49 protein-coding genes and 1 other annotated feature (1 of these 50 running past the window's edge) are annotated in these 57,671 nt (G+C 56.2%); of the genes, 24 read left to right on the top strand and 25 right to left on the bottom strand.

Annotated features, from left to right (window positions below):
- Positions 1 to 740: the 5' portion of an SDR family oxidoreductase gene (locus ACSZPU_RS01695; protein WP_498994831.1), read on the bottom strand. Its footprint begins 4 nt before the window's first position; the window shows 740 of its 744 coding nt (coding positions 1–740); its start codon is at positions 738 to 740; its stop codon lies beyond the left edge, outside the window.
- 263 nt (positions 741 to 1,003) lie between these two features.
- Between ACSZPU_RS01695 and ACSZPU_RS01690 the strand changes: the two genes are divergently transcribed.
- Complete coding sequence (locus tag ACSZPU_RS01690) at positions 1,004 to 1,528, top strand: metal-dependent hydrolase (RefSeq protein ID WP_498994829.1); 525 nt, start codon at positions 1,004 to 1,006, stop codon at positions 1,526 to 1,528.
- Positions 1,529 to 1,661: 133 nt separating this feature from the next.
- On the opposite strand, the gene cysS is transcribed toward ACSZPU_RS01690, so the two are convergent.
- Positions 1,662 to 3,047, bottom strand: a complete 1,386-nt coding sequence (cysS, locus tag ACSZPU_RS01685) for a cysteine--tRNA ligase (protein WP_498994827.1) — start codon at positions 3,045 to 3,047, stop codon at positions 1,662 to 1,664.
- A gap of 174 nt (positions 3,048 to 3,221) precedes the next feature.
- Here cysS and ppiB point away from each other — a divergent pair, with 174 nt between their 5' ends.
- Positions 3,222 to 3,716: a peptidylprolyl isomerase B gene (gene ppiB / locus ACSZPU_RS01680; RefSeq protein ID WP_498994825.1), complete on the top strand. Its 495-nt coding sequence runs from the start codon at positions 3,222 to 3,224 to the stop codon at positions 3,714 to 3,716.
- Between the two features lie 2 nt (positions 3,717 to 3,718).
- Positions 3,719 to 4,441, top strand: a complete 723-nt coding sequence (lpxH, locus tag ACSZPU_RS01675) for a UDP-2,3-diacylglucosamine diphosphatase (RefSeq protein ID WP_498994823.1) — start codon at positions 3,719 to 3,721, stop codon at positions 4,439 to 4,441.
- Here lpxH and ACSZPU_RS01670 read toward each other — a convergent pair.
- Genes ACSZPU_RS01670 through ACSZPU_RS01655 form a run of 4 tightly spaced genes read right to left on the bottom strand, consistent with a single transcriptional unit; the run spans position 4,421 to position 9,221 of the window.
- Positions 4,421 to 6,160: an ABC transporter ATP-binding protein gene (locus tag ACSZPU_RS01670; RefSeq protein ID WP_498994821.1), complete on the bottom strand. Its 1,740-nt coding sequence runs from the start codon at positions 6,158 to 6,160 to the stop codon at positions 4,421 to 4,423. The genes lpxH and ACSZPU_RS01670 overlap by 21 nt on opposite strands.
- Positions 6,147 to 7,889 carry an ABC transporter ATP-binding protein gene (locus tag ACSZPU_RS01665; RefSeq protein WP_498994819.1) on the bottom strand — a complete coding sequence of 581 codons (1,743 nt, stop codon included), beginning with the start codon at positions 7,887 to 7,889 and terminating at the stop codon, positions 6,147 to 6,149. Before ACSZPU_RS01665 ends, ACSZPU_RS01670 begins: the two co-directional genes overlap by 14 nt.
- On the bottom strand, positions 7,886 to 8,299 hold the full coding sequence (locus ACSZPU_RS01660; RefSeq protein WP_498994817.1) for a hypothetical protein: 414 nt from the start codon (positions 8,297 to 8,299) through the stop codon (positions 7,886 to 7,888). Before ACSZPU_RS01660 ends, ACSZPU_RS01665 begins: the two co-directional genes overlap by 4 nt.
- A 52-nt stretch (positions 8,300 to 8,351) precedes the next feature.
- On the bottom strand, positions 8,352 to 9,221 hold the full coding sequence (locus tag ACSZPU_RS01655; RefSeq protein WP_498994815.1) for a helix-turn-helix transcriptional regulator: 870 nt from the start codon (positions 9,219 to 9,221) through the stop codon (positions 8,352 to 8,354).
- Positions 9,222 to 9,356: 135 nt separating this feature from the next.
- On the opposite strand from ACSZPU_RS01655, the gene ACSZPU_RS01650 reads away from it, so the two are divergent.
- The 3 genes from ACSZPU_RS01650 to purK all read left to right on the top strand — a co-directional run bounded on the left by ACSZPU_RS01650 (position 9,357) and on the right by purK (position 13,122).
- On the top strand, positions 9,357 to 11,375 hold the full coding sequence (locus ACSZPU_RS01650) for a TonB-dependent receptor (protein WP_498994841.1): 2,019 nt from the start codon (positions 9,357 to 9,359) through the stop codon (positions 11,373 to 11,375).
- Positions 11,376 to 11,548: 173 nt separating this feature from the next.
- Positions 11,549 to 12,058 (top strand): 5-(carboxyamino)imidazole ribonucleotide mutase, encoded by a 510-nt coding sequence (purE, locus tag ACSZPU_RS01645; RefSeq protein ID WP_498994813.1) that lies wholly within the window; start codon positions 11,549 to 11,551, stop codon positions 12,056 to 12,058.
- On the top strand, positions 12,055 to 13,122 hold the full coding sequence (gene purK, locus ACSZPU_RS01640) for a 5-(carboxyamino)imidazole ribonucleotide synthase (protein ID WP_498994811.1): 1,068 nt from the start codon (positions 12,055 to 12,057) through the stop codon (positions 13,120 to 13,122). Before purE ends, purK begins: the two co-directional genes overlap by 4 nt.
- A gap of 89 nt (positions 13,123 to 13,211) precedes the next feature.
- Here purK and ACSZPU_RS01635 read toward each other — a convergent pair whose 3' ends face one another.
- The 6 genes from ACSZPU_RS01635 to ybbA all read right to left on the bottom strand — a co-directional run bounded on the left by ACSZPU_RS01635 (position 13,212) and on the right by ybbA (position 20,614).
- The gene (locus ACSZPU_RS01635) at positions 13,212 to 13,871 is read right to left on the bottom strand and encodes a methionine ABC transporter permease (RefSeq protein WP_498994809.1); all 660 of its coding nucleotides are present in this window, start codon (positions 13,869 to 13,871) and stop codon (positions 13,212 to 13,214) included.
- Positions 13,864 to 14,880, bottom strand: a complete 1,017-nt coding sequence (gene sfbB / locus ACSZPU_RS01630) for a virulence-associated ABC transporter ATP-binding protein SfbB (RefSeq protein WP_498994807.1) — start codon at positions 14,878 to 14,880, stop codon at positions 13,864 to 13,866. The genes ACSZPU_RS01635 and sfbB overlap by 8 nt, the downstream gene beginning before the upstream one ends.
- A 58-nt stretch (positions 14,881 to 14,938) precedes the next feature.
- Positions 14,939 to 15,775: a MetQ/NlpA family ABC transporter substrate-binding protein gene (locus tag ACSZPU_RS01625; RefSeq protein ID WP_498994805.1), complete on the bottom strand. Its 837-nt coding sequence runs from the start codon at positions 15,773 to 15,775 to the stop codon at positions 14,939 to 14,941.
- A 413-nt stretch (positions 15,776 to 16,188) separates the two neighbouring features.
- Positions 16,189 to 17,334, bottom strand: a complete 1,146-nt coding sequence (locus ACSZPU_RS01620) for a porin (protein WP_498994803.1) — start codon at positions 17,332 to 17,334, stop codon at positions 16,189 to 16,191.
- Positions 17,335 to 17,516: 182 nt separating this feature from the next.
- Positions 17,517 to 19,931: a putative ABC transporter permease subunit YbbP gene (gene ybbP / locus ACSZPU_RS01615; RefSeq protein ID WP_498994801.1), complete on the bottom strand. Its 2,415-nt coding sequence runs from the start codon at positions 19,929 to 19,931 to the stop codon at positions 17,517 to 17,519.
- Positions 19,928 to 20,614 (bottom strand): putative ABC transporter ATP-binding protein YbbA, encoded by a 687-nt coding sequence (ybbA, locus tag ACSZPU_RS01610; RefSeq protein WP_498994799.1) that lies wholly within the window; start codon positions 20,612 to 20,614, stop codon positions 19,928 to 19,930. The genes ybbP and ybbA overlap by 4 nt, the downstream gene beginning before the upstream one ends.
- Here ybbA and tesA point away from each other — a divergent pair.
- The 7 genes from tesA (at position 20,582) to ACSZPU_RS01575 (ending at position 27,228) form a co-directional block, all read left to right on the top strand.
- Positions 20,582 to 21,208 (top strand): multifunctional acyl-CoA thioesterase I/protease I/lysophospholipase L1, encoded by a 627-nt coding sequence (gene tesA, locus ACSZPU_RS01605; protein ID WP_498994797.1) that lies wholly within the window; start codon positions 20,582 to 20,584, stop codon positions 21,206 to 21,208. The genes ybbA and tesA overlap by 33 nt on opposite strands.
- 28 nt (positions 21,209 to 21,236) lie before the next feature.
- On the top strand, positions 21,237 to 22,007 hold the full coding sequence (locus tag ACSZPU_RS01600; protein ID WP_498994795.1) for an SDR family oxidoreductase: 771 nt from the start codon (positions 21,237 to 21,239) through the stop codon (positions 22,005 to 22,007).
- 58 nt (positions 22,008 to 22,065) lie between these two features.
- Positions 22,066 to 22,920, top strand: a complete 855-nt coding sequence (locus ACSZPU_RS01595; RefSeq protein ID WP_498994793.1) for a co-chaperone YbbN — start codon at positions 22,066 to 22,068, stop codon at positions 22,918 to 22,920.
- Between the two features lie 85 nt (positions 22,921 to 23,005).
- Positions 23,006 to 23,923, top strand: coding sequence for an SPFH domain-containing protein (locus tag ACSZPU_RS01590; RefSeq protein ID WP_498994791.1), 918 nt, complete (start codon positions 23,006 to 23,008; stop codon positions 23,921 to 23,923).
- Entirely contained in the window at positions 23,920 to 24,375 is a 456-nt protein-coding gene (locus tag ACSZPU_RS01585; protein ID WP_498994789.1) for an NfeD family protein, read from the top strand. Before ACSZPU_RS01590 ends, ACSZPU_RS01585 begins: the two co-directional genes overlap by 4 nt.
- A gap of 25 nt (positions 24,376 to 24,400) precedes the next feature.
- Entirely contained in the window at positions 24,401 to 26,557 is a 2,157-nt protein-coding gene (locus ACSZPU_RS01580; RefSeq protein ID WP_498994787.1) for a PA5441 family protein, read from the top strand.
- Complete coding sequence (locus ACSZPU_RS01575) at positions 26,527 to 27,228, top strand: DUF3142 domain-containing protein (RefSeq protein WP_498994785.1); 702 nt, start codon at positions 26,527 to 26,529, stop codon at positions 27,226 to 27,228. The genes ACSZPU_RS01580 and ACSZPU_RS01575 overlap by 31 nt, the downstream gene beginning before the upstream one ends.
- Here the strand turns inward: ACSZPU_RS01575 and cueR are convergent.
- Complete coding sequence (gene cueR, locus ACSZPU_RS01570; RefSeq protein WP_498994783.1) at positions 27,218 to 27,634, bottom strand: Cu(I)-responsive transcriptional regulator; 417 nt, start codon at positions 27,632 to 27,634, stop codon at positions 27,218 to 27,220. The genes ACSZPU_RS01575 and cueR overlap by 11 nt on opposite strands.
- Before the next feature lie 100 nt (positions 27,635 to 27,734).
- Between cueR and copA the strand changes: the two genes are divergently transcribed.
- The 3 genes from copA to ybaK all read left to right on the top strand — a co-directional run bounded on the left by copA (position 27,735) and on the right by ybaK (position 31,787).
- Positions 27,735 to 30,236: a copper-exporting P-type ATPase CopA gene (gene copA, locus ACSZPU_RS01565; RefSeq protein WP_498994781.1), complete on the top strand. Its 2,502-nt coding sequence runs from the start codon at positions 27,735 to 27,737 to the stop codon at positions 30,234 to 30,236.
- Between the two features lie 84 nt (positions 30,237 to 30,320).
- Positions 30,321 to 31,121: a TraB/GumN family protein gene (locus tag ACSZPU_RS01560; RefSeq protein ID WP_498994839.1), complete on the top strand. Its 801-nt coding sequence runs from the start codon at positions 30,321 to 30,323 to the stop codon at positions 31,119 to 31,121.
- A gap of 186 nt (positions 31,122 to 31,307) precedes the next feature.
- Positions 31,308 to 31,787, top strand: a complete 480-nt coding sequence (ybaK, locus tag ACSZPU_RS01555) for a Cys-tRNA(Pro)/Cys-tRNA(Cys) deacylase YbaK (RefSeq protein WP_498994779.1) — start codon at positions 31,308 to 31,310, stop codon at positions 31,785 to 31,787.
- A 234-nt stretch (positions 31,788 to 32,021) separates the two neighbouring features.
- Here the strand turns inward: ybaK and ushA are convergent, their stop codons facing one another.
- Positions 32,022 to 33,674, bottom strand: a complete 1,653-nt coding sequence (ushA, locus tag ACSZPU_RS01550; RefSeq protein WP_498994777.1) for a bifunctional UDP-sugar hydrolase/5'-nucleotidase UshA — start codon at positions 33,672 to 33,674, stop codon at positions 32,022 to 32,024.
- Between the two features lie 168 nt (positions 33,675 to 33,842).
- Between ushA and ACSZPU_RS01545 the strand changes: the two genes are divergently transcribed.
- Together ACSZPU_RS01545 and ybaL are read left to right on the top strand one after the other, a co-directional pair.
- On the top strand, positions 33,843 to 35,063 hold the full coding sequence (locus ACSZPU_RS01545; protein ID WP_498994775.1) for an MFS transporter: 1,221 nt from the start codon (positions 33,843 to 33,845) through the stop codon (positions 35,061 to 35,063).
- 231 nt (positions 35,064 to 35,294) lie between these two features.
- Positions 35,295 to 36,971, top strand: coding sequence for a YbaL family putative K(+) efflux transporter (ybaL, locus tag ACSZPU_RS01540; RefSeq protein WP_498994773.1), 1,677 nt, complete (start codon positions 35,295 to 35,297; stop codon positions 36,969 to 36,971).
- 141 nt (positions 36,972 to 37,112) lie between these two features.
- On the opposite strand, the gene ACSZPU_RS01535 is transcribed toward ybaL, so the two are convergent.
- Complete coding sequence (locus ACSZPU_RS01535) at positions 37,113 to 38,417, bottom strand: inosine/guanosine kinase (protein ID WP_498994837.1); 1,305 nt, start codon at positions 38,415 to 38,417, stop codon at positions 37,113 to 37,115.
- Between the two features lie 158 nt (positions 38,418 to 38,575).
- On the opposite strand from ACSZPU_RS01535, the gene aes reads away from it, so the two are divergent.
- Positions 38,576 to 39,538, top strand: coding sequence for an acetyl esterase (gene aes / locus ACSZPU_RS01530; protein ID WP_498994771.1), 963 nt, complete (start codon positions 38,576 to 38,578; stop codon positions 39,536 to 39,538).
- On the opposite strand, the gene hemH is transcribed toward aes, so the two are convergent.
- The 8 genes from hemH to ACSZPU_RS01490 form a co-directional block, all read right to left on the bottom strand.
- Complete coding sequence (hemH, locus tag ACSZPU_RS01525; RefSeq protein WP_498994769.1) at positions 39,535 to 40,497, bottom strand: ferrochelatase; 963 nt, start codon at positions 40,495 to 40,497, stop codon at positions 39,535 to 39,537. The two genes, aes and hemH, sit on opposite strands and share 4 nt — an antisense overlap.
- A gap of 112 nt (positions 40,498 to 40,609) precedes the next feature.
- A complete protein-coding gene (gene adk, locus ACSZPU_RS01520; protein WP_498994767.1) occupies positions 40,610 to 41,254 on the bottom strand; it encodes an adenylate kinase in 645 nt (214 codons plus the stop codon).
- Between the two features lie 206 nt (positions 41,255 to 41,460).
- The gene (gene htpG, locus ACSZPU_RS01515; RefSeq protein ID WP_498994765.1) at positions 41,461 to 43,335 is read right to left on the bottom strand and encodes a molecular chaperone HtpG; all 1,875 of its coding nucleotides are present in this window, start codon (positions 43,333 to 43,335) and stop codon (positions 41,461 to 41,463) included.
- Between the two features lie 107 nt (positions 43,336 to 43,442).
- Entirely contained in the window at positions 43,443 to 44,048 is a 606-nt protein-coding gene (gene recR, locus ACSZPU_RS01510; protein WP_498994763.1) for a recombination mediator RecR, read from the bottom strand.
- Positions 44,048 to 44,380 carry a YbaB/EbfC family nucleoid-associated protein gene (locus tag ACSZPU_RS01505; protein WP_498994761.1) on the bottom strand — a complete coding sequence of 111 codons (333 nt, stop codon included), beginning with the start codon at positions 44,378 to 44,380 and terminating at the stop codon, positions 44,048 to 44,050. Before ACSZPU_RS01505 ends, recR begins: the two co-directional genes overlap by 1 nt.
- Positions 44,381 to 44,433: 53 nt before the next feature.
- Positions 44,434 to 46,374: a DNA polymerase III subunit gamma/tau gene (dnaX, locus tag ACSZPU_RS01500; RefSeq protein ID WP_498994759.1), complete on the bottom strand. Its 1,941-nt coding sequence runs from the start codon at positions 46,372 to 46,374 to the stop codon at positions 44,434 to 44,436.
- Positions 45,037 to 45,101, bottom strand: a sequence feature (DnaX frameshifting element). (Overlaps the previous gene by 65 nt.)
- A gap of 215 nt (positions 46,375 to 46,589) precedes the next feature.
- Positions 46,590 to 47,141 carry an adenine phosphoribosyltransferase gene (gene apt / locus ACSZPU_RS01495; RefSeq protein WP_498994757.1) on the bottom strand — a complete coding sequence of 184 codons (552 nt, stop codon included), beginning with the start codon at positions 47,139 to 47,141 and terminating at the stop codon, positions 46,590 to 46,592.
- Between the two features lie 151 nt (positions 47,142 to 47,292).
- Positions 47,293 to 47,670: a DUF454 family protein gene (locus tag ACSZPU_RS01490; RefSeq protein ID WP_498994755.1), complete on the bottom strand. Its 378-nt coding sequence runs from the start codon at positions 47,668 to 47,670 to the stop codon at positions 47,293 to 47,295.
- 68 nt (positions 47,671 to 47,738) lie between these two features.
- On the opposite strand from ACSZPU_RS01490, the gene priC reads away from it, so the two are divergent.
- Complete coding sequence (priC, locus tag ACSZPU_RS01485; RefSeq protein WP_498994753.1) at positions 47,739 to 48,266, top strand: primosomal replication protein N''; 528 nt, start codon at positions 47,739 to 47,741, stop codon at positions 48,264 to 48,266.
- 14 nt (positions 48,267 to 48,280) lie between these two features.
- Positions 48,281 to 48,433 (top strand): pleiotropic regulatory protein RsmS, encoded by a 153-nt coding sequence (gene rsmS, locus ACSZPU_RS01480; protein ID WP_498994751.1) that lies wholly within the window; start codon positions 48,281 to 48,283, stop codon positions 48,431 to 48,433.
- Between the two features lie 138 nt (positions 48,434 to 48,571).
- On the opposite strand, the gene mscK is transcribed toward rsmS, so the two are convergent.
- Both mscK and acrR read right to left on the bottom strand, forming a co-directional pair.
- Positions 48,572 to 51,925 carry a mechanosensitive channel MscK gene (mscK, locus tag ACSZPU_RS01475; RefSeq protein ID WP_498994835.1) on the bottom strand — a complete coding sequence of 1,118 codons (3,354 nt, stop codon included), beginning with the start codon at positions 51,923 to 51,925 and terminating at the stop codon, positions 48,572 to 48,574.
- Between the two features lie 125 nt (positions 51,926 to 52,050).
- Positions 52,051 to 52,704 (bottom strand): multidrug efflux transporter transcriptional repressor AcrR, encoded by a 654-nt coding sequence (acrR, locus tag ACSZPU_RS01470; protein WP_498994749.1) that lies wholly within the window; start codon positions 52,702 to 52,704, stop codon positions 52,051 to 52,053.
- Between the two features lie 140 nt (positions 52,705 to 52,844).
- Here acrR and acrA point away from each other — a divergent pair, with 140 nt between their 5' ends.
- The 3 genes from acrA to ACSZPU_RS01455 all read left to right on the top strand — a co-directional run.
- Positions 52,845 to 54,059: a multidrug efflux RND transporter periplasmic adaptor subunit AcrA gene (acrA, locus tag ACSZPU_RS01465; protein ID WP_498994747.1), complete on the top strand. Its 1,215-nt coding sequence runs from the start codon at positions 52,845 to 52,847 to the stop codon at positions 54,057 to 54,059.
- Positions 54,060 to 54,081: 22 nt separating this feature from the next.
- Entirely contained in the window at positions 54,082 to 57,228 is a 3,147-nt protein-coding gene (gene acrB / locus ACSZPU_RS01460; protein ID WP_498994746.1) for a multidrug efflux RND transporter permease subunit AcrB, read from the top strand.
- A 213-nt stretch (positions 57,229 to 57,441) separates the two neighbouring features.
- Positions 57,442 to 57,671, top strand: a 230-nt coding sequence (locus tag ACSZPU_RS01455) for a transposase (RefSeq protein ID WP_498994744.1), incomplete at its 3' end; no start/stop codon positions are given.

The following is a 57,671-nucleotide window of genomic DNA, read 5'->3' as shown; positions in this document are numbered from 1 at the left end:
CCGCGGCCAATAAACGGCATATTATTCGCCATAATCGTAATCTCCAGCACGTTCGTCGTCACCGGCATTGAGGCAATCGCCGCAATGGCAGCGGCGACATCCGCCACATTCATCATATCTTCCGGCGCAATGGTGCCGTCCGCCTGATAAACGCCTTTACGCATCCGCCCGGACATCTCGGTTTCAGCGTTACCGATGTTGATCTGCCCGCAGGCGATATTAAATTTACGGCAATCCAGCGAGATGGATTTGGTCAGGCCGGTAATCGCATGTTTCGACGCGGTATAAGGTGCGGTGTACAGGCGCGGGGTAATTGCAGAAATCGAGGCGTTATTGATGATGCGCCCGCCCATCGGCTCCTGAACCTTCATGATTTTGATCGCTTCTTGCGCACACAGGAAACTGGCGTGAACGTTAATATTAAAGACGCGCAGCCACTCTTCGTACGGGATCTCTTCGATCGATTTCGCCGGGCTGTTGTTCCCCGCGTTGTTGAACAGCAGATCTAGGCGGCTGAAGTCATTTTTGATCCGCCCGAACAGCGCCTTCACACCCTCAGGGGTTGAGACATCGGCAGAAACCGGCACAAAGCGTTTAGGGTCGAACCCTTCGGCGCAGGCTTTGAGTTTTTCCTCATCACGCGCCGCTACCACCACAATGTAACCCTGTTGATAAAGCGCCTTCGCCGCCGCGTATCCAATGCCCTTACTACCACCTGTCACCAGCGCTACTTTTGTCATGTTTTCCTCGGAAAGTGGGATGCAAAAATTCGACTTCTTAGCAAGTTACGCCGATCGCCTGTGAAGTACATTTGTCATTACGCTAAAAAATAGCGTCGATGTTTATGCGTAAGCCCAAATAACATGAATATGTTAAGTCGATAATCGTGCTGCATCACAAAATGACGTTTTGCTCATGGCGGGTAATTTCAGATAACACGCAGATAGCGATACGGGCGCTGCGCTTTATACTTCTCGTTTTGCAAAGACAACAGAGACTTAGCATGCCCACCATTATTACGCACGCCGCCGTACCACTGTGCCTTGGCTTAGGACTTGGCAGTAAAACCATCCCTCCCCGCCTGTTACTGGCCGGCATTGCCCTGTCGATGCTGCCGGATGCCGATGTGCTGGCATTCAAGTTTGGCGTGGCCTACGGCAATGTTTTGGGTCATCGCGGCTTTACGCACTCGCTGCTGTTCGCCTTTGTGGTGCCGATTCTGGTGACGTGGCTGGGGCGGCGCTGGCTTAACGCAAGCCTGATGCGCTGCTGGGCCTTTTTGACCGTCTCATTGCTGTCGCACAGTTTGCTGGATTCGATAACCACCGGCGGGAAAGGCGTTGGCTGGCTGTGGCCGTGGTCGGATGAACGGTTTTTTGCTCCGTGGCAGGTGATCAAGGTCGCGCCTTTTGCCCTGTCGAAGTACATGACGCCGTACGGGCATCAGGTGATTATGTCGGAACTGCTGTGGGTGTGGGTGCCAGGATTTATTCTGATGGGTGTATTGTGGCACTGGCGCAGACGTTGATGTTAAGCATCGTTTGCCCCGGTTTTGTGCAAACCCGTAACCCCGGCCAGCGACAGCGCCGCCGGGGAATATCCCGGATGGCGGCGTAAGCGCCTTATCCGGGCTACGTCTCCCTCTGGGTAACGAGGAAAAACTACTTACGACGCCAGGTCGTCCCCTGCGGGCCATCTTCCAGCACGATACCCATCTCATTGAGACGGTCGCGCGCCGCATCTGCCGCCGCCCAGTCCTTCGCTTTACGCGCATCCAGACGCTGCTGAATCAAGGCTTCAATCTCAGCCACTTCGCCGTCATCCGCCTGTGCGCTGCTTTGCAGGAAGACATCCGGCTCCTGCTCCAGCAGACCCAGCACGCCAGAAAGCTTACGCAGATGGGAAGCCAGCGCATTCGCCGCCGCCATATCTTCTGCTTTCAGGCGATTCACTTCACGCGCCATATCAAACAGCACGGAATAGGCTTCCGGGGTGTTGAAGTCATCGTTCATCACCTCGACAAAGCGCGCTTCGAACGCCTCGCCACCGGCCGCCGCCGCAGATTTGTCGGTACCGCGCAGCGCGGTATACAGACGCTCCAGCGCCGAGCGTGCCTGCCTGAGGTTATCTTCGCTGTAGTTCAACTGGCTGCGATAGTGACCGGACATCAGGAAATAGCGAATGGTTTCGGCATCGTAATATTTCAGCACATCGCGCACGGTAAAGAAGTTGCCCAGTGATTTGGACATCTTCTCGCGATCCACCATCACCATACCGGAGTGCATCCAGTAGTTCACATACTCGCCGTCATGGGCACAGGTAGATTGCGCGATTTCGTTCTCGTGGTGCGGGAACATCAGGTCCGAACCACCGCCGTGAATATCGAAATGGTAGCCCAGCTGTTTGCAGTTCATTGCGGAGCACTCAATGTGCCAGCCCGGACGCCCTTCGCCCCACGGCGATGTCCAGCTCGGCTCGCCCGGCTTGGACATCTTCCACAGCACGAAGTCCATCGGGTTACGCTTCACGTCAACGACGTCCACGCGAGCGCCCGCCTGCAGCTGGTCAAGATCCTGGCGCGACAGCTGGCCGTAGTTCGGGTCCGTCGGCACAGAGAACATCACGTCGCCGTTATCCGCCACATAGGCGTGACCGCGCGCGATCAGCTGTTCAGTGATTTCGATGATCTCGTGGATATGGTGCGTCGCACGCGGCTCGCTGTCCGGGTGCATAATATTCAGTGCATCAAAATCTTTGTGCATTTCGGCGATCATGCGGTCGACCAGCGCCACAAAACTTTCGCTGTTTTCATTGGCGCGTTTGATAATTTTATCGTCGATATCGGTGATATTGCGCACGTATTTCAGCTTATAGCCGAGAAAACGCAGGTAGCGGGCCACCACGTCGAACGCGACAAATGTACGACCATGACCGATATGACAGAGATCGTAAACAGTGATACCACACACGTACATGCCGACTTCCCCGGCATGGATAGGTTTGAATTCCTCTTTTTGGCGCGTCAGTGTATTGAAGATTTTTAACATCGGAGATTCCATGTAGACGTGTGTGGAACGGAAAAACGCATATATTACCCGTAATTCAATCCCGAAGCAGCACCGATTGCAAGGTGATCGCGGCATCAGGTTATGCTATAACAGGCGACTATCTCTGACCCACAGTCGGGTCTGCGCACCACTCTACCGGAACAGGATGCAAAAATGGTTACTTTCCACACTAATCACGGCGATATCGTAATCAAAACTTTTGATGATAAAGCGCCTGAAACAGTTAAAAACTTCCTGGACTACTGCCGTGAAGGTTTTTACAACAACACCATTTTCCACCGCGTCATTAACGGCTTTATGATTCAGGGCGGCGGCTTCGAGCCGGGCATGAACCAGAAAGCAACCAAAGACCAGATCAAAAACGAAGCCAACAACGGCCTGAAAAACACCCGTGGCACGCTTGCAATGGCGCGTACCCAGGCTCCGCACTCTGCAACCGCACAGTTCTTTATCAACGTTGTTGATAACGACTTCCTGAACTTCTCTGGCGAAAGCCTGCAGGGTTGGGGCTATTGCGTATTTGCCGAAGTGGTTGAAGGCATGGACGTGGTTGATAAAATCAAAGCCGTTGCCACTGGCCGCAGCGGTATGCACCAAGACGTGCCGAAAGAAGACGTGCTGGTTGAAAGCGTGACCGTTAGCGAGTAATCGTGGCGACACTCTTTATCGCAGACCTTCATCTGCAAACAGAAGAACCGGCGATCACCGCCGGTTTTCTGCGTTTTTTGGCAGGCACAGCACGTCAGGCAGACGCGCTCTATATTTTGGGCGACCTGTTTGAGGCATGGATTGGCGACGATGATCCCACGCCCCTGCACCGCGAGATCGCCGCCACCATTAAGGCGCTGGTCGACAGTGGCGTTCCCTGCTACTTCATCCACGGCAATCGCGACTTCCTGCTCGGCAAACGCTTTGCGCGCGAAAGCGGCATGCAGCTTCTGCCGGAAGAGAAAGTGCTCGATCTCTATGGTCGCAAAGTGCTGATTATGCACGGCGACACGCTCTGCACCGATGATGCAGGCTACCAGGCGTTTCGCGCCAAAGTTCATAAGCCCTGGCTACAGACGCTGTTTCTCGCCCTGCCGCTGTTTGTTCGCCAGCGCATCGCCGCCAGAATGCGCGCAGGCAGCAAGGCCGCCAATAGCAGCAAATCGCTGGCCATTATGGATGTCAATCCGCAGGCGGTGGTTGCCGCGATGGAAAGACAGCAGGTGCAGTGCCTGATCCACGGCCACACCCACCGCCCGGACGTTCACGAACTTATCGCAAACGGCGAACCCGCCATACGCGTGGTCCTCGGCGCCTGGCACACCAAGGGTTCCATGGTGAAAGTCACCGCCAGCGACGTCGAGTTAATCCCTTTTCCGTTCTGAGAAGGCGTAATCCTGCTCCTGCGCCTGCCACAATCGGGAATAAAGCTGCTGGGCAACCAGCAGTTGTTCGTGCGTTCCCTGCTCGACGATACGCCCCCCATTAAGCACCAGAATCTGCGAAGCAAACTCCACCGTTCGCAGGCGATGGGCAATCATCACCACCGTTTTCCCTCGCGCCAGACGGGTTAAGGCCAGCTGCACCTGGGCCTGCGAGAGCGGGTCAAGCAGCGCCGTCGCTTCATCCAGAATGATGATCGCCGGGTCTTTGAGCATCATGCGGGCGATAGACAACCGCTGGCGCTCACCGCCGGAAAGCCGCTGCGCCCCTTCGCCTAGTTGGGTGTAGTAACCTTCCGGCAGCAGGCGCACAAACTCATCGCAGCAGGCGTTACCACAGGCCGCCATCACCTGTTCGTCGCTGGCCTCCGGGTTACCGATGCGCACATTGTCCAGCACCGAGCCGTCAAAGAGCTGCACGTCCTGCATCACGTAACCGATACGCTGATACAGCGCCCGCGCGCCGAGTTTATCCAGCACCACGCCGCCCAGCGTTATCTCACCCGCCTGCGGCGACCAGAAGCCGCCCAGCAAATTCAGCAGCGTGCTTTTCCCGCTGCCAGACGGGCCAACCAGCGCCGTCACGCTCCCCTGCGGTACGTAGAAGGTGACGTCATCCACCACCCGGCGTTCCTTGTCGTAGCCAAAGCTGACGTGTGCAAAGCGCAGGGTATTGTCAGAAGGGATGGAACCGTCCCCCTCTTCCGCCTGAGTGGGCTGATGAAGCAGCTCTTCCAGCTTCGTTGCCGACTGGCGCATCACCCGAAGCAGCGTGAACCACATCGCCGCATCCAGCAGAGGGTTGATCACCTTATAGCCCACCAGCACAAACAGCAGCCAGGTTGCCGGGTCCAGCGTTCCCTGCTGCCACAGTAAGGCGGCGGTGATAAACATCACCACCAGCCCGCCCTCGGTCAGCAGACGGAACAGCAACACACCGCCGCCGCCCCACATCTCCATACCCATACTGGCGCGGCGAATATCGCCGAATGTCTCGTCGAGGCGTTTGAGCATCGCGTCCTGTCGGTTAAACAGGCGCAGCGTCTTAATACCGCTGACGAACTCCACCAGCAGCCCGGAAGCGATGGCAAAACGCTGCCCCTGCTCGCGCACGCCGCGTAACAGAAAGTGGGTCATCAGCCAGAGCAGCACAACGCCGGGAATCAATGTGGCAAAGAGCGCCAGGGTGAGCAGCGGATCGACGGCCAGAAGCAGCAGCGCGAACAGCAGCGGCGTCGCCAGCCCCAGCACCACTTCCGGCAAAATGTGAGAGAAGATATCCTCGACCCGCCGCACCTGGTCGGTCAATAACGCCGACGTTGAGCCAATACGATGCTGCTGGAACCAGCCCAGCGGCAGGCGGCGCAGATGGTCCGCCAGCGCCTGACGGTATTTACTCATCAGCGCATAGCTGCCCAAAAAGCAGTCCAGTTGGCCGAAATGGGACAACAGCAACTGGGCCAGCAGACACACGGCCAGCCCGCCCCATAGCCATCCCCAGATTTGCCCGTCCTCGCCGGGCTGTAACTCACGCAGCGCCAGCCAGGCAATGAAAAACGGCAGTACCGCAAACAGCTGCGCCAGCGTGCGCAGCACAATGCCGCGTAAAAACTGACGGCGACCGCTGGCCGAATAGCGCAATAACCCACTAAGCCCCTGCATGTGCGACCTCCTGTTGTTCATCCCGAATATGCCAGTGTTGTAAGTGGAACTGGCTTTGCCACAGCGCGCGATAGAGCGCGTTTTCCTGCAGAAGCTGCGAATGGCTGCCATCGGCAATAAGTTGCCCCTTTTCCATCACCAGGATGCGGTCCGCCTGTTGAATAGCAAAAAGACGATGGGCGATAGCCAGAACAGTCATCTTCGGGCGCAACAAACGCAACGTGCGGTAAAACGCCTCTTCGGTCAGGGCATCGGCAAAGGCCGTGGCTTCGTCCAGAATCAGAATGGGCGTGTTCGCCAGCAGCGCGCGGGCGATGGCAATACGCTGGCGCTCCCCGCCGGATAGGCTGACGCCACGTTCCCCGACCAGGGTTTCCAGCCCCTGCGGCAGGGCGGCGACAAAATCCAGCGCCTGAGCAATCTCCAGCACCTGCCACAGTTGCTCATCTGTCGCGTCAGGGTCAACCAGTCGCAGGTTGTCCGCCAGCGTGCCGCGAAAGATAAAGACCTCCTGGCTCACCATCCCCAACAACGCCGCACGGCGGGCATCGGCCAGGTTTGTCACCCGCACGTCGCCGAGCATAATGTCCCCTCTCCCGGCAGGCAGTAGCCCGGCCAGCAGCCAGGCCAGGGTTGATTTCCCGGAACCGGACGGCCCCACCAGCGCATAGAATCCCCCGGCGGGTAGCGAGAACGACACATCGCGCAGCACGGCCGCCCCTTCATAATCAAAGTGCAGGTCGCGAACGCTCAGTGCCAGCGTCTCCGGCACCGGGTCGGCATCCACCGCGGGCGGCAGCATAAACACGGCAATACGTTCGACGCCGGCGAGCATTTCGCGGATCAGCGAACTCATAAAGGTCACGCGCAGCAGAGGCTGAATTAAGCCGCTGCCGAGTAGCAAGATCAGAATCAACTGGGCCACGGTTAGCGCCCCCTGGCTAACGCGCCAGACGCCGAGCGGCAGCAGAATGAAGATGCTGGCATTGAGCAGCACCATAAACAGCGACCAGCCCGGTACCGCCTGATACGTAAAACGCGCCACCAGCGCCCGATACTGTTCCAGGCTGTCATGCAGCAGACGAAACGAACGGCTGCTCTGGCAAAAGGCTTTCATCACCGGAATGCCGCGCACGTATTCCACAATGGCGCTATTGAGCCGCGATGTCGCCGCGTTCATTTCCGTCACCCGCTGCGCCATTCCGCGCATGGCGACCTTTTGCGCCAGCAGTGCCAGCGGCACCGTCGCCAGCGAGGCCAGCGCCATCCTCCAGTCAATCCAGAAGAGGAATCCGGCGGCCACCAGCGGGCTGACCAGCGCGGCGGTAAAATCCACCGAATGGTGAGCGATAAACCCTTCCATGCGCTCCACATCATTGATGACGATATGGCGCAGGCTACCGGAGGAGTAAGTGGACAGGCGGCTAAACGGCAGACGCGTCAGTCCACGCGCTACCGCGATACGCACATCGTAGAGAATGCGAAACGCCGCTTTGTGGCTACACCAGCCCGCCACGGCCAGCAGCAGATATTTCGCCGCCAGCGCCAGCGCGAGCCAGCCCGCCAGCGACCAAAGCCGCTCGGGGTACTGCACCGCCTGCCAGAGCAGATACCAGGGCACCAGTTCGCTCATCACCGAGAGCGCCGCAAGCCCCATGCCGCTGGCAATCAGCAGGCGCTGCCCGGCAATCATCGACAGCAAACAACGAAACGGAGAAGCCGGATTCATGCGCGGTTGCCCTCACGTTCCTGCGCCAGCCAGGCCTCGGCCTGCTGCTCCGCCTCGTGCGCGCTGGCAACCACTTTGTAGGGATAGGGTGCGGCTTTGGACTGCACAAAGCGCAGCGCTTTGCGCCACAGCGAACGACGCTTTGCCTCGTCCGGCTCGACGCGTATCGCCCCTAGGCACCAGCGCTGCTGCTCCTGGCGGGTCGCTATCGACCACTCCCGCAGCAGACGCAGGAAGCGCGGGGAATCTTTGGGCTGTTCCACGCCGCTAAAAATCAGCACGAACGGCTGGCAACGCTTCAGGATCGCGTTAAGTACGGCGATATGTTCCGCGGCGTCTTCATCGTCTACCCGCTCGGGCATGACGTAGTGCACCAGGGGCCAGTGGGATGAATCAATAACGTTTGGCATCGGCTGTTCCTGTAACTGACTGAAAGTAGGCGCGATGCAGTGGCGTCCCCGGCTAGCCTGTGGCGTGGGTGCGGGTTTTGCGGTAATCCCCCGGCGTCATGCCGTAGTGCTGACGGAAGAAACGGCTCAAATGGCTGGCGTGGCTGAACCCGCTCTGGCTGGCGATATCCTGTAACGTCAGCTCTTCACGCAGCAGCTCTCGCGCATGTTCCAGACGCTGGGTAATGACATAACTCCACAGCGTCACGCCGAACATCGCCGGAAAACCGCGCTTGAGCGCCATCAGACTCAGCCCACACACCTGCGCTATCTCGCCCATTGAACGCACATGGGTCGCCCGCTCCCGCACATAATCCCGCGCGTCAATCAACCGCTTACGATCCCGACTTTGCAGCTCCCGTCCTGGCGACGCCCCTTTGCCCGGTTCGTCCAGCCCGCGCAGCGCTTCCCACAGCGCATTTAGCGCCAGCCCTTCCAGGCGCAGAGTGCCGAGCGCGCTGTCGTCGTGCCATTCGAGCAGCATCAGGCGCAGCACCTCTTGCAGCGGCTCGCTTAACGGGGCGCTGAACACCCTTCCCCCGTCTTCCGCCAGCGGCAGCGCGGCCGCGTAAAGCGTGTTGAGCAGCGCCGGAGCGAAATCGACAATCAGCAGATCGTAAAAATGATTACGCGGGAAAAAATCAAAGCCAGAGCAAGGCTGCGCCGAACAGGAAATCAGCAGCCGGTTAGCACCATAATGCTGAATTTTCTGCTCATTAAGTTGGAAAGTACCGGCCCCTTCGCGCATCAGCACCAGCGAGAAATGCGCCGGAAACTGCCCGCGAACCACTTTGTCGTCACCGAGCGTCGCACAGATGGACGTGAGCCGAATCCGCGGCGTCAGCGTTCTGCATCGCATGCCCGGCATTGTACGTTGATTCATCACAGATCCTTTCGTCACAACAATGATAATGATTATTATTCAAACAAATGATGCAATAGCAATCCTTATCGTGCAACCCTCTGATGAAACGGCAAAGATAGACTCCCCCTCACGTCTAATAAGAGGGATACCATGATGAAAGCCGTAGTCATTCACCCGCTGGTTCTTGCCACATTGCTGGCTAATGGCAGTGCGTTTGCCGACGATAGCAGTAAATCCAGTGAGGAAACGCTATTCGTTTCCGCCAAGCAGTCGCCGAAATCTGTCTCGGCACAAAACGTCTCATCCACCCGCGTGAGCGGTAGCGAACTCGCCGATGCCAACGTCACCCGCACCGATCAACTGGGTGATGTGCTGCCAGGACTGAACATTACTCACAGCGGCAGTCTGCTGTTTCCCTCTATTTCGCTTCGCGGCATCTCTTCGGCTCAGGACTTCTTTAATCCGGCGGCCAGCATTTACGTGGACGGCGTGCCTCAGCTTTCTACCTTCTCATCGCAGTTGTTCAACGGTGATATTGAGAGCGTAGAGATGCTGCGCGGGCCGCAGGGCACGCTTTATGGCAAAAGCGCCCAGGGCGGGGTGATTAACATCATTACCCGTAAACCGGATGGTGAAACCCGTGCCTCCCTTGAAGGCGGTTACGGCACCAGAGACAGCTACCACGGCAGGCTGAGCGCTTCCGGTGCTCTGGTGGAAGATATGCTCTATGCCAGCGCCTCGGTTCAGCGCCAGGTCGAGAATGGCCCCTTCACCAACCCGGCTACCGGCAGTGATGATTTAGGCGGCACAAAGGCCAACAACGGTAACCTCAATCTGCGTTTTGCCCCTTCGGTCAGCCCGTGGGAAGCCAGCGTGATGCTCAGTTCCGAATGCACCAAAGCCAGCCAGGATACCTATCTCGACGGCAGCAATGTGAAAGGCCGTGAGCTGCTGGTGTCAGACGGCGGCAAAGACCCGAAAATCAACCGCTGCACCCGCAGCCAGACGCTGGCATCGCAGTACACGACCGACGCATGGCTGATAAGCCTCACCGCCGGATGGCAGCAACAGCATTACGAGCGCGACTTCCCCTACAGCGCCTATGCGGTACACATGCCGCAGGACTGGAACATGAACGTGCAGGAACTGCGCGCCGCGACGCGGGGTGACGACAACCCGGTGGATGCGGTGTTCGGTCTTTATCGCCAGGATACGCGCGGCACCTATAACCAGCGGATGCAGTACGCCGGGATGACCCTTTCCGATACGCAGGCGTGGAACGATGCCGAAACCCAGGCGGCCTACAGCGATCTAACCTGGCACGTAACCGACAAATTCGATCTCGGCGGCGGCGTGCGTTTCTCCCACGACAAAGCGAAAACCCGCTATCAGTACAGCTACCTGCCGCAGACTTTCAGCGATGAAACCAGCGATAACCAGTGGCTGGGTCAGCTGTCTGCCGGGTATCAGTTCACATCGGAACTGCGCGTCTGGACACGCGCGGCGCAGGGCTATAAACCAGCGGGTTACAGCATCGCACCGGCGGCGGGCACGGCGGAATCCTACGACGCTGAAAAATCGATGAACTACGAGCTGGGCGCACGCTATGACAATGGCAATGTGGCCGTACAGGGCACCGTCTACCACACCCGGACCAAAGATGTGCAGCTCTACAGCGGCGTGACCGGCATGCAGTCGCTCACCAACGCTGGCAAAGCCAAAGCGACGGGCGTTGAACTGGATGCAAGCTGGACATTTACCCCCGGCTGGCGTGCGGAGATCAACGGCGGTTACGTGAACTCAACCTTTGACGGCGAAGACAGCCCGTACCCGGACAAACACCTGCCGTTTGTGCCGCTGTATAACGCGGGCGCGAGCATTAACGGCACCATTGATACCCCGATCGGCGCGCTGATGCCGCGCGTGGCGATCAATGTGGTCGGCAAGCACTACTTCGACGGCGACAATGCGGTGGAACAAGGCACCTATGCCACCACCAATCTGCGCCTCGGCTGGCAGGCAACGCGCAACGTGCAGATTGCCACCTGGGTGGATAACCTCTTCGATAAGCGTTATTTCACCTACGGCATGGTGGCGGGACCTGGGCAAAACTGGGTGCAGATTAACCAGGGGCTGACCGCTGGCGTGGATGTGAAAATCGATTTCTTCTGATGAATTAACCCCTAAGCGGCATAGCACATTTCGCGATGCCGCTGTCTCTCTTTCTTCCACAGCCCTTTCCAGTATTCATCGCCACGCAACCGTTTTCCTTGCCGGTTTTCCATGCTATTCTTTGTGCCCTCAAAAGCTGTCCGTAGTCACACCCACAGGAGTTTTCTTAACGCATGTCTTCTGCTAACCAGCCGGCGCGTATCGCCATTGTCATGGGATCGAAAAGCGATTGGGCGACCATGCAGTTCGCCACCGAAATCCTCGATATCCTGAATGTCCCGCAGCATGTTGAAGTCGTCTCCGCACACCGCACTCCCGATAAACTGTTCAGCTTCGCCGAAAGCGCGGAAGAGAACGGTTTTCAGGTGATTATTGCGGGCGCAGGCGGAGCGGCACATCTGCCGGGCATGATTGCCGCGAAAACGCTGGTGCCGGTGCTGGGTGTGCCGGTGCAAAGCGCTGCCTTAAGTGGCGTGGACAGCCTCTACTCGATCGTCCAGATGCCGCGCGGTATTCCGGTCGGCACGCTGGCGATTGGCAAAGCTGGCGCGGCGAACGCTGCGCTGCTGGCAGCACAGATCCTTGCCCAGCACGATACGGAACTGCACGCGCGTCTGACAGAATTCCGCCGTGTGCAGACCGATGAAGTGCTGGAGAACCCGGACCCGCGGGGTGCGGCATGAAGCAGGTTTGCATCTTAGGTAACGGTCAGCTTGGACGCATGCTGCGCCAGGCGGGCGAGCGACTGAGCATTGCCGTGTGGCCGGTCGGGCTGGATGCCGATCCGGAAGCCGTGCCGTTTGCCCAGAGCGTGATTTCTGCGGAGATTGAACGCTGGCCGGAAACGGCGCTGACGCGTGAACTGGCGCGTCACCCGGCGTTCGTTAACCGCGACGTGTTCCCGATCATTGCTGATCGCCTGACGCAAAAGCAGCTCTTCGACAGGCTCGGCCTTGCCACAGCACCGTGGCAGTTGCTGGCAGACAAGAGCGAATGGCCTTCCGTGTTCAATACACTGGGCGAGCTGGCGATTGTGAAACGCCGCGTGGGTGGTTACGACGGTCGCGGCCAGTGGCGTCTGCGTGCAGGTGAAACGGATCAGTTGCCGGATGACTGTTACGGCGAGTGTATCGTCGAGCAGGGGATTAACTTCTCCGGTGAAGTGTCGCTGGTGGGCGCGCGCGGACACGATGGCAAGGCCGTCTTCTATCCGCTGACCCATAACCTGCATCAGGACGGTATTCTGCGCACCAGCGTGGTCTTCCCGAAACCGGATTCAGAGCAGCAGAAGCAGGCAGAAAGCATGCTGACCGCCATCATGAATGAGCTGAATTATGTTGGCGTGATGGCGATGGAGTGCTTCGTAACGCCGGCTGGTTTGCTAATCAACGAACTGGCCCCCCGCGTGCACAACAGCGGGCACTGGACGCAAAACGGTGCGTCTATCAGCCAGTTTGAGCTGCACCTGCGTGCGGTGGTGGATCTGCCGCTGCCTCAGCCGGTGGTCAACAGCCCGTCGGTAATGATTAACCTGATTGGCAGCGATTTGAATTACGACTGGCTGAAACTGCCGCTGGTGCACCTGCACTGGTACGACAAAGAGGTGCGTCCGGGTCGTAAAGTGGGTCACCTGAACCTGAACGATGACGACAATGGTCGCCTGAGTGCCACGCTGGAAGCACTGGTGCCCCTGCTGCCACCGGAATACGCCAGTGGGATTGCCTGGGCGCAGGCGAAGCTCGCCTGATCGGCCCCCCCCCTCACCCCAGCCCTCTCCCTCAGGGAGAGAGTGAAAACAAGCCCGGATAAGGCGCTTACGCCGCATCCGGGACAATATCAGTGCCTGTCGCGTTTATCCGCACGCGCAGCCAGCCAGTCGCCCAGCATTTGCACCACCTGCACCAGCACAATCAACGCGATAACCGTTACCACCATCACCTGGGTTTCGTAGCGGTAGTAGCCGTAGCGGATTGCCAGGTCACCGACCCCGCCACCGCCGACAATCCCCGCCATTGCCGAATAACCAATCAGGCTCACCAGCGTAATCGTCAAACCACGCAGCAGGCCCGCGCTGGCTTCCGGCAGCAACACCGTGCAGATAATACGCATCGGGCTGGCACCAAAGGCTTCGGCGGCTTCGATAATACCTTTGTCCACTTCACGCAGCGCGCCGTCCACCAGACGGGCGTAAAAGGCAATCGCCGCCACGGACAGCGGCACCGATGCGGCAATCGGGCCGATGGTGTTGCCGAGTAAAAACTGGGTTAACGGCAGCAGGAGCACCAGCAAAATCACGAACGGCACCGAGCGAATGATGTTCACCAGCACCGAGCTGAACAAATAGACCACACGGTTTTGCCAGAACAGATTGCGATCCGTCACGAAGATCAAAAAGCCCAACGGCAGACCACCGATAATCGCTAGCACCGTTGAGATGCTCAACATCTGGAAGGTTTCGCCAAAGGCAAGGCTCAAATCGGCCAGTAAATCATCCACGGATCACCTCCACCTGAGCGGTACGGTTACGAATAAACTCTACCGCCTGTTCCACCACCGCCGGATCTTCTGCGGTCAGTTGTACCACCAGAATGCCTAGCGCACGCTCGCCGATGTACTCGATTTTGCCGTGCAGAATGTTCACCGCCACGCCAAAGTTAATGGCCGCGTCGGACAGGACCGGCTGCTCGGCAGAATCGCCAATAAACAGGATCTTCAACAACTGCCCCGGCAGGTGCTCGCGCAATCTGTCCGGCAGGGTCAGATTGAGGGTGCGGGAAACCAACTGCTGGGTAAACGCATGCTGCGGATGGGCAAAAATATCAAACACATCGCCACTTTCCACCACCTTGCCAGCGGACATCACCGCCACGCGATCGCAGATGGATTTGATCACATTCATCTCGTGGGTGATCAATACGATCGTGATCCCCAGTTGAGTGTTGATCTGCTTGAGCAGCTCCAGAATGGTGGCCGAGGTTTCCAGATCCAGTGCCGAGGTGGGTTCGTCACACAACAACACGTCCGGGTGGTTGGCGATAGCGCGGGCGATACCGACGCGCTGCTTCTGTCCACCGCTCAACTGTACCGGGTAGCGATTCGCTTTGTCTCCAAGGCCTACCAGCTCAAGAATTTCCGCGACCCGTGGGGCAATTTTCTCACGCTCCCACCCTGCCGCTTTCAGGCTGAAGGCGACGTTTTGCGCCACGGTGCGGGTGTGCATCAGGTTGAAGTGCTGGAAGATCATGCCGATGCGCTGGCGAGCTTTGCGCAGCGTCAGGCCTTCCATTTGCGAAATCGCCACGCCGTTTACTTTCACGCAGCCTTCGCTCGGGCGCGTCAACGCGTTTAACGTGCGTAGCAGCGTACTTTTCCCGGCACCGCTGGTGCCGACGATGCCGAAGATTTCCCCGGCGGCGATGTGCAGGCTGACGTTATCCACGGCCCGGGTCGGCGTCGCTCCCCGTGTGGCGGGAAAGTCTACGCAGACCTTATCTATCTCAATCATGTGTCCCTCAAACGGCAAAAGGCAGGCCTCTGCCTGCCTGTTAACTCAGTACCCGCGCTTACTTCTTGTCCGCAGCGATCATCCAGTCTGGTTTCTGGAAGGCGCTATACACATTTTTCGGGGAGTCAATCACCGCACGGTAAGCCGGGGATTTCACCACCTCAACAATATCTTTCGCAAACGGCTTGTCGGCATCTTCAGTGCGCACCGCGATGATGTTTTTCAGGTTCTCATCCAGATGCTCTTGCCTGATAGCCGTGTTGAGATCCAGCCCTGCGGCAATCGCGAAGTTGCCGTTAACCAGTGCCGCGGTAGCGCTATCCAGCGTACGTGGCAGCTGTGCGGCTTCCAGCGGTTTAAACACCAGCCCTTTCGGGTTGCTGGCGATGTCACGTTCTGAGGCTTTGGTTGGATCGATATTCTCTTTGATGGTGATGAGATCCAGTGACGCCAGGAAACGCAGGCCGCGTGCCAGGTTGGTCGGATCATTAGACAGCGTCACGATGTCGCCTTTTTTCAGCTCATCGAGACTTTTGATTTTGTGGGAGTAGAAGCCCATACCCGCCGTCGGCACGCTGATCAACCTGGTCAGTTTCAGCCCTTTGTCGGCGGTGAATTTATCGAAATAGAGCGAGTGCTGGAACAGGTTGGCGTCGATGCTGCCGTTAGACAGCGCCATGTTGGGCTGCACGTAGTCGCTGAACTCGCGCACCACGACCTTATAGCCTTTCTCTTTCAGTGATGGCTCAATGGCCTGTTTCACCATGTCACCGTACGGCCCCGGCGCTACGCCGAAGACGATAGTGTGCGGATCGCTGTTAGCCAGTGCGGAGCTTAAACCGCAGGCCAGAAGGAGTGCCCCAAAGGTGGCACGGAAACCGAGACGACGTCCCATACATTCTCCCTAACGAAGTGTGTCTGCTGTGTGTGGCGCGCCGTACCAGGCGGCACGCTCCATATTCATTTCATGAATAAGATGGCACAAACCCGGCGCAGCGGTAATTGAAAAAAATTCATGTTGCTGTGAACTATGTCACTGAATGATGAGGATATTTGGCGAGGTAACGCGATGAAGCATAAAGAAAAGCAAAAACACCCGCCTCTCTTTATGCTTTTTTTAGATTAACAAAGTCAGATCTTTGCTAAGACTGAACTTATCAAGCACAAATTCCGGGTCAGTTGGCGTTATCAGCGCAGGCAGTTTGAACACGGACAGCGCGGAGGAACCGGAGCGTACACGTAGTACGTGAGGTTACGAGCACTGCCCAGGTTCAAACAGGCAAGTGAGATAGCCAAATGCCCGGAATTTTAGAAATCGTAGCGCAGACGCACTAAGTTCATATCGCCCAGATTGTCGGTGCTGGAGGTAAACACGTGTTCGTAATCCACGCGGAAACCGTAATCCAGCTGGAAGCTGATACCCACACCGTTGTCGATACGCTGGTAGTTGCGGCCGTTCATGGTTTCAAGACGATCGCCCATCACGTAAGGCTGGACGGATTTCAGCGCAAACTGGCCAACAGGGATTTTATAGCCTGCGAAGTACTCAATACCCCATGCATCACCCGCAAAATAGTTGTCCACAGACACTTTTTTGGTGGTCACAAAGTTCTGATACCAGCCGCCGCCTGCGGAGAAGGTCCAGTTATCCGGCGTCCAGCTCAGTGCCGTACCCAGAATGTTCTGGTCGTAGGTTTTGCTGTCGCTGTTGCCCGGGTTACGCATCTCGGCACGGGTATAGTTCCACGCCGTACCCCATGTCAGGGTGTTGGTCAGATGGTAATCCACACCCAGCGAGCCGCCGCCTTTACGTTTGTAACGCAGACCATTGCCCGGCAGATATTCGTTATCATCGAACAGGTAAGAGGCATAAATATCGGCATCACCGAAGGTATTCTTATATTTCAGCATATTGCGTGAACGATAAGAACCGTCGTAGTCGCCGTTGATACCGTTGCCCGGCGCCTGAGCGACCATGTCGTAATCCCAGATATCGGTTTTCGCACCCACAACATCATAGTAAATGCTGTTTTGCTGACCGTAGGTTAATGTCCCCCAGGTTTTGCTTTTCAGCCCGGTGTAGAGCATACGGCGCGTGGTATCGTGGGCACCTTCCGCATAGTGGTTATCCCAGTCAAACACCGCCGGAATATTGACACCCAATTCGTAATAGTTAATCCAGCTAATGTCATCAAACAGGTAGTAATCGGTCGCGAAGCGGAAACGGGTACCGCCATCAAAACCGTTACGTTTATAAGACCCTTTATCACCATCACCCGTCATCATGTTGAACTGCGGACGAATACTCCCGCCGACGGTGAAATTCAGGCGGCTTAACGGATCGCCAGCCTGTGGATCTTGTTTCAGCAATGTGATCTCAGCCTGAGTTGCAAATGAGGTCATCGCCAGTGCCGCGCCGATCGTAATCGCCAGCGCTTTTATTTTATGTGCCATGCTTTTTCCTTGGTTAATACGCAGACAAATAGTTGCCCGCTGAATATTAACGCCGTTCAAGCACGTCATGTTGTCGAGTTTTTGGTAGATTGTGCGCTATAAAATCATATAGTTAGCATTTTGTGCACTTAAAAAATTACACGTCGATTGTTTAACCGACGTGTAATCACATTGACATACTCTTACTGGTTGAACTGGCGGAATAGCGCTTTGCCTTTCAGTAAACGCGTTCCCAACCAGCCACCGCATGCCGACAACAACACGGCACCGCACAGCGGCAACGTGACCCACAATCGCCAGTCTGGCTCCCAGGGGAAGTCGAACACCTTCGTTTGCAGCACCGCCAGCGCCGTTTCCGCACCGATTGCCGCCACCAGCCCGGAGACAAACCCAAGCAGCGCAAATTCACACCACAGCGTGGTGCGCAATAAGCGTTTCCCGGCCCCCAGCGTGCGATACACCACCAGTTCCTGATGACGCTGGCGCATCCCTACCTGTACCTGAGCCAGCAATAACAGCACGCCGCAGACCGTCACCAGCACGACCATCACTTCCAGCGCCCGGCTTACCTGCTCCAGCACCTGACCGACCTGTTTTAAGATCGCGCCAATATCCAGCAGGCTGATGGTGGGAAACTCGCGGTTAAGCTGCGTCAACATGCCGTTGCCATTCTGCCAGCGGAAACTGGTCAGCCAGCTCTGCGGCTGCCCGTCCAGCGCTCCCTGCGGGAAGATAAAGAAGAAGTTGGGGCGCAAGCTTTCCCAGTCCACTTTGCGCAGGCTGGTCACTTTAGCAGTGAAATCCTGGGTATCCCCCATAAAGGTAACGCTGTCGCCGAGCTTAAGCTTGAGGCGTTTTGCCAGCTCTTCTTCTATTGAGACCTCCCCGGTTTTCGGCGGCCAGGTCCCTGCGGTCACCGGGTTATGTTTCGCCTCCGCTCCCTGCCAGGTCAGATTCAGCTCGCGATTCAGCGCTTCATCCGCATTCCCCTCCGTGGCATGCCCGTTAATTTGTGTCAGGCGAGCGCGCACGATAGGCCAGAACGCCTGCGGAATCACATGGTGCTCGGAGAGAAACGCTTTCACTGGCACGACCTGCTCCGGGGCAATATTAATGAGGAAATAGTTCGGGCTTTCCGGCGGAAGCTGTTGCTGCCAGCGGTCAAGCAGATCGCCACGCAGCACCAGCAGCATCGCCAGTAGCATGAACGACAGCGAGAATGCCGACAGCTGGCTGAGCGTTGACCATGGCTGGCGCAACAGACGATTTACCGCCAGACGCAGCGGCAGCGCATTGAAGGCGAGTTTTTTCATCACCCGCAGCAGCAGCCAACCCACCACGCCGCACAGCAGCGCCAGTACGACCGCTCCCGCCAGTACCGACCACAGCAGCATGCTGGCCCCCATCAGCCAGGCCAGCAGCAGTACGCTTACGACAGAGATAGTGGGAATATAAAATTTCAGCGGCCAGACATCCGCCACAGCATCACGGCGCAGAACGCGCAAAGGCTGCGTCGCCAGCAGCAAGCGATAAGGTCGTAGCCCCACCAGCAGCGAAATCACCAGCATGGAGCCAATCGACCAGAGCCACGGCCAGCCGCTGGCGGCAGGCAATGCCACCGGCAGCACTGGCTTGAGCAAGATCAGCAGGATTTTTTCAAACAGCAGCCCCATCGCCCCGCCTGTGACAGCCGCCAATGCCAGCACCATCAGCCACTGACCGACGATCAATTTGCGCAGTTGTGCCCTACCCGCCCCCAGCGTTTTGAGGATTGCCACCAGGTCATAGCGGCTGCGGCAATAGTGCCCCATCGCCACGGCGACCGCCGCGACCGCCAGCAGCAGCGTTAATAATGCAGACAACAGTAAGAATTGCTGGGAGCGCTGCAATGACTTACCGAGCGCGCCTTCATCCTGCTCAAGACCATACCAACGGTGCTCCGGTTTAAGCTGCGGCAGTAACCATTTTTCGTAGGCGTCCAACTGCGCAGGCGTCCCGGCAAATTTCACCCGCCAGGTGACGCGGCTTCCCGGCTGTACCGCGCCGGTTTTCGCCACATCCGCCGTGTTCATTAACAAACGTGGGGCCATTTCGAACGGGTTAAAGCCGGAATCCGGCTCCTGTACCACCTCCCCGGCGATGCGTAACGTGGCATCGCCCACATCAATAGAATCCCCGGTTTTCAGGTTTAACAGCGCCATCAACCGTGGGGCCAATAGCACCGTGCCGGCCTGCGGTTTGGCCTGGGGCGGCGTGGTTTGCAGGTCGCCGTAGAGCGGATAACGATCATCCACCGCTTTGACGTTTGCCAGCTGTGGCGTATCGCCCGCGAAGGTCATGGTGGCAAACGAGATTTGCTCGCTGACCTTAAGCCCTTCTTTTTTGGCCTCATCCAGCCAGGCCTGCGGGATGTCACGGGAGCTGCGCAGCGCCCTGTCGCCAGCCATAAACTCACGGCTCTGCTGGCTTAACCCTTTTTCCATCCGATCGCTGATATTGCCAAGCGCCAGCACGCAGGCGACCGCCAGGCTTAGCGCCAGCCAGACAATCAGCAGCGAAGGAGAGCGCCATTCGCGCCAGAACCAGCGGGCGATCATGCTTCCTCCCGCAGTTCGCCGTTCACCAGACGCAAACGTCTGTCGCAACGCGCCGCAAGCTGAGGATCGTGGGTGACCAGAATCAGGGTGGTGCCATATTGCTGGTTCATCGAAAAGAGCAAATCGGCAATCTTATCGCCGGTCTGCCTGTCGAGGTTGCCGGTGGGTTCGTCGGCAAACAGCAGCGCCGGGCGGCCGTTAAAGGCGCGGGCCAACGCCACACGCTGCTGCTCACCGCCGGAAAGCTGTGCAGGAAGATGGTCGAGGCGTTTTCCCAGCCCCAGCTCTTCCAGCAGCCCTTTGGCGCTGGTGCGGCTCTGGGCGCTGTTTTCGCCACGTAGTAGCGCCGGAAGCTCGACGTTTTCCAGCGCATTGAGAGTGGGGATCAGCATAAAGGATTGAAAAACAAAGCCGACATGATCGGCGCGCAGCTTCGCCCGCGCCTCTTCATCCATCGCGTGCAGCGGCTGGCCCAGCAGGTTTACTTCGCCGCTGCTGCCATCGTCGAGCCCGGCAAGGATCGCCAGCAATGTCGACTTACCCGAACCAGATTCACCAATCAGGGCGATGGTCTGCGCCCGTTTGACAACAAGCTCAACTCCGGTGAGGATGGAAAGTTCATGCTCCCCCTGACCGACGGACTTCTTAAGATGATGAACTTCAACAATGTTTTCCGCTGGCATTTGGCCTTCCTGTTTCTGCTTCTGTTTAGCCTGCGCGCCGCCGCAGCGGACACGTTACTGGTTCTGGGAGACAGCCTGAGCGCGGGCTATCGCATGGCTGCCAATACCGCCTGGCCTGCACTGCTCAACGATAAATGGCAGCAAAAGCCGCCGGTCGTCAACGCCAGCATTAGCGGTGATACCTCGCAACAGGGGCTGGCACGATTACCCGCGCTGCTCAAGGAGCATCAGCCTCGTTGGGTGCTGGTGGAGCTGGGAGGTAACGATGGTCTGCGCGGGTTTGCGCCGCAACAAACAGAACAAACACTGCGCACCATTTTGCAGGCGGTGAAAGCCGCGAACGCCGAACCCTTATTGATGCAAATACGGCTGCCCGCCAACTATGGACGCCGTTATACTGAGTCATTCAGCGCCATCTATCCGAAGCTCGCCAAAGAGTTTGATATTCCTATGTTGCCGTTTTTTATGGAAGAGGTCTATCTCAAACCCCAGTGGATGCAGGATGACGGGATTCACCCGAACCGTGACGCTCAGCCTTTTATTGCCGACTGGATGGCAACCCGGTTGGCTCCATTAGTTAATCACGACTCCTGATTTATCAGGGACGCTTTCAGGTAAAGTTATGCAAAAAACGGTCTTAATAACAGGATGTTCCAGCGGTATTGGTCTGGAAAGCGCCCATGAACTCAAGCGCCAGGGCTTTCGCGTGCTGGCGGCCTGCCGTAAAAGCGAGGATGTCGTGCGCATGAATCAGGCGGGATTCACCGGCGTGCTGCTGGATCTCGACTCCCCCGAAAGCGTAGAGCGCGCCGCGGACGAGGTGGTTGCCCTGACGGAAAACCGTCTGTACGGCATTTTTAATAATGCGGGCTTTGGCCTGTATGGTCCGTTGTCCACCATCAGCCGCGAGCAGATGGAACAGCAGTTTTCCGCCAACTTTTTCGGCGCACACCAGCTCACCATGCGCCTGCTGCCTGCAATGATCCCGCACGGCGAAGGTCGCATTGTGATGACGTCATCGGTAATGGGGCTGATTTCGACCCCAGGCCGTGGTGCTTACGCGGCCAGCAAATACGCGCTGGAAGCCTGGTCCGATGCGCTGCGTATGGAGCTGCGCCACAGCGGTATTAAGGTCAGCCTGATTGAGCCCGGTCCTATCCGCACTCGCTTTACGGAGAACGTCAACCAGACCCAGAGCGACAAGCCGGTGGAAAATCCCGGTATCGCCGCACGTTTTACTCTCGGCCCGGAGGCGGTGGTCGCCAAAGTGCGCCATGCTTTTGAAAGTCCGAAACCCAAACTGCGCTATCCGGTCACGGTCGTCACTTATGTGGTAAGCCTGTTAAAACGCGTGTTGCCGGCACGGGCAATGGATAAAATTTTACACGGGTGAGTTGAAGGCACGGCGCCTGTCCCCATGTATCAGTAAACACTTAAACAGAGAATGACCCATGTCTGTACAGAACATCGTCAACATTAACGAAGCAAACCTACACCCGACGCTTGAACAGTCAGTGACCACGCCTGTGCTGTTCTATTTCTGGTCCGAGCGTAGCCAGCACTGCCAGCAACTGACCCCGGTGCTGGAAAACCTGGCGGCGCAGTATAACGGGCAGTTTATTCTGGCGAAGGTGGACTGCGATGCTGAGCAGATGCTTGCGTCACAGTTTGGTTTACGCGCCATTCCGACGGTCTACCTGTTCCAGAACGGCCAGCCGGTCGACGGTTTCCAGGGGCCGCAGCCAGAAGAGGCGATTCGCGCCCTGCTGGATAAAGTCCTGCCGCGCGAAGAAGAGTTAAAAGCGCAGCAGGCGATGCAGCTAATTGAAGAAGGCAAACATGCCGACGCGCTGCCGCTGCTGAAAGAAGCCTGGCAGTTATCGCAGCAGAACAGCGAAATCGGTCTGTTGCTGGCGGAGACGCAAATTGCGCTCAACCGTTCTGACGATGCCGAAGCGGTGCTGAAAACCATTCCGTTGCAGGATCAGGACACCCGCTATCAGGGCCTGGTGGCACAAATCGAGCTGCTGAAAAAAGCCGCTGACACCCCGGAGATTCAGTATCTGCAAGAGCAGGTTGCGAAGAACCCGGCAGATGCGCAACTGGCAACACAACTGGCGTTGCAACTGCACCAGGTTGGCCGTAATGAAGAGGCGCTGGAGCTGCTGTTCAGTCATCTGCGTAAAGATTTAGGCGCAGCGGACGGTGAGGCGCGCAAAATGCTGCAGGAAATTCTTGCCGCTTTAGGTACCGGTGATGCGTTGGCCTCGAAGTATCGTCGTCAGCTCTACTCTCTGCTCTATTAATCCCGCCCGCTAAATTTGGGGGTCGCGCTGTTAAGATCCCCAAATTTGGTTAGAATGACATCAAATTAAACAGGAGGTTTATTTGATGCTCATCGTCATCCCCGTTCTTATCTTAGTCGCGCTGGTTATTGTCGGCGCGGGTGTCAAAATCGTTCCGCAAGGTTATCAATGGACGGTAGAACGCTTTGGTCGTTATACCCGTTCGCTCCAGCCGGGTCTGAGCCTTGTGGTGCCGTTTATGGACCGCATTGGTCGCAAGATCAATATGATGGAGCAGGTTCTCGATATCCCTTCTCAGGAAATCATCTCCAAAGATAACGCCAACGTCACCATCGATGCGGTGTGCTTTATCCAGGTTATCGATGCACCGAAAGCCGCCTATGAGGTGAGCAATCTGGAGTTGGCGATCATTAACCTCACCATGACCAACATCCGTACGGTCCTCGGCTCGATGGAGCTCGACGAAATGCTCTCCCAGCGCGACAGCATCAATACTCGCCTGCTGCATATCGTGGATGAAGCGACCAACCCGTGGGGCATCAAAGTCACCCGTATCGAAATTCGCGATGTTCGCCCACCCGCCGAGCTGGTCTCATCGATGAACGCCCAGATGAAAGCCGAACGAACCAAGCGTGCTTACATCCTGGAAGCGGAAGGGATTCGCCAGGCGGAAATCGTCAAAGCGGAAGGTGAAAAGCAGGCAAAAATCCTGAAAGCGGAAGGTGAACGGCAGTCGGCGTTCCTTGAAGCAGAGGCGCGTGAGCGTTCGGCGGAAGCCGAAGCGCGCGCCACCAAAATGGTCTCCGAGGCGATTGCCGCCGGGGATATTCAGGCGATTAACTACTTTGTGGCGCAAAAATACACCGAAGCGCTACAGCAGATTGGTTCGGCCAACAACAGCAAAGTGGTGATGATGCCGCTGGATGCCAGCAGCCTGATGGGCTCGATTGCCGGGATCGCCGAACTGGTAAAAGACAGCAGCAGTGACCGGAAAAAACCATGATCGCCGTGCTCTTTGAACATGCGTACATCTTCTGGCTAAGTCTTGGCGGCCTGCTTTTAGCCGCCGAGATGCTCGGCGGCAACGGCTATTTGCTGTGGAGCGGCGTGGCGGGGGTGATCACCGGCCTGCTGGTCTGGGTGATTCCCTTCGGCTGGGAGTTACAGGGAGTTACCTTCGCGGTCCTCACCCTTGTTGCCGCCTGGCTGTGGTGGCTGTGGCTCGCCAAACGGGTGCGCGAGCAGAAACCGGCAGACGCGGCGCTCAATCAGCGCGGACAGCAGTTGGTTGGTCGTCGTTTCACCCTGGATGATGCGCTGGTCAACGGCCGCGGGCATGTGCGGGTGGGAGACAGCTCCTGGCCGGTAAGCGCTGAATCTGATTTACCGGCTGGCACCAAAGTGGAAGTGACCGCCGTCGAAGGCATTACGCTGCACATCAAAACCGTGGGCTAATAACCCTCATTAAACGCAAGGAACGATGGTGAAAAAAAGCCACCTCACGCTGGGCCTGTGCCTCTCATTTGCCGCCAGCAGCGCTGCGCTGGCCTCAATGGATATGGATTCATGTGCCTGGGCGAGCCCAGGCTGTTTTCTGGTCAGCCCGCCGGTCCTTGGCGTGGCAAACGACACCCGCGACAACCTGCTGCGCCTGCTGGATGAGCAAAAAGGTTTTTCATCTCTGCGCCAGCCTGTCCCGACAGATATCACCCGCAGCCGGGATTTCTATTTCGGTATGCATATGCTGGATTACGATCCCCCGGTGGATGACGACACAGATGCCACAACTGGCGATGATCCCCTGAGTCATCAAATTACCACCCTGGGACTGGATGCCGAGTCGATCAATCACCTGACGTCGCTACAGGACGAAAACGAAAACCGTTTTGTATCGCTGAACACTGATACGCTGTCGGACTTTTTCGCCGCACTGATTGCCGATACGTCCCTTACCCCGGAGCTGCGCAAGACGCTGGCAAAAACGCGTCTGCTTGTCGATGGCAGCAGTAATGCCCAGGATGAACTCAACAAGCTCGCCCTACCGGAAGGCTCCGCCAGCGCGTTTCGCGATTATTTGCAGGCCGCAAACCAGTTTTACGCCGGGAATTACGCCACCGCAGGCCAGGGATTTAGCGCCCTTAGCACCAACCCGCAGCCGTGGATTGCCGAAACCGCCAGCTACATGCTGATGCGTAACGCGCTCAACGCCAGCAGTGAAAATGCTAACGGCGAATACGGTGATTTTGATGTCACCAAAGTGGATAAAACGCTCGCGCAACAGGCGCGGGATAGTGCGGAAAGCTACCTCAAAAAATGGCCACAGGGTAAATACGCCGACTCAACCCAGGGCTTGCAGCGCCGCATCAACTGGTACCTGCAGGACTGGAACACACTGGCGACGCTCTATGAGCGCATTCTGCCGCAGGCCGCCGACAGCGACGCGCTGAGCGCCCTGATTAACGAGAGTGATAACAAGCTGCTCAGTAAAGATCTGACCTGGGGTGACGGCTATTTTCTGAGTGCCCCCGATGCCTCGCTGCTGACTTTTATCCAGACCCTGCGGCTGATGCGCGATAACCAGTGCGAAAATCACGAGCGCTGTGTCGATCAGGCTTACCTCGATGGCCTCAAGGCCGATTTCGAGAAAAACAAACGCGCCGACCTGTGGAATTACCTGCGTCTGATGCTGGCTTACAACAAGCAGGATTACGCCACGGTGGTGAAAGATATTACCCCGGCGCAGAATCTGCCCGAGCACAACATTCTCGCCTTTAGTGAACAGGCGCTGTACGGCGATGCACTGATGGGCCAGCAGCAATGGGCTGCCGCACGCGATCACTGGCTGCATCTGCTGGATATAAGTAAAGACGTTGAGCAGCAACAGCTGTTACAGGCAAAACTGGCGGCCACGCTGGTCAACAGTAATGCGCTGGATAAAATTTTTGCCCCCGATAGCCGGGTCACCAACCTGCGCTACCGCTCACTGGTGCTGAAAACCAAAGCTCCGCGTGAGTTACTGCGCCAGCAGGCAGCCCACGGGCCTAACAACGAAGAGCGCACCATAGCCCTGCATACGTTGCTGACGCAGGATCTGGCACAGGGCCACTATGCCGACTGGCTACAGGATAAATCGCTGCTCACGGCGATCACTGACGCCATTCCAGGAGAGGCGTTTGACGATGTGGATGTCAGCGCCTTTGCCTGGACAGGCACCAGCCCGGAAAAAGCTTATGCCTGTGCATCGTTGAATGACACCGTCGGCGTGCTGAGTAAAAATCCGCAGGACGCCCACGCCCTTAACTGCCTGGGCGAGTTTTTCCGCACCACGCAAATTGTCATCAGTCTGGCGAAAGACCAGGGGGGCAACGATGTCCTCGACAAGGCCACGCATGAGGAAGGCTTCTCCGGGCAGCCCCATCGTCTGGCGTGGTATCAGCAGGTGATTAACGACGCGAAAGCGGAACCGGAAGATAAGAGCTATGCGCTTTATCGCGCGGTGATGTGCTATGCGCCATCAGGCTACAACGACTGTGGCGGCGAAGATGTCGATAAAGCCGTACGCAAAGCCTGGTTCCAGCAACTCAAGCGCACGTATCCGGGAAGCGTATGGGCGAAAAGCCTCAAGTATTACTGGTAATCGCCTTTATCAGCATCCTGTTTATGTCTGCGGCAAGCGCGGCAGGTGGACAGGATTTCTGGTTGTGGTCGGGCGTCAAAACACGCGATACGCTGCGCGACGCCCGCACCGTCTATCTGCATCAGGGCGATGTTGTCGCCCTTTCAGGTGTCGCCGTATTTGAACGCAAGGGATTGCCGGTTAGCCGCCTGACGTTTCCTCGTATCTGGCTGACCGTGCGCATGACCACGCTGGATGTTTCCGATGAGATGCTGGCACGCCTGAACCGCCTGCTGCTACGCTGGCAGGCTGCCGGTAATAACGTGGCGGGTCTGCAGATTGATTTTGATGCCGCCACCCACCGCCTCGATCATTACGCGCAGTTTTTGCATCGGCTACGGGAAATCCTCTCGCCACAGTTCGCGCTGGGCGTCACCGGGCTGCTGGACTGGGCGAAAACCGGCAGTGTGAAGACGCTGAATGCCCTGCCGGTGGATGAACTGGTGGTACAAAGCTATCAGGGGCGTAATACCGTTGAAGATTACACCGCCTACCTGCCTGCGCTGGCCGGGCTACGCATTCCGTTTAAAGTCGGACGCGTGCAAAACGGCGTCTGGGATCCGCAAGAAGAACAGCGCCTCGCCGCGTCGCCATGGTATCGCGGCACGGTGATCTTTATGCTCAACCCTTAGCGTGCGCCCGGTGGTGGCAGCAGCCGGAGAGATTCTCGATTATCGGGCAGTCGGCGCTGTCATCGCCAGGGCAAGATTCCGCCAGCGACATAAGCTGCTTACGCATCGCTTCCAGTTCGACAATATGGCGCTCAATCTCCGCCACTTTTTGCAGTGTACGGGCTTTAACATCCGCGCTGTGACGGGCCGGATCGTTAAACAGATTCACCAGTTCGCCACACTCTTCCAGATTAAACCCCACCTGGCGTGCCTGGCGTAACAGCGTCAATTCATTGATGTGCTGTTGGGTATAGCTGCGATAGCCGTTGTCCCCGCGCAGCGGCGGCGTCACCAGCCCTTTATCTTCATAAAAGCGGATCGCTTTGCTGGTTAAACCGGTCTTTTTCGCCACGATACTGATATTCACATTTCCCCCTTGACCTTCCACTTGATGGAAGGTTTAACCTGTTCAACAGTTAGATGTGATTAATCAGGTTATAGAACACCAATCATACAGGAAATCAATTATGTCTCACATTATAGAGCTGGACCTGGACGGGCTGTCCTGCGGTCACTGCGTTAAACGCGTTAAAGAGAGCCTGGAACAACGTGCTGACGTTGAGCAGGCAGATGTCACCATCACCCACGCACAAATCACCAGCAGCGCCGATGCCGCTGCGCTCATCGATACCATCAAGCGAGCCGGGTACGGTGCGAGCGTTAGCCACCCAAAGGCTAAACCGCTGGCAGAGACATCAATCCCGTCGGAAGCACTGACAGCGGCCACCCCTGAGCTTCCGGCAACGGATGACCTTGATGACAGCCTGCAGCTGTTAATCAACGGCATGAGTTGCGCCAGCTGTGTCTCCCGCGTACAGAAAGCCTTGCAGGCGGTTCCGGGCGTCACTCAGGCACGGGTCAATCTGGCGGAGCGCACTGCGCTGGTGATGGGCAGCGCCTCCGCAGATGATTTAGTCAGCGCCGTCGAAGATGCCGGTTACGGCGCAGAAGCCATTGAAGACGACGTAAAACGCCGCGAGCGCCAGCAGGAAACAGCCAACGCCACCATGAAACGTTTTCGCTGGCAGGCCATTGTCGCCCTGCTGGTCGGCGTACCGGTGATGGTCTGGGGGATGATGGGTGACAACATGATGGTTACCGATGCTAACCATTCCCTGTGGCTGTTTATTGGCATCCTGACGCTGGGCGTGATGATCGTCGCAGGCGGCCATTTTTATCGTAGCGCGTGGAAAAGCCTGACCAACGGCACGGCCACCATGGACACTCTGGTGGCGCTCGGGACCGGTGCTGCGTGGCTTTACTCGATGAGCGTAAACATCTGGCCGCAATGGTTCCCGATGGAAGCGCGTCACCTCTATTACGAAGCCAGTGCGATGATCATTGGTCTGATTAACCTCGGCCATATGCTGGAAGCACGTGCGCGCCAGCGTTCCTCAAAAGCGCTGGAAAAACTCCTCGACCTGACGCCGCCTACGGCGCGTGTAGTGACAGATGAAGGTGAGAAAAACCTGCCGCTCGCCGAGGTTCAACCCGGTATGACGCTGCGTTTAACCACCGGCGATCGGGTGGCTGTGGATGGGCAAATCAGCCAGGGCGAGGCCTGGTTTGATGAAGCCATGTTAACGGGCGAACCTATTCCGCAGGAAAAAAGCATTGGCGATGCCGTGCACGCCGGGACGGTGGTGCAGGACGGTAGCGTGCTGTTTACCGCCAGTGCGGTGGGCAGCCACACGACCCTGTCGCGTATTATTCGCATGGTCCGCCAGGCGCAGAGCAGTAAACCGGAAATCGGCCAGCTGGCGGATAAAATTTCGGCGGTCTTTGTGCCCGTCGTGGTGGCCATTGCCCTGCTGAGCGGCGCCATCTGGTATTTCTTCGGCCCGGCGCCGCAAATCGTCTATACGCTAGTGATCACCACCACGGTGCTGATTATCGCCTGCCCGTGTGCGTTAGGGCTGGCAACGCCGATGTCGATCATTTCGGGCGTCGGCCGCGCGGCGGAATTTGGCGTACTGGTGCGTGATGCCGACGCACTGCAACGTGCGAGCACCCTCGACACGCTGGTATTTGATAAAACCGGCACCCTGACCCGCGGCAAGCCGCAGGTGGTGGCCATCAAAACGGCGAACGGCTTTACCGAACATCAGGCGCTACGCTTTGCTGCCGCCCTGGAACAAGGCTCCAGCCACCCGCTGGCGCACGCTATCCTTGAAAAAGCGGGCGAAGAGCCGCTGCCAACGGTGCATAATTTCCGTACCCTGCGCGGCCTTGGCGTGAGTGGCGAAGCGGAAGGCTGCAGCCTACTGCTCGGCAACCAGGCGCTGCTGTCACAACAGCAGGTCACCGTACACGCGCTGGAAGACGAGGTAGCATCACAGGCTGCACAAGGGGCAACGCCCGTACTGCTGGCGGTAGATGGCAAAATTGCCGCGCTGCTCGCCATTCGCGATCCGCTGCGGGAAGATAGCGTCAGCGCCCTGCAACGCCTGCATCTTGCTGGCTATCGTCTGGTGATGCTGACCGGGGATAACCCCACCACCGCCAAAGCCATTGCCAAAGAAGCCGGGATCGATGAAGTGATCGCCGGGGTGTTACCGGACGGTAAAGCCGAAGCCATTGCGAAATTGCAGCGCGAAGGTCGCCGTGTGGCAATGGTCGGCGACGGTATTAACGATGCCCCGGCGCTGGCCCAGGCGGATGTCGGAATCGCCATGGGCGGTGGGAGTGATGTGGCGATTGAAACCGCTGCCATCACCCTGATGCGCCACAGCCTGACGGGTGTCGCGGACGCGCTGGCTATCTCAAAAGCAACGTTGCGCAATATGAAGCAGAACCTGCTCGGCGCGTTTGTCTATAACTCGCTTGGCATTCCGATTGCCGCCGGGATCTTATGGCCGCTGACGGGAACCCTGCTGAACCCGGTAGTGGCAGGTGCTGCCATGGCGCTCTCGTCCATTACCGTGGTGAGCAACGCCAACCGCCTGCTGCGTTTTACGCCGAAAGACTAACCGCTGCCGCCCCGCCATCCGGCGGGGCAATTGCACCTTTCTCCCCTACGCGCTAGCATGGCGTTTTCATTTCAGGAAGCGCGTATGGGCCTGTTTGACTGGTTAAAAAACGTTTTCCGCACGCGCCGTTATGCATGGCCTGCGGTTGACATTACGTTGTCGGGCAATTGCCATCTGCATCTGATTGGCAGCATCCATATGGGTACCCAGGGAATGTCTCCCCTGCCCGCTCTGTTGCTGCAAAAACTGCGCAAAGCCGATGCGCTGATTGTCGAAGCCGACGTCGCCAGCGGCGGTTCACCTTTTGTCGACATCCCCGATTCCCCGCCCCTGGCAGAGCGCCTTAGCCCTGAGCTTCTCACCGCTCTGGCGGAGACCATCGAAGGTCTTGATTTGTCGCAGGAAGAGTTTGAAACCCGCCCTGCCTGGCATATCGCACTGGTGTTACAGGCCATGCAGGCACAGCGGCTGGGCCTTCGTCCGGACTACGGCATTGATTACCAGTTGCTACAGGCGGCGCGCCAGTTCTCAACCCCGGTGATTGAACTGGAAGGCACGGAGAACCAGGTCGCCATTTTGCGTCAACTGGCGGATGATGGTCTCGAATTGCTGCAAGACACACTGACCCACTGGCGTGAGAACGCGCGTTTGCTGCAGGTGATGATGAGCTGGTGGCTGGAATCGCCGCCCACCGGTGAGGCGCTGTCGCTGCCGTCGACATTCAGTCAGTCGCTGCATGATGTGTTGATGCATCAGCGTAACCGCGCATGGTGTGAACGCCTGCTGGCACTGCCGCCGGGGCGGTATGTGGTCGCTGCAGGTGCGCTGCATCTGTATGGGGAAGGGAATTTGCCGTCGCTGTTAGCGCAAAAAAATGGCCAATAAGATTATTGGCCCGTCAAAGAGGAATTTCAGTTTTTATTGTTATACCGAAGCTCGTGCTTCGGACTACCGGATTGTCGCTCAAACTTTTCGCCACTGCCAATACTATTGCGCAAGATAGTACTATTTTTGCGTGATGAACCAGGCGTAAGCTGGGCGCGTGAAATCACTGTGGTATGAAGGATTGCTATGACTCCCGCCGTTAAGTTATTAGAAAAAAACAAAGTTCCTTTCCAGGTACACACCTACGACCACGATCCAAACGAGACCAATTTTGGTGATGAGGTGGTGCGCAAACTCGGTCTCAACGCCGATCAGGTGTACAAAACGCTGCTGGTTGCGGTCAACGGTGATATGAAGCATTTGGCCGTGGCGGTGACACCAGTTGCCGGACAGCTGGATTTGAAAAAGGTCGCGAAGGCACTGGGCGCGAAGAAAGTGGACATGGCCGACCCGATGGTCGCGCAGCGCACAACGGGTTATCTGGTGGGTGGTATTAGCCCACTGGGGCAGAAGAAACGTCTGCCGACATTGATTGACGCGCCGGCGCAGGAATTTGCCACCATTTACGTTTCCGGCGGCAAACGCGGTCTGGATATTGAGCTGGTGGCAAGCGATCTGGCAAAAATGCTGGACGCGACGTTTGCCGATATCGCCCGCCGGGATTAACCGTTCCCTCACCTGGCCCTCAGGGTGAGGGGAAAATGCGGCGCTGGTGGTCATTCCGTTCACCTTATGTTCTTTGCTTTTCTATCGCGACAGAACCCGTGAACGTGCCAGGGTGGCTCATCGCCACCACCCTGGCGACCCGGGCTCCCGGCCAGGAAAATCGCCGCTTCGCGGTCCACTCGTCTTATGCCGTCTGACTTTCGGGTCGGGGAGAGGGCCAGGGTGAGGGCAACATTATTGCCAGCTCACTTCACCCTTCGGCTGGTAATTACCCACATCCAGCGGCGAGTTTTGTTCAATAAACTGCTTGAGCACCTCTGCATCAATAAAGCCGGTGTTGACGTAGCCCGGTTTATCGTCGATGTGCGGATAACCATCACCCCCGGTGGCATTAAAGCTTAACGTTGCCAGACGGTAGGTTTTTGCCGGATCAATGGCCTCACCTTTGATTTTCAGGTCGTTCAGCACGCCGTTCTTCGCCACAAAACTGACGTTAGCAAACTGCGGATAAGCACCGGAGTCCGGCTTCATTTTTGCCACGGCGGTCAGATAGTCGACCAGCTCTTTACCGCTCATATCGGCATAAACAAGGGTGTTGCCAAATGGCTGAACTTTCAGCACATCTTTGTAAGTAATATCGCCCTGTTCAATGGAATCACGTACGCCACCGCCGCTCATCACCGCGAGGTCAGCACTGGTGCGCGCCATCTGCCCGGCCAGAATCAGGCGCGCCAGGTTGGTCTGCACAAAGCGGACTTTACTGCGATCGCCTTCAAGGTGACCATTGGTGTTGCCGATTTTGACCCCCAGTTGCGCTTTGCCTTTGTTCTGGAAAGGCGTCAGCAGGGAGAGCATTTGTTGGTTTTCCTGGATTTCCGGGGTGTAGAGTACGCGCTCACTCTTGCCATTATCGTAGGTGATTTTCTTCTTGAGATTCACTGGAATCAGTTGATAACGCACCAGCTTCATCTCGCCATTACGAAACTCAAAGTCCGCACGCCCCACGTACTTGCCCCATTCGTGGGCCTGAACAATCCAGATGCCGTTTTGCTGATCCGGTGCGCAGGGCGTACCCGGTACATAGTCCACCTGCTTTTTGTTTTCCGATGCCATGCACACCGGGTCTTGTGAGTGACCACCTACAATCATCGCCAGAGACCCAGTTGGCAGGCTGCGCGCCATTTCCACATCGCCCGGCGCATTGGAGCCGTGCTCACCATTGTCGTAATGCCCCATATGGGTAGTGGCAAGGATCACGTCCGGCTTCTGGGTTTGTTGCAACTCTTCAATCACCAGCTTTGCTTCGTCCGCCGGTTTGCGGAATTCGATATCGGTGAAATACTCGGGATTACCGATTTTTGCCGTGTCGTCGGTGGTCAAACCGATCACCGCGATTTTCAGCCCTTGCTTATCAAAAATCATCCACGGCTTAAAGAGACGCTCACCGGTGCTTTTCTGATAAATATTGGCAGAAAGGAACGGGAATTTTGCCCATTTTTCCTGCTGACGCAGCACGCTCATCGGGTTATCAAACTCGTGATTGCCCACCGCCATTGCGTCGTAGCCAATCAGGTTCATACCGCGAAAATCGGGTTCCGCGTCCTGCAGGTCGGATTCCGGCACGCCGGTGTTGATATCACCACCGGAAAGCAGCAGTACACTGCCGCCCTCGGCTGCCACCTCTTTACGAATACCGTCCACCAGCGTTTTTTGCGCCGATAAGCCGTATTCACCGTAGTCGCTGCGCCAGAAGTGGCCGTGGTGATCGTTGGTATGCAGAATGGTTATCTTGTAGGTTTTGTCCTGCTCATAAGCCTGAGCAGAACCACTTGCCAGAGTAAAAGCGGCCAGCAGCACCAGCACCATGCTCTTTTTTAACAACTTCATGCTTCTCTCCCTGATTCATTAACAAACGCAAAAGTACTGTGCATAGCAAGAATAGACAAATAAGTTTTCAGAATTGCGACTTCCTTCAAACCTTATCCGCAGGTATGTTAGCCAGATAACTATTACGGTTCTGACATTTCCTACATCGCTAAACCAGACAGAGTATTTATGGCAATCAGTGAAACTCCTCAGCCGCTGACCCCGTCCTCCGGGGCAGTTTCTAAGGCTCGCACCTCCTTTGGCATCCTTGGTGCAATAAGCGTCTCCCATCTGCTTAACGACATGATTCAGTCGCTGATTCTGGCGATTTACCCGCTGCTGCAAAATGAGTTTTCCCTCTCGTTCTTGCAGATAGGGATGATCACCCTGACCTTCCAGGTGTCGTCATCATTACTACAGCCTATCGTCGGATACTGGACGGATAAGCACCCAATGCCGTGGTCACTGCCCATCGGCATGTGCTTTACCCTGAGCGGGCTGGTACTGCTGGCGCTGTCGGGCAGTTTTGAAACAGTGCTGATTGCCGCCGCCCTGGTCGGGACCGGGTCATCGGTGTTCCATCCGGAATCCTCTCGCGTGGCGCGTATGGCCTCTGGCGGACGCCACGGCCTGGCGCAATCCATCTTCCAGGTGGGCGGGAATTTCGGTAGCTCACTGGGTCCCCTGCTGGCGGCTATCATTATTGCCCCTTACGGCAAAGGCAATGTCGCCTGGTTCGTGCTGGCGGCGCTGTTGGCTATCGTTGTACTGGCGCAGGTGAGTCGCTGGTATGCCGCGCAACACCGGGTGAACAAAGGTAAAGCAGCTGCGCCGGTCATCAATCCGCTGCCGCGCAACAAAGTGGTTCTGGCGGTTTGCATCCTGCTGGTGCTGATTTTCTCGAAATATTTCTATATGGCGAGCATCAGCAGCTATTTCACCTTTTATCTGATGCATAAGTTCGATTTATCCATCCAGAATGCGCAGATTCACCTGTTTATCTTCCTGTTCGCCGTTGCGGCCGGGACAGTGATTGGCGGGCCTGTCGGCGATAAGATCGGGCGAAAATATGTGATTTGGGGCTCTATCCTCGGTGTCGCGCCCTTTACCCTGCTTTTACCCTATGCAACTCTGTTCTGGACCGGCGTATTGACGGTGATCATTGGGTTTGTGCTGGCTTCGGCGTTTTCCGCCATCCTGGTGTACGCTCAGGAGCTGTTACCCGGGCGTATCGGCATGGTTTCCGGGCTGTTCTTCGGCTTTGCGTTCGGTATGGGTGGCCTTGGCGCCGCGGTACTTGGCGTGATTGCCGACCATACCAGTATCGATCTGGTCTACAAAATCTGTGCTTACCTGCCCTTACTGGGGATTCTGACGATATTCCTGCCCGATAATCGCCATAAAGCGTGATTTCCCTTCGGCCAAAGCCTGGCTTTGGCCTCTCACTTCTCAGGCAAACATGCACTTACAACGGGATCTCTGCTGTCTATGGCCGGATTCCCGTTTAATTTCGCCCAACGTGCCATTTTCTTCAGAATTCAACAATTATTCATAAACACAATGCCTAAAATTGTCATAAACTGTAACTCGAGTTTTGGTTAAAAACCAAAATGGATCCACGCATTAACGAAAGGAGACGGAATGCATCACGCCACACCGCTTATCACCACCATTGTCGGCGGGCTTGTCCTCGCTTTTATCCTCGGCATGATTGCCAATAAACTTCGAATTTCTCCTCTGGTGGGTTATCTGTTAGCGGGTGTGCTGGCCGGGCCATTTACTCCAGGCTTCGTTGCCGATACCAAGCTGGCGCCGGAACTGGCGGAGTTGGGCGTTATCCTGCTGATGTTTGGCGTGGGTCTGCATTTCTCTTTAAAGGATCTGATGGCGGTAAAGTCCATCGCCATTCCCGGAGCGATAGCGCAAATTGCCGTCGCCACGCTCCTGGGTATGGCGCTCTCCGCAACATTAGGCTGGTCGCTGATGACCGGCATCGTGTTTGGACTCTGTCTCTCAACCGCCAGTACCGTGGTGCTGCTGCGCGCGCTTGAAGAACGACAGCTGATTGATAGCCAGCGCGGGCAAATCGCCATCGGCTGGCTGATTGTTGAAGACCTGGTGATGGTCCTGACGCTGGTCCTGCTGCCCGCCATTGCCGGGATGGTGGAAAAAGGCAACGTGGGGCTGGCAACGCTGGCGGTCGACATGGGCATCACCATCGGTAAAGTGGTCGCCTTTATCGCCATCATGATGCTGGTGGGCCGCCGCCTAGTGCCGTGGATTATGGCGCGTAGCGCGGCAACCGGTTCTCGCGAACTCTTTACGCTCTCGGTGCTGGCACTGGCACTCGGTATCGCCTTCGGTGCCGTTGAACTCTTTGATGTCTCCTTCGCTCTGGGAGCATTCTTCGCCGGGATGGTGCTCAACGAATCCGAATTGAGCCACCGCGCCGCGCACGATACCCTGCCGCTGCGCGATGCGTTCGCGGTGCTGTTCTTTGTCTCCGTAGGTATGTTGTTTGACCCGCTGGTGCTGATCAATCAACCTCTGGCGGTGCTGGGCACGCTGGCGATCATCATTTTCGGTAAATCGGTTGCTGCCTTTTTCCTGGTGCGTCTGTTCGGTCACTCGCAGCGTACGGCCCTGACCATTTCCGCCAGTCTGGCCCAAATTGGTGAGTTTGCCTTTATTCTTGCCGGACTGGGTATGGCGCTGGGGTTACTGCCGCAGGCCGGGCAAAACCTGGTGCTGGCGGGGGCGATCCTCTCCATCATGCTGAACCCGGTGCTGTTCGCGCTGCTGGAAAAATACCTCGATAAAACCGAAACGCTGGAAGAGCAAACCCTGGAAGAAGCCATCGAGGAAGAGAAACAGATCCCGGTGGATATTTGCAACCACGCGCTGCTGGTTGGCTTTGGCCGTGTCGGCAGTCTGTTAGGCGAAAAGCTGATGGCTCTGGGGATCCCGCTGGTGGTCATCGAGACATCCCGCACCCGCGTGGATGAACTGCGCGAGCGTGGTATTCGCGCCGTGCTGGGCAATGCGGCTAACGAAGAGATCATGAGTCTGGCGCATCTGGAGTGTGCCCGCTGGCTACTGCTGACGATTCCAAACGGCTATGAAGCGGGCGAAATTGTCACTACCGCACGCGAGAAATGCCCGAATATTGAGATTATCGCCCGCGCTCATTATGACGATGAAGTGGAATACATTATGGAGCGCGGTGCCAATCAGGTGGTAATGGGCGAACGCGAGATCGCTAACACCATGCTGACGCTGCTGGAGAAACCGACTGTGGTTGAGGCGGTAACCGGGTAAAGGTCCGTGCGGCCTGATGTCCTCGCCCCGGCCCTCTCCCACGGGGAGAGGGAGAAAACCGTAGCCCGCATGCGCCTCTAAACCGTAGCCCGGATAAGCGCCAGCGCCATCCGGGAAACCACGCAGCAATTTAACTCAACGTTACTGCGACCAGTACGACTCTTCCAGGCTGTCTTCACGCTCCGGCAGCCCGCGGGATAAACGCGGCGCATGCTGGTTCAACACTTGATAGCTCACGCGGTTGGCATATTTACACACCTGCGCCAGTGACGAGTAGGTCAGCCAGCTCATCTGGTGTTTACTGGAATTAGGCACATTCATACGGTGATAATTATTGGCGGTAATGTCATGCAGCAACGCCGCCAGCGCACCATCACCCGCCCCGTTGGTATTCATGATTTTTTCCGGCCCGCCCATGTACGGGGCGATATGCGAATAAATGCGCAGCGGCTGCAGGCAATCTTTATGGCGCATCGCACGGCTGAATTCGTACTGGTTAAACTCGGCGATCGCCCCCGGTAGCAGCGGATGCTGGGTTTTGCGTTTCGCTTCATCTTCGGTAAACCCGGCCATATACAACCCCACCGGTCCTGCGGTGCAAAGCACCAGATCAACCCAGTCCAGCGCTTTATCCGAGGCCACCAGCGGATCGCTTTCTCCGGTCAGCGCATGCGCCTCTTCTTCATTCATCGCCAGAATGGAAACGTGCTCTTTGAGGAAGTTTTGCCACCACTGCGGGTTATCGGCAATCACGTACTTCGTACCCAGCGTCAGGACCACCGGCACGTTGTGCTTTTTGGCGTAGCTGATGGCCTGCATGGTGGCGTCCGGCATCGGCTCACCCGGATTGCAACGCACCAGATATGAGGTCAGCACCAACGCAGAAGCCCCGGCGATAACCGACTCCGGAATGCTCTCCGGGCGCAGTTGGTTCATATAACCGGGGCTAATGGCAAAAGTTCGCTCACCCGACTCGCTGATCAGGGTAAAGCAGCGGCCAATCGCACCGTCGACGCCCTGCAGATAGTTTAGATCGGTACGGCTCGAGGTATTGCACAGATAGCGATAGGCATAGCTGCCAATCTCAATGTTGCTGCACATCACCCCCAGCAATACCGAACGGTCGTCCGCCAGCACCGAGTAGTTGTGCATGGTGTTACCAATGGTGCCGCCCGCAAACTGGTGGGTAATCAGGTTTTCGCGCACCAGTTCCTGATACAGCGCCTCGGCCACATCGTCAGCAATCACCAGCGAGTGGCCGGCGCTCAGACCGTAACGGGCGATAAACGCGTCATCCACTTTCGCTTCGATATCCACCAGCGTCTGGTCAATGCCGACCACCCAGGAGGCACTTGCCTCATTTTCTGGCTGAATTTGCTGCAATAACGGATCGCGGGCGTTAACAGGGAAGTAGTGTTTGGATTTACGTTTACCGGGAAATTTCATGGTCGTCGTCACGGGTGAGGATTGGGCCGGGAATGGTAGCACATTCCCCGCCTCTGACGCTCGGCATTGCACCGGATGAACGTTCAATATCGGTCGAACAGCTCCCGTTTTACGCCCGCTCAATCCTTACAATGAGGGCTAATTGAACGGAGGGAACCATGAAAACAGAAAATAAAATCGCTGTTCTTGACCATATTTCACCTGAGATGCAACAGGTATTGCAGTACCAACACGACAACCCGCCGGCTGCGCCAGAGGGAAGCGATTATCCGGCGCAACGACGCGCCTACAATGAAGAACGCCGTTACTGGAACGCAGGTACCCCGGCGATGCCGACCCAGGATGTCGATGCGCCCACACCTTACGGCCCCATTCGGACACGAATCTACGCCGCGCATAAAAACAGCCCTGCGACGTTGTTTTATCTGCACGGCGGCGGCTTTGTTCTTGGCAATCTGGACACCCACGATCGCATTATGCGCTTGCTGGCGCAGTATACGCGCTGCGCGGTGGTGGGCATCGACTATACACTCTCGCCGGAAGCGCGTTTCCCGCAGGCGATTGAAGAAGCGGCGGCGGTTTGTCAGTTTTATGCGCAATACGCCGCAAATTATGGGCTGAACATGCAACGGATAGGTTTCGCGGGAGATTCCGCCGGGGCAATGCTGGCATTAGCGACATCGCTGTGGCTGCGGGATCGGGCCATTCATTGCGGGCAGGTGAAGGGCGTACTGCTCTATTACGGTCTGTACGGTTTACAGGATTCCCGCAGCCGCCGACTCTATGGTGGCCCGTGGGATGGGTTAACCCGAGAAGATTTACAGAGTTACGATCGGGCTTATCTGCGTGATGAACAGGATCGCGAATCGCCATATTACTGCCTGTTCAATAACGATCTCACCCTGGATGTGCCGCCCTGCTTTATTGCCAGCGCCGAATACGATCCCCTGATTGATGACAGCAAAACGCTTTATGCCGTCTTACAGGCGCACCAACATGCCAGCCGGTACCAAATGTATCCGGGCACCCTGCACGCTTTTCTGCATTACTCGCGAATGATGGAGACCGCAGACCGTGCGCTGCGCGATGGCGCACGATTTTTTTGCGAAAACAACCGCTAGCGGTAAGCCTGGATGAGCTGAACCATCATGTCGATATGATCGGGGGAATCATTAAGCGCAGGAATGTACTCGTACTTTTGTCCGCCCGCTTCCAGGAAGAACTCCCGGTTTTGCACGGCCACTTCCTCAAGGGTTTCCAGGCAATCGGCGGCAAAGCCTGGGCACATTACCTGAATATGTTTTACCCCCTTTTCACCGAGCATTTTCATGGTCTCATCGGTGTACGGCGTCAGCCAGGGCTCACGACCGAAACGAGACTGGAAGGTCATCATGACTTTCTCTGGCGGCAGCTCCAGCACAGACACCAGTTCGCGCGTGGTATCGCGGCAGCGCTGCGGATAATCATCGCCTTCATCCGCATAGCGCTGCGGAATGCCGTGATAAGAGAGCAGCAGCACATCCGGTTCACCGTGGCGGGCGAACGAGGCGCGCACACTGTTTGCCAGCGCGTTGATATAAGCGGGCTCATCCGCATAATCGCGAATAAACGAGATGCCGGGGATATGGCGTTTCGGGGCAAGAATGCGCGCCAGTTCATCCCATACCGCCGCCACCGTTGAACAGGAATATTGCGGATAGAGTGGCAGCACGACGATATGCTCAACGTCTTGTGACAGGAGATCGTCCACTGCGCTTGCCAGCGACGGTGAACCGTAGCTCATGCCCAGCGCCACAGGAACATTATCGAGGCGGGCTGCCAGCGCCTGCTCTTGTCTGCGGCTGTAGACCATCAGCGGCGAACCCTCTTCCATCCACACGGACTGGTAGAGCTTTGCAACACGCGGGGAACGAATGGGCAAAATGACGCCACGCAGCAACGGCCACCACAGTAAACGGGGCGTATCAACGACGCGCGGATCGCTTAAGAATTGCCGCAAATAGCGCTTAACGGCCTCGGGAGTGGGTGCATCGGGGGTACCAAGATTGGCCAGCAGAATACCTGTTTTCGCCTGACTCATTCGCGCCTCTTAACCATTGAACTGGTTAATGATTGTAACTGAAAAGCGCGTAAACAAAACCAATCACAGCGATTGAGGGATTATCCCCGGCGAATACCGGGGATAAAGGCGATTAGCCGAGGATTTTTTCCAGCTCTACGCGCACGTCAGCTACGGCTTTGGTACCGTCAACTTTCGCGTACTGGGTGTTACCCGCCTGCGCTTCTTTGGAGTAGTAACCAATCAGCGGAGCGGTCATCTGGTGGTATTCCACCAGACGCTTACGTACAGTCTCTTCCTGATCATCTTTACGGGTGGTCAGCTCTTCGCCGGTCACGTCGTCTTTGCCTTCAACTTTCGGCGGATTGAATTTGATGTGGTAAACGCGGCCAGAAGCGGCGTGTACGCGACGACCAATAATACGGTCAACGATCAGTTCGTCCGGTACGTCAAATTCCAGAACATAATCGACGTTGATGCCCGCTTCTTTCATGGCATCAGCCTGAGGGATAGTGCGCGGGAAGCCGTCCAGCAGGAAACCGTTGCGGCAATCTTCCTGTGCAATACGCTCTTTCACCAGGGCGATAACCAGCTCGTCAGTCACCAGTTTACCGGCATCCATGATGTCTTTTGCTTGTTTGCCCAGTTCGCTGCCTGATTTAACGGCGGCGCGGAGCATGTCGCCCGTGGAGATTTGCGGAATACCGTATTTCTCCATAATGAACTGTGCCTGAGTTCCTTTACCCGCGCCCGGAGCGCCAAGCAGAATAATACGCATTGCGGAAATCCCCTCAAATGTCGATTCAATTTTTCAAAAAAGCGCTAAACGATACCACCAGAATGAGTATGGCTCAAGGAAGGTGGAACGGCTGAAACGGTTAGTGGCGCAGTTATTGTGGAATTAGCGCCATTTGATGCCCTCCCCCCGGCCCTCTCCCACAGAGAGAGGGAGAAAATCGGCGCGGGGAGAGGGTTCTTTGAGGGTTAAGACACCAGCAGTTGGTTCATACGGCGGATAAACTGGTTCGGATCTTCCAGCGTACCGCGTTCAGCCAGCAGCGCCTGATCCATCAGCAGTTCCACCCATTCGCCAAACTTCGCGTCGTCCTGAGTATTAGCAGTACGTTTCACCAGCGGGTGATCCGGGTTCAGTTCGAAGATGTACTTCACTTCCGGCACGCTCTGGCCCGCAGCGGCAAACAGTTTCGCCATCTGGGTGCTCATTTCGTCGTTGTCGGTGGTGACAATCGCCGGCGTATCGGTCAGACGATGCGTCAGGCGCACCTCTTTCACGCGTTCGCCCAGCAGGTTTTTCACGCGATCGACGAACGGCTCCAGGGCTTTTTCTGCTTCTTTGGTGGTTTCATCCACTTCATCAGCCAGTTTATCCAGCGACTCATCGGCTTTAGAGACGGACTGGAACGGCTTACCGCTGAACTCGGTCAGGTAGCTCATCATCCACTCATCAATACGATCGGAGAGCAGCAGAACTTCGATACCTTTCTTACGCAGCAGCTCCAGATGCGGGCTGCTCTTCGCTGCGGCGTAGCTGTCGGCAGTGATAAAGTAGATTTTCTCCTGCCCTTCTTTCATGCGGGAGAGGTAGTCATCCAGCGAAACGGTCTGCTCGGAAGAGTCCGTGTGCGTAGAAGCAAAGCGCAGCAGTTTGGCGATCGCTTCCTGGTTGGCATTGTCTTCAGCCGGACCTTCTTTCAGCGCCAGACCGAACTGTTTCCAGAAGCCCTGATATTTTTCCGCGTCGTCTTTCGCCAGCTTATCCAGCATCTGTAAGGCGCGTTTGGTCAGCGCGTTACGCAGGTTACGGGTGACGGTGCTGTCCTGCAGAATTTCACGGGACACGTTCAGCGGCAGATCGTTGGAATCTATCAGGCCGCGCACGAAGCGCAGATAGTTCGGCATAAACTGCTCGGCGTCGTCCATGATAAAGACGCGCTGCACGTACAGTTTCAGGCCGTGCTTGTGATCGCGGTTCCACATATCCCACGGTGCCTGCGACGGAATAAACAGCAGGCTGGTGTACTCTTGCTTCCCTTCCACGCGGTTATGGCTCCAGGCCAGCGGGTCGGTAAAGTCATGGGCGATATGCTTGTAGAACTCTTTATATTCGTCGTCGTTGATTTCCGATTTGCTGCGGGTCCACAGCGCCTGGGCCTTGTTGATTTTTTCCCAGGAGAGCACGGTTTCGCCGTCGACTTCTTCCTGTTTCTCAATTTCAACCGGCAGCGCGATATGATCGGAATATTTGCCGATGATCGAGCGCACACGCCAGTCATTGAGGAAGTCATCTTCGCCTTCGCGCAGATGCAGCGTAATTTCGGTACCACGTTCCGGTTTGTTGATATCGGCAACGGTGTATTCACCCTCACCAGCTGATTCCCAGAACACGCCATTATCCGCGCTTTCGCCCGCCGCACGGGTGCGCACGGTAACTTTATCGGCAACGATAAACGCAGAGTAGAAGCCTACCCCAAACTGGCCGATCAGTTGGCTGTCTTTCGCCTGATCGGAACCCATAGATTCCAGGAAAGATTTCGTCCCTGACTTGGCGATGGTACCGAGGTTTTCGATGACCTCGTCACGGCTCATCCCGATACCGTTATCAGCAATGGTCAGCGTACGGTTGTCTTTATCAAACGAGACGCGCACGCGCAGTTCACCATCACCTTCGTACAGATCCGGTTTGGACAGCGCGCGGAAACGCAGCTTGTCCGCCGCATCCGAGGCGTTGGAGATAAGCTCACGCAGGAAGATTTCTTTATTGGAATACAGGGAATGGATCATCAGGTGCAGAAGCTGTTTTACTTCTGACTGGAAACCGCGGGTTTCTTGTCCTTTCATGTAAGTCGACCTCAACAATGCCATATGAGAAAAAAAGCGTTGAGGGTGAGATGGGGATAGAGAGAGAATTTTTCAAGCGGAGGACACGCATTGCGGCCTCCGTTTGGTCAGAATTTAATCTTGTGACGACCGGCAAGAGAATGGGACAGCGTGGTGCCATCGACCATTTCCAGTTCACCGCCAACGGGAACCCCGTGAGCGATACGACTGGCTTCCACACCATATTGCGCGCAAAGCTCGGCAATATAGTTAGCGGTCGCCTCACCTTCCACCGTCGGGTTGGTGGCGAGAATCACCTCAGAAAGCGTTTCCGCTTCCAGACGCTGCTCCAGCCTGTCGAGACCAATATCGTCCGGCCCGATACCATCGAGCGGCGACAGGTGGCCCATCAACACGAAATAGCGGCCGGAAAATTGCCCGGTCTGTTCAATGGCGTAGATGTCCGCCGGACTCTCCACCACGCAGATCTGGCCATTTTCCTGGCGGCGAGGATTGCTGCAAATATTACAGACATCCTGCTCGGTAAAGGTGCGGCAATCGGCACAGTGGCCGATTTCCGACATGGCGCGGGTCAATGCCTGCGCCAGGCGCATTCCACCGCTGCGGTCACGTTGCAATAGCGTAAACGCCATGCGCTGCGCCGATTTCGGGCCAACGCCCGGCAGGCAGCGCAACGCTTCCATAAGCTGCGTTAACAGCGGACTGGTCTGCATCAGAACGGCATCTTGAAGCCCGGCGGCAGCTGCATACCGGAAGAAACAGAGGCCATTTTCTCTTTCTGGGTTTCTTCAATGCGGCGCGCAGCGTCGTTGAACGCAGCAGCCACCAGATCTTCCAGCATATCTTTATCGTCTTCCAGCAGGCTCGGGTCGATCTCAACGCGACGGCAGTTATGCGCACCGTTGATAGTCACTTTCACCAGACCAGCACCAGACTCACCGGTCACTTCCATTTTTGCGATTTCTTCCTGCATCTGCTGCATTTTTTCTTGCATCTGCTGGGCCTGTTTCATCAGGTTACCCAGACCGCCTTTTCCACCAAACATAGGCTCTTCTCTCAGTAAGTCATAGTTAAGGTTGACGGCAAGCCAGCCTGCCATCAAATGGGACGAATACTCTCTTCATCCAGATCCGCATCGAAGAAGCGTTGCAGGGTCTGAATGTTGTTATCCGCGATAATCGCCTCACGCGCCTGCGCGAGCTTCTCTTCATAAATAGCCTGACGCCATTCCAGTGGCGTTCGCACCGCCGGATTATCATCTTCAATGATAGTCAATTCAACCGTACCGCCGTGCAATGCCGAAAGGGCATCTGCCAGCGTTTTCTGCGCAGACGGCGAATTCAGGTGCCGCTGAGCGGAACGTAAATGTAGGCAAATGCGACTTTCATCCTGTTCTTTCCAGGCATTCAGCGCCACCTGCTCAACCAGTTTTGGCAGAGTCAGCTGGCTGATTTCCGCCGCCCAGGCATCACGCTCGAGCGACTCGTCTGCCAGTTTCTTCGACAACTCCGGCGTTTTTTCGTGCTCCAGCGCTTTTTTCAGCGCCTTCGGCGTGGCCACAACCTCTTTCACCGCTTCGGTGACGGTGGTGGATTTCCAGCGGTAGGCCTCTTTTTTTACCGCAGCCGCTTCGAGCGCAGCAGGTGCCGGGCGCGACTGTACGCGCTCGGTGACTGACGCCAGTCTTTCCAGCGCACTATTGCTCACCGGCCGCACGCGGGTTGCGGCTGCCGGTTCACTCTTTTTTGCTTTGTCCGCTCCCTGAGCGCGCTGCAGTTGACGACGGGCCGCCAGCACCTGGTTGGTGGCATCGGGCAGATTGACATCATGCTGCGGTTGCTGCTGCGACTGTGCTGGTGCAGTCTGCACGGCGACCTGCGTCGGATTCAGCACCGCCGTGGGCGCGACGGGCGCAAAAGAGGGCTGTGGTGCATCCGGCACCGTTAACGGCTCACGCGGATGAAACGCCAGCGCACGCAGCAGGGTCATTTCCATCCCCATGCGGCGATCCGGCGCGTACGGCAACTCTTTGCGGCCCATCAGCAGCGTCTGGTAATAGAGCTGCACATCGGTGGGCGGCACCACGCGCGCCAGTTCGCGCATACGCTGTTCAATGGCGGCCATATCACTGCCGAGTGCGGCGGGACTAAGCTGGATCATGGCGATGCGGTGCATCAGCGTTTGCATCTCCACCAGCAGCGCTTCCCACTCCACGCCACGGGAGGCGGCATCATTGACCAGTGCCATGGTCCGTTCGCCGTCGGCTGCCACCAGCGCTTCAATCAGCGCCAGCGCCTGGTCGTCATTGAGCGTGCCCAGCATCGTACTGACCACCTGCGCGGTCAGTTGACCATCGCCGCTGGCAATCGCCTGATCGGTCAGGCTCAGCGCATCACGCAGGCTGCCGTCTGCCGCGCGGGACAGTAACTGGAGCGCACGCAGCTCGTGGGGAATTTTTTCGGCATCAAGAATATGTTCAAGCTGATGGCGGATTTGATCAACGTCCAGCGCCTTGAGATGGAACTGCAGGCAACGCGACAGGATCGTCACCGGTAACTTTTGCGGATCGGTGGTCGCCAGCAGGAATTTGACGTGCTCGGGCGGCTCTTCAAGCGTCTTCAACAGCGCGTTAAAGCTGTGACGCGAAAGCATGTGCACTTCGTCAATAAGGTAGACCTTGAACCGACCGCGCGCGGGGGCGTACTGCACGTTATCCAGCAGGTCACGGGTATCTTCGACCTTGGTGCGGGATGCCGCATCAATTTCGATTAAGTCGACAAAGCGCCCCTGCTCGATTTCCCGACAGCTGTCGCATACGCCGCAGGGGGTCGCCGTCACGCCGGTTTCGCAATTCAGCCCTTTTGCCAGCAGGCGGGCAATAGAGGTTTTACCGACGCCACGCGTACCGGAAAACAGGTAGGCATGATGGATGCGCCCTGAGGATAAGCCGTTCGCCAGTGCGGTCAGCACATGCTCCTGGCCGACGACGTCAGCAAAAGTTTGGGGTCGCCACTTACGGGCTAAGACCTGATAACTCATTGGCAGGCTCTGAAACGCTGGAGGTGGATTTATAGGGGAGAATGCTATCACAACCTCACTTAATCAGCGAGGTTGTCTCTTTTGGTAATAAATCGGACGTCGCCGTTATAGACAGTTTAGTTACGGACAGCGCGCAGTAACCGGAGCGTACATTGAGTACGTGAGGATTACGAACACTGCCCGGAGCTAAAATGGCTAATAAGGCAGTCTGATGATTAATGCCCCGGGAATGGCACGAGACTAAAACAGTTCAGACCCTGTTTTTCCAGACGTTGTTCACCGCCCAGATCGAACAGGTTAATGATGAATGCGGCATCGGTCACTTTACCACCCAGACGGCGGATCAGTTTTACGGTCGCTTCGATGGTGCCGCCGGTCGCCAGCAGATCGTCAACCACCAGCACTTTATCGCCAGCCTGGATCGCATCGATATGGATCTCCAGCTGATCGGTGCCGTATTCCAGCTCGTAGCTTTCCGCGATCGTTTCACGCGGCAGTTTACGCGGCTTGCGAACCGGCACAAAGCCGACGCCCAAGCCCAACGCAACCGGTGCGCCGAACAGGAAGCCACGCGCTTCTGTACCTACTACTTTAGTGATCCCGGCGTCTTTGTAGCGTTCGACCAACAGTTCAATGCTGAGAGCGTACGCTTTCGGGTCTTCCAGCAAACTGGTGACATCACGGAACAGGATGCCCGGTTTCGGATAATCCTGAATGCTTTTGATGCTGTTTTTGAGAAATTCAAGCTGCTGCGCAGTCGCTGTCATGGGTTTTTGCCTGATAGAAACGGTATTACTCACGGCGCACACTGAGGTTTCGCATGTAACCTGCGGTTAACATTTAACCAGTCGCGCCTGTGCTCGAAAACGCTCGAATTTACTGGCAGAACGCGACAATTGCAACTTCCATCGGTGGGCTTTACGGTTTTTGTTGCTTTGCATCAATCACGGGGAGTCGCCACATAAAAATCAGCAGGCAGGCCAGGATGACCAGCAGCAGCAACCGCACCCACATCATCTTCACCAGCCACAGGGAAATGGCTAAGGTGACCAGTATCACAGCGATAGCGCGAGGTTTGGCCCCCGGCGGCATTGCCTTGTAGGTTTGCCAGTGACGCAAATAGCCGCCAAACCAGGAACGGTACAGCAACCAGTTATGAAAACGCGGTGACGAGCGCGCGAAGCACCAGGCTGCCAGCAGAATAAACGGCGTGGTCGGCAACAACGGCAAAACGACGCCGAGGGTTCCCAGCACTACCGCCAGCCAGCCAATGATGATTAAAATAGTCCGTTGCATAGTGCGAATCATTATCAAGATGAGCGGCTAATGTAGCATAGTCGCCGCCATTTACAGGGGAGAGAATCGTGAGAAGCGCGTTGCTTTTACAGGCTCTGGAACAAAAGCTAAACGAGCTGGCGATACAGATTGCCCCTCAGGCAAAGCATGCCACGGTAAGCCCACGCTTTGACCGCCAGTTGTTTCGAACTCGCAGCACCACAATGGACGCCTGCCTGCAAGAAGCGCAACACAACCTGGCCGCACTCCATCATGCCGTCGATGAGCAGCAACTTGAGCAGGTTGTCTGGCTGGCCGAACATCTTGGCGCGCAGATTGCCGCGCTGAGCCGCGAATCGGCTTCATGGTCGCTGCGCGAGTGGGATAATGCCTCGCCCGGCATCCAGAAATGGCAGCGTAAACGGCTGCAGCATCAGGAATTTGAACAACGTCTGATGGCCATGAAGCGTGAGCGGGAAGCGCGTGTGGCAAACGTTGAGACTTTCGCCGAACAGCAGCAATTACACAAAGAAATCACCGCATTTGAAGGCAGGCTGCGCCGCTGTCGCGAGGCGATGGATAATATTGAACGGGTGCTGGCGCGCCTGACGCGTTAACCCAAGGAGAAACTATGTCACTGGAAAATGCCCCGGATGAGGTCAAGCTGGCGGTCGATCTGATTATGCTACTGGAAGAGCATGATATTGCGCCGGAAACGGTGCTGAAAGCGCTGGAGATTGTGCAGCGGGATTTTGCGCGCAAAGTCAGGGAGAGTGAGGGCTAGCCCGGTGCGGCCTGGAGCTCTCTCCTGCTCGCAGGGAAACGTAGCCCGGATAAGGCGTTCACGCCGCATCCGGGAATAATCCCCTGTGGCGCTAACGCTTACCGGGGCTACAGCAGGAGTGGTGCACCGCCAGTCGAATCAATTCTGTGCCGGCGTCGGATCGTCGCCTTTCAGCTCGCGCTTCACTTCCGTATGCTCATCACCGCTGGCATTACGCAAATGCACTTCCAACTGGTTGAAGGCGATATCGATATTATTTTCGCGACACAGTCTGTCGATCGTGCGGTTCAGTTCATCCACCGTGTAGCTACGATCGCGCAGTTCACGCACATACAGACGCAGTTCGTGATCCAGCGTGCTCGCGCCGAAAGTGGTAAAGAACACCGACGGTTCTGGATCGTGCATCACCTTCGGATGCTCCATCGCCGCTTTTAACAGCACCTCTTTCACCTTATCCAGATCGGAACCATACGCCACGCCCAGGCGGATCACCACACGGGTGATGGTGTCAGAGAGCGACCAGTTGATCAGACGTTCGGTCACAAACGCCTTGTTCGGAATGATGACCTCTTTGCGGTCAAAATCGGTGATCGTGGTGGCACGAATACGGATCTTGCTGACCGAACCGGAGAAGGTGCCGATGGTCACGGTATCGCCGATACGCACCGGACGTTCAAACAGGATGATCAAACCGGAGACAAAGTTACCGAAGATTTCCTGTAAGCCAAAACCCAGACCCACCGAGAGAGCGGCGGCCAGCCATTGCAGTTTGTCCCACGAGACCCCCAGCGAACCAAACACCGTCATCGCGCCAACGGCGATAATGACGTAGTTCAGAATAGTGGTGATGGCGTAGGAGGCCCCCTGGCGCATGTTCAACCGCGAGAGAACGATAACCTCCAGCAAACCCGGCAAGTTGCGAATCAACGCCCAGGCCACCATCGAAGCAATGAGCGCAAACAGCATGCTGCCCATGGTCACGCTTTTCACTGCGGCGACGCCCGCTTCTGTGCCGTTGTAGTGCCAGAGGACAACGCTGTCCAGGTAGGCAAAAACGGTAATCAGATCGGACCAAATCGCCCAGAACACCACGCCAAAGAGCGCAAACATCAACAGCATGGTGATACGCAACGTCTGTTGGTTCACTTCCTCCAGCGCGATGCCAGGCTCTTCCTGCGGCTCGGCCCCTTCTGCGCCCTCTTTTACCATGTTCTGCCGACGAGCCAGCGCACGACGGTAGGCAATGCGACGGGCAGCAACGCTCAGGCCACGCAGTACGGTCTGGTACAGCAGGTTCCAGAGGATCACCAGATAAACGGTTTCAATCCAGCGTCCGGCCAGGCGCAGTGTGGTATAGAAATAGCCGGTTGCCGTCAGCACCATCAACGCGATCGGCACAATAGCGAGCACCGTAACCGTGATGAGACGCATGCTGTGAGACTCTTTGTCTCGCCAGCTTTCACGGAACATCGGCCACACCAGCGCCGTAATGAGCAACAGGTTAAGCAGAATCACCGTTTGCCCAAGGACATCATCCATCAGGTGCAGCGGAGAAAGCTCAGAGACCACTGACCAGAAATGCAGCGGCAGCAGCGCCAGGCTAATACGCACAATCTGGCGGCGCCAGTGGCTGGTCAGCTGTTCCGGCATATTGAAGTGGTTCACCGCCACGCCGTCTTTTTCCAGCACTTTCCAGCACAGGCCGAATACCAGCCAGAACACGGTCAGTTTTTTACTGAACGCCCATAACAGCTCGCTGATATTGAGCTGCATGGTCAGCAGGATGAGACCGATAGCCAGAATGATCAGACACACCGGCAGCGCGCGAATAAGGTCGATAAGAATAGCTTTCGGCGTATGCAACTGGCTGTCATTACGCAGTTGCCCAACCTGTGTAGCCAGACGCGCCTGATAGCTACGCAGCCAACCCAGACGCCAGCGAATCAAACCAGCAATCAGCAACAACGGCAGACCCGTGAGGAACGCGATGGCCACCGCAGGCCAGGCTTTCTCCCAGTTCACGGTGATCTTCATTTTGCTTATCTGGTCTTTCAGCGCCTGCGGGAAGGATTTAACCCAGTCCCAGTCCATCGGCTTATTGCTGTTTACCCAGAAAATTTGCTGCGTCAGGATCTCCTGCAGACTTTTCGACACACTCATCAGCTGCTGCTGGTTCACCTGCAGGTTGATGGCCATCATCAGTTGATTACCCAGCTGTTTGTTCAACTGGTCGAGCAGCTCACGGCGCATGTCCACCACCTGCAACAGGGCGTCGTGGACTTCGTCGTTGACCTCACTCGAATGCCCCTCTTCCAGTTTCGCGACAAAGACGTCGCTCTGGAAAAGCGCATCGCGCTGCTGGTTGACCTCGAACTGCTCCAGACGCAGGTCCGCAATGCGGTTGGTCATATCTTCGAGTTCATCGGCAGACGGCAGCGTTTGTTGTTGCTGATAAAGGATACGCGACAGCAGCAGGCTGCCCTTGAGCACCGAAATCTGCTCTTTCACGTTACGCTCAGACTGCAGCGCACGATCCAGCCAATTTTTCACTTTGATGTTTTGCTGCACCAGCGAGTTGCCGTTTTCGGTCGCAGTAATGAGCTTCTGGCTGAGCTGATGGTTAACGTCCAGTTCCTGCTTCACTAACGGCATGGCCTGAATACGCGCGGTTTCATCCGGCGTGACGGCTTCCTGAGCGGTTTTTTCCGTCAGCGTCAGACGTTTACTATTGACGGCTTCCTGCAACAGCTGGAGCTGGTGTTCAAGGCGGTTGCTGTTCGCGGTGGTGTAATCACGCTGTTTTTGCAGGGTATCCTGCAGCGCTGTATTGCCCTCAAGGCTCTTACGCAACAGCTCAATTTGCGCGTTCAGCAAGGCCTGCTGAGCCAGCAATAGCGTCTGTTGTGTCGGACGCAGCGCCCCTTCCCCCGCCGCCGTACCGTTAAGGCGATTGCGGATCTGCTGCAACTGCTGCGAGGCGGTGTACATGGAACTCTGTACACGCTCAGGCTGCGTCTGCAATGAGACTAACTGACTGTTATAATTCGATAAATCATTCTGAGCGGTTTGCAAATCGTCAAGCAGCTGCGCCACACGCGATTCAAGCTGGCGCAGGGAGAGGGTCGCCAGCGTTTTACGCGTTTCATCGTCATTATCTTTATCGCTTAGCGCGCTGAGGGCATCGGTCGCCTGACGCAGTTTGTCCGGCGCCTGGGTGATTTTTTGCTTTAAGACCGTGGTTTCCTGCTTAACCCGTTCGATTTTATCCAGAACATCGAGGGTTTCCGTTAAATCCTGGCTAACCAGTTTGTCCGTGGACGTGGGATCTTTTTGCTTGTTCAGCGCATCGAGCTGACTCTGAACATCGGAACGAGTGGGTAAGTCATTGTTTGTCGATGCCGCGAAGGCAGAGCCAGTGATAAGGGCAAAGACAAAAAACAGCGCGGCGGCCAAAATCGGGAGCGCACTTCGTGAGCGTGTGGATTGCAGCATCATTTGCGTGATTAATCTGTGAACAGGAAAGATGGCCGAAGCTAGCCACGCGCGAAGAATATCACGCCGTGATGTCACAACCTAGTAACGTAATGTCCGCGGGCCATTTTTCCGTTGATTCTGACTCAGGCGGACAGACCTGCTACTTTATTATGCAACGTTGGACAAAACTGGCACATCTCCAGTAGTATCGCCACATAGTCTCGGGCTTCTTTCTTTAAATCAAAAGATTGGGGGGAGAAAAGCCAATTCTCCATCACACCGGAAATATAGGCACGCATCAGTACTGCCGCCCGGCGGGTGAGTAAGCTCCCAGGGAGCAATTTAGCTTTAATGCACTCATTGAGTGTGTGCTCGATGCGGTCATAACTTTCCAGGCACAAATTGCGCTGTGCCTCCTGCAGGACCGCCATTTCGCCAACAAACTCACATTTGTGAAAAATGATTTCCATCATTAATCGGCGACGCTCTTCAACAACGGTTGCTTCAAGGATATAGACCAATATTTCCCTTAAAACTGACAGTGGATCGTTGGGGAATTTTGCCCGATACTCAGTTTCAAGATCGCTGATGCTGGATTCTGATAGCTCCCAGATTTCACTGAATAAATCCGACTTATTTTTGAAGTGCCAGTAAATAGCACCGCGGGTCACCCCCGCCACCTGTGCAATATCTGCCAGTGAGGTTGATGATACACCCTGCCGGGAGAACAAACGCATGGCCACATCAAGGATGTGTTGGCGTGTCTCTTGTGCCTGCTGTTTGGTTTTTCGTGCCATATGTTGGTGAATTGACAGGAGTCAGATTTACATACATTTATGAATGTTTGTACCATAGCATGACGATAATATAAACGCAGCAATGGGTTTGGGACTTTGATCCATTGATCAATTTGAAATCGGACACTCGAGGTTTACATATGAACAAAAACAGAGGGTTAACGCCTCTGGCGGTCGTTCTGATGCTTTCAGGCAGCTTAGCGCTTACAGGATGTGATGAGAAACCGGCCCAACAGGGTGCTGCCGGTCAGGCGCCAGAAGTCGGTGTCGTCACGCTAAAAACAGAACCTCTGCAGATCACAACCGAGCTTCCAGGCAGAACCAACGCCTTTCGCGTTGCGGAAGTCCGTCCTCAGGTCAGTGGAATCATTTTAAAACGCAACTTCACAGAAGGCAGCGATGTAGAAGCGGGTGTCTCGCTTTATCAGATTGATCCGGCTACCTATCAGGCCGCGTACGAAAGTGCCAAAGGCGATCTGGCTAAAGCACAGGCTGCCGCGAATATCGCACGCATGACCGTGTCGCGTTATCAGAAACTGTTGGGCACCAAGTACATCAGTCAACAGGATTACGATACCGCTCAGGCTGATGCACAGCAGGCAGACGCGTCTGTTGTTGCTGCGAAAGCCGCCGTTGAAACCGCGCGTATCAACCTGGCTTACACCAAAGTCACCTCCCCGATTAGCGGCCGTATTGGTAAATCGTCCGTGACCGAAGGTGCGCTGGTGCAAACCGGGCAAACAACAGCGCTGGCAACCGTTCAGCAGCTCGACCCAATCTATGTCGACGTTACGCAGTCCAGCAACGACTACCTGCGTCTGAAACAGGAACTGGCGAACGGCACGCTGAAACAGGAAAACGGCAAAGCGAAAGTTGAGCTGGTGACCAACGACGGCGTGAAATATCCGCAGAGCGGTACGCTGGAGTTTTCTGACGTCACCGTTGACCAGACCACAGGTTCTATCACCCTGCGTGCCATTTTCCCGAACCCGGATATGACGCTGCTGCCAGGTCTGTTCGTGCGGGCGAAACTCGAAGAAGGTACCAATCCTAATGCACTGCTGGTTCCGCAACAGGGTGTGACTCGTACTCCGCGAGGTGATGCCACCGCAATGGTCGTAGGCGAAGGCGATAAAGTGGAAGTGCGTAAGCTCACCGCATCGCAGGCCATTGGCGACAAATGGCTGGTGACCGATGGCCTGAAAGCAGGCGATCGTGTGATTGTGACAGGCCTTCAGAAAGTTAAACCCGGAGCACAGGTAAAAGCACAGGAAGTGACCGCTGAGAATAAAGAGCAAGCCCAGGCCGGCGCGCAGTCGCAGCAGTCGCAGCAGTCGCAGCAGTCTAAGTCTTAACTTAAACAGGAGCCGTTAAGACATGCCAAATTTCTTTATTGATCGCCCTATATTTGCCTGGGTGATCGCCATAATCATCATGCTTGCGGGGGGACTGGCGATCCTGAAGCTGCCTGTTGCGCAATATCCAACGATTGCACCACCGGCAATTCAGATCAGTGCGTCCTACCCAGGTGCTGATGCAAAAACGGTGCAGGATACCGTTACGCAGGTTATCGAACAGAACATGAACGGTATCGATGGCCTGCTGTATATGTCCTCCACCAGTGATTCCTCTGGTACGGTACAGATAACGATCACGTTTGACTCTGGTACCGATGCGGATATCGCCCAGGTTCAGGTGCAGAACAAACTGCAGCTGGCCATGCCATTACTGCCGCAGGAAGTGCAGCAGCAAGGCGTGAGCGTTGAGAAGTCGTCCAGTAGCTTCCTGATGGTTCTCGGTATGATCAGTACCGATGGTTCCATGACGCAGGAAGATATTGCCGACTACGTGGGCGCAACCGTGAAAGATCCGGTCAGCCGTACGACCGGCGTGGGTGACGTACAGCTGTTTGGTGCGCAGTATGCGATGCGTATCTGGATGGATCCGAACAAACTGAATAACTTCCAGCTGACCCCTGTTGACGTCATTGCGGCTATCAAAGCGCAGAACGCCCAGGTCGCAGCAGGTCAGTTGGGCGGTACCCCGCCGGTGAAAGGCCAGCAGTTGAACGCCTCTATCATCGCGCAGACCCGTCTGACCTCCACGGAAGAGTTCGGTAAGATCCTGCTGAAAGTTAACCAGGATGGTTCTCAGGTTCGCCTGAGTGATGTGGCGAAGATTGAGCTGGGTGGCGAAAATTACGACGTTATCGCACGCTACAACGGTCAACCGGCAACCGGTCTGGGTATTAAGCTGGCAACCGGTGCAAACGCGCTGGATACCGCGAATGCCTTACGTGCCACCATCGCCAAACTGGAACCGTTCTTCCCGCATGGTCTGAAAGCGGTTTATCCGTACGACACCACCCCGTTCGTTAAGATCTCCATTAACGAAGTGGTGAAAACGCTGGTTGAAGCGATCGTGCTGGTATTCCTGGTTATGTACCTGTTCCTGCAGAACTTCCGCGCAACGCTGATTCCCACCATTGCGGTGCCAGTCGTCCTGTTGGGTACATTCGCCATCCTGTCGGCATTTGGTTACTCGATAAACACCCTCACCATGTTCGGTATGGTGCTGGCGATAGGCTTGTTGGTGGATGACGCCATCGTCGTGGTAGAGAACGTTGAACGTGTCATGTCCGAAGAGGGCTTGCCGCCAAAAGAAGCCACGCGTAAATCCATGGGCCAGATTCAGGGCGCACTGGTGGGTATCGCGATGGTTCTGTCGGCGGTATTTATCCCGATGGCGTTCTTCGGTGGTTCTACCGGTGCGATTTACCGTCAGTTCTCCATCACCATCGTTTCGGCAATGGGCCTGTCGGTTCTGGTGGCGTTGATTCTGACGCCGGCGCTTTGTGCCACAATGCTGAAACCTGTGCAAAAAGGCAGCCATGGCGCAAACACTGGCTTCTTTGGTTGGTTCAACCGCATGTTTGATAAGAGCACGCACCACTACACCGACAGCGTAGGCAACATCCTGCGCAGCACGGGTCGTTACCTGGTGCTCTATATCATCATCGTGGTGGGCATGGCCGTCCTGTTCGTTCGTCTACCAAGTTCGTTCCTGCCAGATGAAGACCAGGGTGTGTTCCTGACCATGGCGCAGCTTCCAGCGGGTGCGACGCAAGAGCGTACGCAGAAAGTGCTGGATGAAGTGTCGAAATACTACCTGGATAACGAAAAAGATAACGTGAACTCCGTGTTTACCGTTAACGGCTTCGGTTTCTCTGGTCGTGGTCAGAACACCGGTCTGGCGTTCGTATCGTTGAAAAACTGGGATGAACGTCCTGGCGAGAAGAACAAAGTGCCAGCCATTGCAGGCCGCGCAAGTGCCCACTTCTCTCAGATTAAAGATGCGATGGTGTTCCCCTTTAACCTGCCGGCGATCGTTGAACTGGGTACGGCAACGGGCTTTGACTTCCAGCTGATTGACCAGGCGAACCTGGGCCATGACAAGCTGATGCAGGCGCGTAACCAGCTATTCGGTGAGATTGCACAGCACCCTGACCTGCTGGTCGGCGTGCGTCCGAACGGTCTGGAAGATACGCCGCAGTTCAAAATCAACATCGACCAGGAAAAAGCACAGGCGCTGGGTGTCTCTCTGAGCGATATCAATACCACGCTTGGCGCAGCATGGGGCGGTAGCTACGTCAACGACTTCATCGACCGTGGTCGTGTGAAGAAGGTGTACGTTATGTCAGACGCGAAATACCGTATGCTGCCGAACGACATTGGCAACTGGTATGTCCGTGGGACGACCGGCACGATGGTACCTTTCTCCGCCTTTGCAACCTCGCACTGGGAGTACGGTTCTCCGCGTCTGGAACGCTATAACGGTTTGCCATCAATAGAAATCCTCGGCCAGGCCGCACCAGGTAAAAGTACCGGTGAAGCCATGGCGATGATAGAACAGCTGGCGGGTAAACTGCCGACAGGTATTGGCTATGACTGGACGGGTATGTCCTATCAGGAACGTCTGTCAGGTAACCAGGCACCTGCGCTGTACGCCATCTCCCTGATCGTGGTGTTCCTGTGTCTGGCGGCCCTGTACGAGAGCTGGTCGATTCCGTTCTCCGTTATGTTGGTGGTTCCGCTCGGGGTTGTCGGCGCGCTGCTGGCGGCGACCTTACGTGGCCTGACCAACGACGTTTACTTCCAGGTGGGCCTGCTGACAACCATTGGCTTGTCGGCGAAGAACGCGATTCTTATCGTGGAATTCGCCAAAGATCTGATGGATAAAGAAGGCAAAGGGCTTATTGAAGCCACTCTGGAAGCGGTCCGTATGCGTCTGCGTCCAATCCTGATGACGTCACTGGCGTTTATCCTCGGGGTTCTGCCGCTGGTTATCAGTACCGGTGCAGGTTCCGGTGCACAGAACGCCGTAGGTACCGGTGTAATGGGCGGTATGATTACCGCAACGGTACTGGCGATATTCTTCGTTCCTGTGTTCTTTGTGGTGGTACGCCGCCGCTTTAGCCGCAAAAGCGATGATATCGAGCACAGCCACAAAGTTGAGCAACACTGATACTTTTGAATGAAAAGGCCGCGAAAGCGGCCTTTTTCATATTCACTCATCTGATCATTAAAACTGCTTATTGTCTCTTTGTTTATTTTGTGCAGTCATAATAGGGCATAGAATTAATACGGCATTGAGAGTACATCTTATATACTTAGGGAAGGTGCGATTTAATCGTCAATTATGAGAACATAACCCTTTCTTTGACATAGACTTTTCACGATGCCCGCTCTTGCCAGCTATTCCTCCCGCAAAAAACAGTTCCTCGACCGTATGGAGGTTCTCGTCCCATGGCACGATATCGTTGATATGCTGCTTCCCTGCTATCCCTCGTCCCGACGGGGACGCAGACCTTTTCCCCTGTTGCTCATGCTGCGCATTCACTGCCTGCAACTCTGGTTTGACCTCAGTGACAGCGCTGCCGAAGATGCCCTCCATGACATGCTGCCATT

Origin of the sequence: Phytobacter sp. V69, from assembly GCF_965644215.1 — a bacterium.
Lineage (GTDB): Bacteria > Pseudomonadota > Gammaproteobacteria > Enterobacterales > Enterobacteriaceae > Phytobacter.
Note: the sequence above shows the minus strand (reverse complement) of the source record. Positions and strands in the feature narration are given on the sequence as shown.

What these genes read in the sequence shown, in the direction of transcription:
- ACSZPU_RS01690 (WP_498994829.1), top strand. Translation starts at nt 1,004, where the DNA reads ATGCCCACCATTATTACGCACGCCGCCGTACCACTGTGCCTTGGCTTA.
- cysS (WP_498994827.1), bottom strand. Translation starts at nt 3,047, where the DNA reads ATGTTAAAAATCTTCAATACACTGACGCGCCAAAAAGAGGAATTCAAA.
- ppiB (WP_498994825.1), top strand. Translation starts at nt 3,222, where the DNA reads ATGGTTACTTTCCACACTAATCACGGCGATATCGTAATCAAAACTTTT.
- ACSZPU_RS01670 (WP_498994821.1), bottom strand. Translation starts at nt 6,160, where the DNA reads ATGCAGGGGCTTAGTGGGTTATTGCGCTATTCGGCCAGCGGTCGCCGT.
- ACSZPU_RS01665 (WP_498994819.1), bottom strand. Translation starts at nt 7,889, where the DNA reads ATGAATCCGGCTTCTCCGTTTCGTTGTTTGCTGTCGATGATTGCCGGG.
- ACSZPU_RS01660 (WP_498994817.1), bottom strand. Translation starts at nt 8,299, where the DNA reads ATGCCAAACGTTATTGATTCATCCCACTGGCCCCTGGTGCACTACGTC.
- ACSZPU_RS01655 (WP_498994815.1), bottom strand. Translation starts at nt 9,221, where the DNA reads ATGAATCAACGTACAATGCCGGGCATGCGATGCAGAACGCTGACGCCG.
- ACSZPU_RS01650 (WP_498994841.1), top strand. Translation starts at nt 9,357, where the DNA reads ATGAAAGCCGTAGTCATTCACCCGCTGGTTCTTGCCACATTGCTGGCT.
- purE (WP_498994813.1), top strand. Translation starts at nt 11,549, where the DNA reads ATGTCTTCTGCTAACCAGCCGGCGCGTATCGCCATTGTCATGGGATCG.
- purK (WP_498994811.1), top strand. Translation starts at nt 12,055, where the DNA reads ATGAAGCAGGTTTGCATCTTAGGTAACGGTCAGCTTGGACGCATGCTG.
- sfbB (WP_498994807.1), bottom strand. Translation starts at nt 14,880, where the DNA reads ATGATTGAGATAGATAAGGTCTGCGTAGACTTTCCCGCCACACGGGGA.
- ACSZPU_RS01625 (WP_498994805.1), bottom strand. Translation starts at nt 15,775, where the DNA reads ATGGGACGTCGTCTCGGTTTCCGTGCCACCTTTGGGGCACTCCTTCTG.
- ACSZPU_RS01620 (WP_498994803.1), bottom strand. Translation starts at nt 17,334, where the DNA reads ATGGCACATAAAATAAAAGCGCTGGCGATTACGATCGGCGCGGCACTG.
- ybbP (WP_498994801.1), bottom strand. Translation starts at nt 19,931, where the DNA reads ATGATCGCCCGCTGGTTCTGGCGCGAATGGCGCTCTCCTTCGCTGCTG.
- tesA (WP_498994797.1), top strand. Translation starts at nt 20,582, where the DNA reads ATGATGAACTTCAACAATGTTTTCCGCTGGCATTTGGCCTTCCTGTTT.
- ybbA (WP_498994799.1), bottom strand. Translation starts at nt 20,614, where the DNA reads ATGCCAGCGGAAAACATTGTTGAAGTTCATCATCTTAAGAAGTCCGTC.
- ACSZPU_RS01600 (WP_498994795.1), top strand. Translation starts at nt 21,237, where the DNA reads ATGCAAAAAACGGTCTTAATAACAGGATGTTCCAGCGGTATTGGTCTG.
- ACSZPU_RS01595 (WP_498994793.1), top strand. Translation starts at nt 22,066, where the DNA reads ATGTCTGTACAGAACATCGTCAACATTAACGAAGCAAACCTACACCCG.
- ACSZPU_RS01590 (WP_498994791.1), top strand. Translation starts at nt 23,006, where the DNA reads ATGCTCATCGTCATCCCCGTTCTTATCTTAGTCGCGCTGGTTATTGTC.
- ACSZPU_RS01585 (WP_498994789.1), top strand. Translation starts at nt 23,920, where the DNA reads ATGATCGCCGTGCTCTTTGAACATGCGTACATCTTCTGGCTAAGTCTT.
- ACSZPU_RS01580 (WP_498994787.1), top strand. Translation starts at nt 24,401, where the DNA reads ATGGTGAAAAAAAGCCACCTCACGCTGGGCCTGTGCCTCTCATTTGCC.
- ACSZPU_RS01575 (WP_498994785.1), top strand. Translation starts at nt 26,527, where the DNA reads ATGGGCGAAAAGCCTCAAGTATTACTGGTAATCGCCTTTATCAGCATC.
- copA (WP_498994781.1), top strand. Translation starts at nt 27,735, where the DNA reads ATGTCTCACATTATAGAGCTGGACCTGGACGGGCTGTCCTGCGGTCAC.
- ACSZPU_RS01560 (WP_498994839.1), top strand. Translation starts at nt 30,321, where the DNA reads ATGGGCCTGTTTGACTGGTTAAAAAACGTTTTCCGCACGCGCCGTTAT.
- ybaK (WP_498994779.1), top strand. Translation starts at nt 31,308, where the DNA reads ATGACTCCCGCCGTTAAGTTATTAGAAAAAAACAAAGTTCCTTTCCAG.
- ushA (WP_498994777.1), bottom strand. Translation starts at nt 33,674, where the DNA reads ATGAAGTTGTTAAAAAAGAGCATGGTGCTGGTGCTGCTGGCCGCTTTT.
- ACSZPU_RS01545 (WP_498994775.1), top strand. Translation starts at nt 33,843, where the DNA reads ATGGCAATCAGTGAAACTCCTCAGCCGCTGACCCCGTCCTCCGGGGCA.
- ybaL (WP_498994773.1), top strand. Translation starts at nt 35,295, where the DNA reads ATGCATCACGCCACACCGCTTATCACCACCATTGTCGGCGGGCTTGTC.
- ACSZPU_RS01535 (WP_498994837.1), bottom strand. Translation starts at nt 38,417, where the DNA reads ATGAAATTTCCCGGTAAACGTAAATCCAAACACTACTTCCCTGTTAAC.
- aes (WP_498994771.1), top strand. Translation starts at nt 38,576, where the DNA reads ATGAAAACAGAAAATAAAATCGCTGTTCTTGACCATATTTCACCTGAG.
- hemH (WP_498994769.1), bottom strand. Translation starts at nt 40,497, where the DNA reads ATGAGTCAGGCGAAAACAGGTATTCTGCTGGCCAATCTTGGTACCCCC.
- adk (WP_498994767.1), bottom strand. Translation starts at nt 41,254, where the DNA reads ATGCGTATTATTCTGCTTGGCGCTCCGGGCGCGGGTAAAGGAACTCAG.
- htpG (WP_498994765.1), bottom strand. Translation starts at nt 43,335, where the DNA reads ATGAAAGGACAAGAAACCCGCGGTTTCCAGTCAGAAGTAAAACAGCTT.
- recR (WP_498994763.1), bottom strand. Translation starts at nt 44,048, where the DNA reads ATGCAGACCAGTCCGCTGTTAACGCAGCTTATGGAAGCGTTGCGCTGC.
- ACSZPU_RS01505 (WP_498994761.1), bottom strand. Translation starts at nt 44,380, where the DNA reads ATGTTTGGTGGAAAAGGCGGTCTGGGTAACCTGATGAAACAGGCCCAG.
- dnaX (WP_498994759.1), bottom strand. Translation starts at nt 46,374, where the DNA reads ATGAGTTATCAGGTCTTAGCCCGTAAGTGGCGACCCCAAACTTTTGCT.
- apt (WP_498994757.1), bottom strand. Translation starts at nt 47,141, where the DNA reads ATGACAGCGACTGCGCAGCAGCTTGAATTTCTCAAAAACAGCATCAAA.
- ACSZPU_RS01490 (WP_498994755.1), bottom strand. Translation starts at nt 47,670, where the DNA reads ATGCAACGGACTATTTTAATCATCATTGGCTGGCTGGCGGTAGTGCTG.
- rsmS (WP_498994751.1), top strand. Translation starts at nt 48,281, where the DNA reads ATGTCACTGGAAAATGCCCCGGATGAGGTCAAGCTGGCGGTCGATCTG.
- mscK (WP_498994835.1), bottom strand. Translation starts at nt 51,925, where the DNA reads ATGCTGCAATCCACACGCTCACGAAGTGCGCTCCCGATTTTGGCCGCC.
- acrR (WP_498994749.1), bottom strand. Translation starts at nt 52,704, where the DNA reads ATGGCACGAAAAACCAAACAGCAGGCACAAGAGACACGCCAACACATC.
- acrA (WP_498994747.1), top strand. Translation starts at nt 52,845, where the DNA reads ATGAACAAAAACAGAGGGTTAACGCCTCTGGCGGTCGTTCTGATGCTT.
- acrB (WP_498994746.1), top strand. Translation starts at nt 54,082, where the DNA reads ATGCCAAATTTCTTTATTGATCGCCCTATATTTGCCTGGGTGATCGCC.